General features: G+C 67.9%; 54 protein-coding genes (2 of these 54 only partly in view). 34 read left to right on the top strand and 20 right to left on the bottom strand.

Features of this window, described 5'->3' with window-relative positions:
• The 3 genes in view from ACZ5TV_RS05665 to ACZ5TV_RS05655 are tightly spaced (at most 43 nt apart) and all read left to right on the top strand, a layout consistent with a single transcriptional unit that may run on beyond the window.
• Positions 1–100: the final stretch of an RAD55 family ATPase gene (locus ACZ5TV_RS05665; protein WP_379782861.1), read on the top strand. The gene continues 596 nt to the left of window position 1, outside the view; only the last 100 of its 696 coding nucleotides appear in the window; its start codon lies off the left edge, out of view; its stop codon occupies positions 98–100.
• On the top strand, positions 100–486 hold the full coding sequence (locus ACZ5TV_RS05660) for a hypothetical protein (protein WP_379782863.1): 387 nt from the start codon (positions 100–102) through the stop codon (positions 484–486). The genes ACZ5TV_RS05665 and ACZ5TV_RS05660 overlap by 1 nt, the downstream gene beginning before the upstream one ends.
• Before the next feature lie 43 nt (positions 487–529).
• Entirely contained in the window at positions 530–1138 is a 609-nt protein-coding gene (locus ACZ5TV_RS05655; RefSeq protein ID WP_379782865.1) for a DUF7504 family protein, read from the top strand.
• 69 nt (positions 1139–1207) lie between these two features.
• On the opposite strand, the gene ACZ5TV_RS05650 is transcribed toward ACZ5TV_RS05655, so the two are convergent.
• Positions 1208–1810 carry a hypothetical protein gene (locus ACZ5TV_RS05650; RefSeq protein WP_464384216.1) on the bottom strand — a complete coding sequence of 201 codons (603 nt, stop codon included), beginning with the start codon at positions 1808–1810 and terminating at the stop codon, positions 1208–1210.
• Positions 1811–1959: 149 nt separating this feature from the next.
• Here ACZ5TV_RS05650 and glmM point away from each other — a divergent pair, with 149 nt between their 5' ends.
• From glmM to ACZ5TV_RS05630, 4 genes are all read left to right on the top strand, one after another.
• Entirely contained in the window at positions 1960–3324 is a 1365-nt protein-coding gene (gene glmM / locus ACZ5TV_RS05645; RefSeq protein WP_464384215.1) for a phosphoglucosamine mutase, read from the top strand.
• A 212-nt stretch (positions 3325–3536) separates the two neighbouring features.
• Positions 3537–4016 (top strand): hypothetical protein, encoded by a 480-nt coding sequence (locus ACZ5TV_RS05640; RefSeq protein ID WP_379783653.1) that lies wholly within the window; start codon positions 3537–3539, stop codon positions 4014–4016.
• A 97-nt stretch (positions 4017–4113) separates the two neighbouring features.
• Positions 4114–5070, top strand: a complete 957-nt coding sequence (locus ACZ5TV_RS05635; protein WP_464384214.1) for a ribose 1,5-bisphosphate isomerase — start codon at positions 4114–4116, stop codon at positions 5068–5070.
• Positions 5067–6185 (top strand): carbohydrate kinase family protein, encoded by a 1119-nt coding sequence (locus tag ACZ5TV_RS05630; protein ID WP_464384213.1) that lies wholly within the window; start codon positions 5067–5069, stop codon positions 6183–6185. The genes ACZ5TV_RS05635 and ACZ5TV_RS05630 overlap by 4 nt, the downstream gene beginning before the upstream one ends.
• Before the next feature lie 68 nt (positions 6186–6253).
• On the opposite strand, the gene ACZ5TV_RS05625 is transcribed toward ACZ5TV_RS05630, so the two are convergent.
• Positions 6254–6559 (bottom strand): MazG-like family protein, encoded by a 306-nt coding sequence (locus ACZ5TV_RS05625; RefSeq protein ID WP_464384212.1) that lies wholly within the window; start codon positions 6557–6559, stop codon positions 6254–6256.
• A 124-nt stretch (positions 6560–6683) separates the two neighbouring features.
• On the opposite strand from ACZ5TV_RS05625, the gene npdG reads away from it, so the two are divergent.
• The 10 genes from npdG to ACZ5TV_RS05575 all read left to right on the top strand — a co-directional run bounded on the left by npdG (position 6684) and on the right by ACZ5TV_RS05575 (position 17573).
• Positions 6684–7352 carry an NADPH-dependent F420 reductase gene (gene npdG, locus ACZ5TV_RS05620; RefSeq protein WP_464384211.1) on the top strand — a complete coding sequence of 223 codons (669 nt, stop codon included), beginning with the start codon at positions 6684–6686 and terminating at the stop codon, positions 7350–7352.
• An 89-nt stretch (positions 7353–7441) separates the two neighbouring features.
• On the top strand, positions 7442–8284 hold the full coding sequence (locus ACZ5TV_RS05615) for a polyprenyl synthetase family protein (RefSeq protein WP_464384210.1): 843 nt from the start codon (positions 7442–7444) through the stop codon (positions 8282–8284).
• Between the two features lie 221 nt (positions 8285–8505).
• Positions 8506–10089, top strand: coding sequence for an ABC transporter substrate-binding protein (locus ACZ5TV_RS05610; protein WP_379779810.1), 1584 nt, complete (start codon positions 8506–8508; stop codon positions 10087–10089).
• Positions 10090–10169: 80 nt separating this feature from the next.
• Entirely contained in the window at positions 10170–11159 is a 990-nt protein-coding gene (locus ACZ5TV_RS05605; RefSeq protein ID WP_379779808.1) for an ABC transporter permease, read from the top strand.
• Positions 11156–12157, top strand: a complete 1002-nt coding sequence (locus ACZ5TV_RS05600; RefSeq protein WP_379779806.1) for an ABC transporter permease — start codon at positions 11156–11158, stop codon at positions 12155–12157. Before ACZ5TV_RS05605 ends, ACZ5TV_RS05600 begins: the two co-directional genes overlap by 4 nt.
• Position 12158: 1 nt before the next feature.
• Entirely contained in the window at positions 12159–13427 is a 1269-nt protein-coding gene (locus ACZ5TV_RS05595) for an ABC transporter ATP-binding protein (protein ID WP_379779804.1), read from the top strand.
• Entirely contained in the window at positions 13424–14692 is a 1269-nt protein-coding gene (locus ACZ5TV_RS05590) for an ABC transporter ATP-binding protein (RefSeq protein ID WP_379779801.1), read from the top strand. Before ACZ5TV_RS05595 ends, ACZ5TV_RS05590 begins: the two co-directional genes overlap by 4 nt.
• A 104-nt stretch (positions 14693–14796) precedes the next feature.
• Positions 14797–15510 (top strand): phosphoribosyltransferase family protein, encoded by a 714-nt coding sequence (locus ACZ5TV_RS05585; protein WP_379779799.1) that lies wholly within the window; start codon positions 14797–14799, stop codon positions 15508–15510.
• Between the two features lie 128 nt (positions 15511–15638).
• Positions 15639–17069: an NCS2 family permease gene (locus ACZ5TV_RS05580; protein WP_379779797.1), complete on the top strand. Its 1431-nt coding sequence runs from the start codon at positions 15639–15641 to the stop codon at positions 17067–17069.
• A gap of 48 nt (positions 17070–17117) precedes the next feature.
• A complete protein-coding gene (locus ACZ5TV_RS05575) occupies positions 17118–17573 on the top strand; it encodes an HNH endonuclease (protein ID WP_379779795.1) in 456 nt (151 codons plus the stop codon).
• A 485-nt stretch (positions 17574–18058) separates the two neighbouring features.
• Here the strand turns inward: ACZ5TV_RS05575 and ACZ5TV_RS05570 are convergent, their stop codons facing one another.
• Entirely contained in the window at positions 18059–18469 is a 411-nt protein-coding gene (locus ACZ5TV_RS05570; RefSeq protein ID WP_379779793.1) for a helix-turn-helix domain-containing protein, read from the bottom strand.
• 98 nt (positions 18470–18567) lie between these two features.
• Here ACZ5TV_RS05570 and ACZ5TV_RS05565 point away from each other — a divergent pair, with 98 nt between their 5' ends.
• From ACZ5TV_RS05565 to ACZ5TV_RS05555, 3 genes are all read left to right on the top strand, one after another.
• A complete protein-coding gene (locus tag ACZ5TV_RS05565; RefSeq protein WP_379779791.1) occupies positions 18568–19188 on the top strand; it encodes a DUF7509 family protein in 621 nt (206 codons plus the stop codon).
• Between the two features lie 532 nt (positions 19189–19720).
• Positions 19721–19975, top strand: coding sequence for a glutathione S-transferase N-terminal domain-containing protein (locus tag ACZ5TV_RS05560; RefSeq protein ID WP_379779789.1), 255 nt, complete (start codon positions 19721–19723; stop codon positions 19973–19975).
• A 112-nt stretch (positions 19976–20087) separates the two neighbouring features.
• Complete coding sequence (locus ACZ5TV_RS05555) at positions 20088–20447, top strand: DUF192 domain-containing protein (RefSeq protein ID WP_379779787.1); 360 nt, start codon at positions 20088–20090, stop codon at positions 20445–20447.
• Positions 20448–20510: 63 nt separating this feature from the next.
• Here ACZ5TV_RS05555 and ACZ5TV_RS05550 read toward each other — a convergent pair whose 3' ends face one another.
• From ACZ5TV_RS05550 to ACZ5TV_RS05530, 5 genes are all read right to left on the bottom strand, one after another.
• Positions 20511–22043 (bottom strand): PAS domain-containing protein, encoded by a 1533-nt coding sequence (locus ACZ5TV_RS05550; protein ID WP_464384209.1) that lies wholly within the window; start codon positions 22041–22043, stop codon positions 20511–20513.
• 51 nt (positions 22044–22094) lie between these two features.
• The gene (locus ACZ5TV_RS05545) at positions 22095–24731 is read right to left on the bottom strand and encodes a DNA topoisomerase I (RefSeq protein ID WP_464384208.1); all 2637 of its coding nucleotides are present in this window, start codon (positions 24729–24731) and stop codon (positions 22095–22097) included.
• A 26-nt stretch (positions 24732–24757) separates the two neighbouring features.
• Positions 24758–25129, bottom strand: a complete 372-nt coding sequence (locus tag ACZ5TV_RS05540) for a hypothetical protein (RefSeq protein ID WP_379781240.1) — start codon at positions 25127–25129, stop codon at positions 24758–24760.
• A gap of 80 nt (positions 25130–25209) precedes the next feature.
• Positions 25210–26397, bottom strand: coding sequence for a DR2241 family protein (locus ACZ5TV_RS05535; protein ID WP_464384207.1), 1188 nt, complete (start codon positions 26395–26397; stop codon positions 25210–25212).
• A gap of 2 nt (positions 26398–26399) precedes the next feature.
• Positions 26400–27269: a CbiX/SirB N-terminal domain-containing protein gene (locus ACZ5TV_RS05530; protein ID WP_379781963.1), complete on the bottom strand. Its 870-nt coding sequence runs from the start codon at positions 27267–27269 to the stop codon at positions 26400–26402.
• 100 nt (positions 27270–27369) lie between these two features.
• Between ACZ5TV_RS05530 and ACZ5TV_RS05525 the strand changes: the two genes are divergently transcribed.
• Both ACZ5TV_RS05525 and ACZ5TV_RS05520 read left to right on the top strand, forming a co-directional pair.
• Positions 27370–27882 carry a DUF7523 family protein gene (locus ACZ5TV_RS05525; protein WP_379781961.1) on the top strand — a complete coding sequence of 171 codons (513 nt, stop codon included), beginning with the start codon at positions 27370–27372 and terminating at the stop codon, positions 27880–27882.
• Positions 27883–27973: 91 nt separating this feature from the next.
• A complete protein-coding gene (locus tag ACZ5TV_RS05520; RefSeq protein WP_379781959.1) occupies positions 27974–28309 on the top strand; it encodes a hypothetical protein in 336 nt (111 codons plus the stop codon).
• 134 nt (positions 28310–28443) lie between these two features.
• Here ACZ5TV_RS05520 and ACZ5TV_RS05515 read toward each other — a convergent pair whose 3' ends face one another.
• Positions 28444–30075: a BCCT family transporter gene (locus ACZ5TV_RS05515; protein WP_379781957.1), complete on the bottom strand. Its 1632-nt coding sequence runs from the start codon at positions 30073–30075 to the stop codon at positions 28444–28446.
• Between the two features lie 306 nt (positions 30076–30381).
• Here ACZ5TV_RS05515 and ilvA point away from each other — a divergent pair, with 306 nt between their 5' ends.
• Together ilvA and cysS are read left to right on the top strand one after the other, a co-directional pair.
• Positions 30382–31632, top strand: coding sequence for a threonine ammonia-lyase (ilvA, locus tag ACZ5TV_RS05510; RefSeq protein ID WP_379781955.1), 1251 nt, complete (start codon positions 30382–30384; stop codon positions 31630–31632).
• 468 nt (positions 31633–32100) lie between these two features.
• Positions 32101–33591, top strand: a complete 1491-nt coding sequence (gene cysS / locus ACZ5TV_RS05505; protein ID WP_379782278.1) for a cysteine--tRNA ligase — start codon at positions 32101–32103, stop codon at positions 33589–33591.
• 657 nt (positions 33592–34248) lie between these two features.
• On the opposite strand, the gene pheA is transcribed toward cysS, so the two are convergent.
• Positions 34249–35055 carry a prephenate dehydratase gene (gene pheA / locus ACZ5TV_RS05500; protein ID WP_379782275.1) on the bottom strand — a complete coding sequence of 269 codons (807 nt, stop codon included), beginning with the start codon at positions 35053–35055 and terminating at the stop codon, positions 34249–34251.
• Positions 35056–35172: 117 nt separating this feature from the next.
• On the bottom strand, positions 35173–36171 hold the full coding sequence (locus ACZ5TV_RS05495) for a radical SAM protein (protein ID WP_379782272.1): 999 nt from the start codon (positions 36169–36171) through the stop codon (positions 35173–35175).
• 132 nt (positions 36172–36303) lie between these two features.
• On the opposite strand from ACZ5TV_RS05495, the gene ACZ5TV_RS05490 reads away from it, so the two are divergent.
• The gene (locus ACZ5TV_RS05490) at positions 36304–37104 is read left to right on the top strand and encodes a DUF6517 family protein (RefSeq protein ID WP_464384206.1); all 801 of its coding nucleotides are present in this window, start codon (positions 36304–36306) and stop codon (positions 37102–37104) included.
• A 90-nt stretch (positions 37105–37194) separates the two neighbouring features.
• Positions 37195–38304 (top strand): DUF373 family protein, encoded by a 1110-nt coding sequence (locus tag ACZ5TV_RS05485; protein WP_379783448.1) that lies wholly within the window; start codon positions 37195–37197, stop codon positions 38302–38304.
• A 55-nt stretch (positions 38305–38359) separates the two neighbouring features.
• Here the strand turns inward: ACZ5TV_RS05485 and ACZ5TV_RS05480 are convergent, their stop codons facing one another.
• From ACZ5TV_RS05480 to ACZ5TV_RS05460, 5 genes are all read right to left on the bottom strand, one after another.
• Positions 38360–39448: a cell division protein CdpA domain-containing protein gene (locus tag ACZ5TV_RS05480; protein ID WP_464384205.1), complete on the bottom strand. Its 1089-nt coding sequence runs from the start codon at positions 39446–39448 to the stop codon at positions 38360–38362.
• Between the two features lie 82 nt (positions 39449–39530).
• Positions 39531–40592: a phosphotransacetylase family protein gene (locus tag ACZ5TV_RS05475; RefSeq protein ID WP_379780598.1), complete on the bottom strand. Its 1062-nt coding sequence runs from the start codon at positions 40590–40592 to the stop codon at positions 39531–39533.
• Positions 40589–42700, bottom strand: coding sequence for an acetate--CoA ligase family protein (locus ACZ5TV_RS05470; RefSeq protein WP_379780600.1), 2112 nt, complete (start codon positions 42698–42700; stop codon positions 40589–40591). Before ACZ5TV_RS05470 ends, ACZ5TV_RS05475 begins: the two co-directional genes overlap by 4 nt.
• A 210-nt stretch (positions 42701–42910) precedes the next feature.
• Complete coding sequence (locus ACZ5TV_RS05465; protein WP_379780602.1) at positions 42911–44473, bottom strand: PAS domain-containing sensor histidine kinase; 1563 nt, start codon at positions 44471–44473, stop codon at positions 42911–42913.
• 125 nt (positions 44474–44598) lie between these two features.
• Complete coding sequence (locus ACZ5TV_RS05460; RefSeq protein WP_379780604.1) at positions 44599–44994, bottom strand: helix-turn-helix domain-containing protein; 396 nt, start codon at positions 44992–44994, stop codon at positions 44599–44601.
• 146 nt (positions 44995–45140) lie between these two features.
• Here ACZ5TV_RS05460 and ACZ5TV_RS05455 point away from each other — a divergent pair, with 146 nt between their 5' ends.
• Both ACZ5TV_RS05455 and ACZ5TV_RS05450 read left to right on the top strand, forming a co-directional pair.
• Positions 45141–45872 (top strand): helix-turn-helix domain-containing protein, encoded by a 732-nt coding sequence (locus tag ACZ5TV_RS05455; protein ID WP_379780606.1) that lies wholly within the window; start codon positions 45141–45143, stop codon positions 45870–45872.
• A gap of 96 nt (positions 45873–45968) precedes the next feature.
• The gene (locus ACZ5TV_RS05450; RefSeq protein WP_379780608.1) at positions 45969–46127 is read left to right on the top strand and encodes a DUF7560 family zinc ribbon protein; all 159 of its coding nucleotides are present in this window, start codon (positions 45969–45971) and stop codon (positions 46125–46127) included.
• A 15-nt stretch (positions 46128–46142) separates the two neighbouring features.
• Here ACZ5TV_RS05450 and ACZ5TV_RS05445 read toward each other — a convergent pair whose 3' ends face one another.
• Complete coding sequence (locus ACZ5TV_RS05445; RefSeq protein WP_379780610.1) at positions 46143–46616, bottom strand: hypothetical protein; 474 nt, start codon at positions 46614–46616, stop codon at positions 46143–46145.
• Between the two features lie 191 nt (positions 46617–46807).
• Here ACZ5TV_RS05445 and ACZ5TV_RS05440 point away from each other — a divergent pair, with 191 nt between their 5' ends.
• Positions 46808–47260 carry a pyridoxamine 5'-phosphate oxidase family protein gene (locus ACZ5TV_RS05440; RefSeq protein ID WP_379780612.1) on the top strand — a complete coding sequence of 151 codons (453 nt, stop codon included), beginning with the start codon at positions 46808–46810 and terminating at the stop codon, positions 47258–47260.
• Positions 47261–47290: 30 nt separating this feature from the next.
• On the opposite strand, the gene ACZ5TV_RS05435 is transcribed toward ACZ5TV_RS05440, so the two are convergent.
• The 3 genes from ACZ5TV_RS05435 to ACZ5TV_RS05425 form a co-directional block, all read right to left on the bottom strand.
• Entirely contained in the window at positions 47291–47425 is a 135-nt protein-coding gene (locus tag ACZ5TV_RS05435; protein WP_379780614.1) for a DUF7560 family zinc ribbon protein, read from the bottom strand.
• A gap of 114 nt (positions 47426–47539) precedes the next feature.
• Positions 47540–48295: an ABC transporter permease gene (locus ACZ5TV_RS05430; protein ID WP_379780616.1), complete on the bottom strand. Its 756-nt coding sequence runs from the start codon at positions 48293–48295 to the stop codon at positions 47540–47542.
• Positions 48292–49473 carry an ABC transporter ATP-binding protein gene (locus ACZ5TV_RS05425; RefSeq protein WP_464384204.1) on the bottom strand — a complete coding sequence of 394 codons (1182 nt, stop codon included), beginning with the start codon at positions 49471–49473 and terminating at the stop codon, positions 48292–48294. Before ACZ5TV_RS05425 ends, ACZ5TV_RS05430 begins: the two co-directional genes overlap by 4 nt.
• Before the next feature lie 84 nt (positions 49474–49557).
• On the opposite strand from ACZ5TV_RS05425, the gene folP reads away from it, so the two are divergent.
• From folP to ACZ5TV_RS05400, 5 genes are all read left to right on the top strand, one after another.
• Complete coding sequence (gene folP / locus ACZ5TV_RS05420) at positions 49558–52410, top strand: dihydropteroate synthase (protein WP_464384203.1); 2853 nt, start codon at positions 49558–49560, stop codon at positions 52408–52410.
• 78 nt (positions 52411–52488) lie between these two features.
• Complete coding sequence (locus tag ACZ5TV_RS05415; RefSeq protein WP_464384202.1) at positions 52489–54003, top strand: DHHA1 domain-containing protein; 1515 nt, start codon at positions 52489–52491, stop codon at positions 54001–54003.
• Between the two features lie 79 nt (positions 54004–54082).
• A complete protein-coding gene (locus ACZ5TV_RS05410; protein WP_464384201.1) occupies positions 54083–54829 on the top strand; it encodes a class I SAM-dependent methyltransferase in 747 nt (248 codons plus the stop codon).
• A gap of 75 nt (positions 54830–54904) precedes the next feature.
• A complete protein-coding gene (locus ACZ5TV_RS05405; RefSeq protein WP_379781927.1) occupies positions 54905–55975 on the top strand; it encodes an NAD(P)/FAD-dependent oxidoreductase in 1071 nt (356 codons plus the stop codon).
• Between the two features lie 246 nt (positions 55976–56221).
• Positions 56222–56317 carry the 5' end (the start) of an inorganic phosphate transporter gene (locus ACZ5TV_RS05400; protein WP_379781929.1) on the top strand. The gene runs 1074 nt beyond the window's last position, so only the first 96 of its 1170 coding nucleotides appear in the window; its start codon is at positions 56222–56224; its stop codon lies off the right edge, out of view.

The raw sequence follows: 56317 nt of genomic DNA, 5'->3' as shown, positions 1-56317 counted from the left end.
GCTGAAGATGCGTGGAGCGGACATCGATACCGACATCCAAGACGTCGAGTTTACCGACGGTGGACTTCGTGTCGGTGGGGCGGCGACGGTGACCCACTGATGTACGATCGGACCTTCGGCACGGACTGGGAGAAGGCCGAGCTCGACCGCGGGGAGGCAGTCGACCGGGCGTTCGCGCTCGGCGTCGCCGCGGGCTGTGGGAGCGACCGACCGACCGAGCTCGACCGCGTCCTAGCCGCGTTCCCGAGCGCGTACGACCGGAGCCTGGTGGAGCTCGCCTACGACGAGGGACGGACGAAGGCGCTCGAAGCGCCGGTCGACGAGCCCGAGGCGGTGTGGAAGGAGCTCGTCGACGCCGCGGGGACGCCTCGCCGCCCGCCGGTGCCGGCGGCGCTTCCCGGAGCCCTCAGCGAACTGACTCTCACGGAGCGACCGCGGAACGGGCCTCCGTCGTCACTTGACCTCCCGTCGTTCCTCCGAAAGTGATCCCTCGGAAGGGTTTTACCGGACTCGCCCTCAGGTGGGACATATGAGCGTGCTTCCCGAGGCTGTCCTCGACGCCGACAGCGTGCTCATCAGCGGCCCCCCGATGAGCGGGAAGTACGACCTGTTCAACCGCCTTCTCGCCGCGTGGTCGGACGCGCCCATCCTCGTCTCGACCGGCCGCACGGCCGAGAAGGTCCGTACGGACTACGCACGCGCCACGGGCGGCAGCGCCGACGACGTGATCGTTATCGACTGTGTCACGCACCAACAGGGCGACAAGCCCGCGGACACCCCGACCACGAAGTACGTCGGAAGCCCGGGCGACTTGACCGAGATCGGGATCAAGTTCACTGACGTCGTCGAGTCCTCGGCCGGGCTCTCCCGCGCGGTCGGTGTCTACTCGCTGTCGGAGCTGTTGATGTACTGGGAGCCGGAACGGATCTTCCGGTTCACTCGCGTGATGACCTCGCAGGCCTCCGGGCAGGACTGGCCGTTCGTTGGGGTCGTGGGATCGACGACACACGACGAACAGGTGATACACACGCTCCACGAACCGTTCGAGCTCGTGGTGGAGACGCGCGTCGAAGACGACGAGCGCCAGTTCCGCGTCCGTGGGCGGATGGGGCAGCCCTCCGAGTGGATCGGGTTCTGACGCCTCGGTGGAGCGGCAGCAACGACCGACCGCCGGGCGGGGAACCCCGCGATTGGCTTCGGGGGCGATTCAACCGACGAGCTCGAACTCCACGCCGACGGGCGAGGCATCGACGATCCCCCAGTAGACGAACCGGTGCGTACCGGGACCGAGCGGCGGGCAGACGTCGAGCTCGCGCTCGGGAACCGCCGACGTCAACGACTCCTCGTTCAGGCGGAGCGACCAGCTGTACGTCCCGTTCGGGTCGAGCGGGCGTTCCTCGCGCGGGAGCGTCGCGGGAGCGCCGCCGGTCGCTCCCCGGACGTCGAGCCAGCCCTCGTCCGTCCGGCGCTGGATCGAATACGCGTACTCCCCCTCCGTTCTGGCGGTCGCCCCGCCGCTGTTCCGCAACACGAGCCGGAGCGTCGAGCCGTACGTCTCCGAGGTGGCCTCCGTCGAGAGCTCGAAGCGTGTGTCGTCGGTCTCGACGGTTCGCGTCTCGATCGGCTCGTCGAACGGGGCGTCGAGACGAACGAACCCCCCGTCGGGACAGGAGAGGGTCGCGGGCGTCCCGTCGGGACCCTGTGCTCCGTCGCCGGCCGCGAAGTCGAGACAGCCGGCTACGGCCGTCGTTCCGACCGCGGCGACCGCGCCGCCGACCCGGGCGAGCAGCGCCCGTCGTGATCGCGTCATGGGATCCGTACGGGCGGCGACGGTTTCAACCACACGAGTCGGCGGCCACGGAGGGCGTTCGAGCACGGACGGTACGTCGAACCGTCCCGTCGCGTTCGCCGTAGCCCGCGTTCGGAACCGCTTTCCCGTCGGCCGGCACATGGCGGGGTATGGAGCTGTTCGGATCCAGCGGCATTCGGGGGGTCGCGCTGCGCTACCTCACGCCGGAGCTGGTCCTCGACATCGCGAAGGCGGCCGGGACGACCTGGGACGCCGAGCGTGTCGCCGTCGCCCGGGACACCCGGACGACCGGGGAACTGTTCGCCAACGCGGCCGCGAGCGGGCTCGCCGCGGTCGGCTGTGACGTCGACCGACTGGGCGTCGTTCCCACGCCCGCCGTCGGCAACTACTGTGAGTCCACGGGGGTTCCCTGCGTGCTCGTCACTGCCTCGCACAACCCGCCGGAGTTCAACGGCGTCAAGCTCGTCGGCGACGACGGCGTCGAGCTCTCCGTCGACGTGCTCGAACGCGTCGAGCGGCGCGTGCTCGACGACGACTACGATCTGGCGGACTGGCGGGACGCGGGAACGGAGACCCGCGTTGAGGGGGCCGTCGACGACTACGTCGACCAGCTCGTCGCGGCGGTCGACGACGAGTCGATCGCCGACGCCGGGCTCACGGTCGCCGTCGACCCCGGTCACGGCGCGGCGTCCGTGAGCTCCCCGCGGATCTACCGCGAGCTGGGTTGTGACGTGTTGACGGTAAACGCGACCCCGGACGGCCACTTCCCCGGGCGGGAGTCCGAGCCGGTGCCGGAGAACCTGACGGCGCTCTCGCGGCTCGTCGCGACGAGCGACGCCGACGTCGGGATCGCCCACGACGGCGACGCCGACCGCGCGGTGTTCGTCGACGAGACGGGGGCGGTCGTCGACGGCGACACGTCCTTCGCAGCACTGGCCGACGACGCCTTGGAGCCGGGCGACGCCGTCGTCAGCGCGGTCAACGTCTCCCAGCGGCTCGTCGACGTCTGCGACGACAACGACGCGGCACTGGAGCTGACCCCCATCGGCGCGACGAACATCATCACCCGTACCCGCGAGCTCGACGACGAGAGAACGTGGGTGCCGATCGCCGGCGAGGGGAACGGCGGGGTGTTCTTCCCGCCGTACCGGCTCTCGCGGGACGGCGCGTACATCGGTGCGAAGTTCCTCGAGCTACTCGCGGCCGCCGACGGCGCGCCGGCCAGCGAGGTGGTCGCGCCGTACGCGGACTACCACTTCGTGCGGGTCAACGTCGAGTACGACGGGGGAGACGAGCGTGAGGACATGCTCGCCGCCGCCCGCGCCTACGTCGAGACGGCCGACGCGACGCCGAACACGACCGACGGCTATCGCCTCGACTACGGCGACGCGTGGGTGCTCGTTCGACCCTCGGGGACGGAGCCGAAGATCCGTATCTACGCCGAATCCGCCGACGCCGACCGCGCCGAGCGACTCGCCGAGGAGATGCGACAGGCGGTCGAAAGCGGCCGGTAGCGGGGTCCTCGACCCGAACGGAGGTTATAAATCCGACCCCGAGTGGAGACAGCTACTTGTTACCGGTCTGCGTGGATTCACACGACTGCTTATCAACAGTTGAGGCAAGCGTCGGTGTCGGGTTCTCAGCGGTTTATCGCGAACCGGATCCGGTCGATGTGTCACATCGACCGTACGAGAAAACATTTATAACAGTATGTTAGTACTTAGCTATGGACCGACGAGCCCTCCTCTCATTGCTCGGAACCGCCGGTATCGGCGGCTTGGCAGGCTGTTCAACCGCCACCTCGACGACGCCCGAAGTCGCATCGAGCAGCATTCAGGCCCTGGATCGGCGCTGTCGCGACGCCCCGGACGAGTCGGCAACGATCACACCCAGCTCGGACGACGGGACACGGATACGGATCGAAGGGAGTATCGCGGTTCCGCGAGTCGCCGACGGGCTCTCCGTCACCGCGCTGAACGGCGTCGGAGAGCGCGACCGTGACGACGCGGATATGGAGGTCCGTATCGATTTCAACCCGGCCGACTCGCCTCCGAACACGGACCTCCCCGAGTGCGAGGGGGAGATCGCGTACGACGCGGCCGTCGAGTTCACGCACCCGCCAATGGACGTCACCGTTCGACACACCGTCGAGGATGCGGGGTCGTTCACGCTGAAAACGATGGCCACTCGAACGATCACTCGGTAAGCCCTGCCGCGACCGGCTGGTTCGAAGAAGGGTGCGTCCGAGGACACGACTCCGACGGAGCCGGCTTTATATATACCGGGGCGGACACGGTACCGGTATGACCGAGCACGAGCCCGTCGCGTCGGTGCGTGACACCGCCGAGGCGATCGCTACGATGGAGATCCGCGGCGCAGCGACGATCGCCGCCGGGGCGGCCGAGGCGCTGGCTGCGCAAGCGCGCGAAACCGACGCCGACTCCCCCGAGGCGTTCCGCGCCTCCCTCCGTGCGGCCGCGCGAACCCTCCGAGAGACCCGGCCGACCGCCGTCTCGCTGCCGAACGCCTTGCGGTACGTCCTCCAGCGGATGGACGGGAGTGATGTCGAGACGCTCCGGCGGAACGTCGTCGATGCGGCCGCGGCGTTCACCGACCAGCTCGACCGCGCGCAGGGCGATCTCGGGCGCGTCGGCGCGAACCGCCTCGCCGACGGCGACACGGTGATGACGCACTGTCACTCCACGGACGCGCTCGCCTGTATCGAAGCGGCCGTCGAACAGGGCAAGGAGATCTCGGCGGTCGTCAAGGAGACCCGCCCGCGAAACCAGGGTCACATCACCGCCGAACAGCTCCGCGAGGCCGGCGTCCCCGTCACCCTCATCGTCGACTCCGCGGCGCGGCGCTACCTCGACGAGGTCGACCACGTCGTCGTCGGCGCGGACTCGATCGCGGCCGACGGCGGCGTGATCAACAAGATCGGCACGTCGGGGCTCGCCGTCAACGCCCGCGAGCGCGGCGTCCCGATCATGACCGCCGCCCAGACGATCAAGCTCCACCCGGAGACGCTGACGGGCCACACCGTCGAGATCGAAATGCGCGACGAGGCGGAGGTGATAGACCCCGGCACCCGCGAGGCGATCGGTGGCATCGACGTCGAGAACCCCGCGTTCGACGTGACGCCGCCGCGGTACATGGACGCGATCGTGACGGAACACGGCCAGTTCCCGCCCGAGAGCATCGTGGCGCTGATGCGCGAGCTGTTCGGCGAGGGGGCGGCCGAGCCGTGGGCGGAGCCATGAGCGGGCGAACGAACGGGGACGAATCGGATGGCGACGCGACGGCGGATGGCGACGCGACGGCGGATGGCGACGCGACCGTGGATGGCGATGGCACGGACACGAGCGGTGACGGCCGCGTCCCGCCCGCGGACGACCCCGATCTCCACCCGGAGTCCGGGGCCGGATCGCCGAAGGTCGTCACCGCCGGCCACATCAACTGGGACGTGACGATCCACGTCGACGAGCTCCCCGAGCGGGACGGCGAGACGCGGATCGAGCGGCTCGAACAGTCCGGCGGCGGCAGCGCCGCAAACGTCGCGGTAGGGCTGGTCGGGCTCGGCGGGCGGTCGATCGTCTTCGGGAGCGTCGGCGGCGACGAGTCGGGCGCGCTCGCGCTTCGCGAGCTCGCGAGCGCGGGCGTGGACCCCGGACACGTGCTCGTCGACGCTGGCGAGGCGACCTCCGTCACCTACGTGATCGTCGACGGCGCGGGGGAGCTGCTGATGCTGGCGAACGAGGGGGCTAACGAGTCGTACTCGGCCGCGGACCTCGACCGCGAGACCCTCGTGTCGGCCGATCACCTCCACCTCACGGGCCAACAGCCCGACACCGCGGCCGCGCTGGCGACGGCCGCCGCCGAGGCGGGCGCGACTCGCAGCTTCGACCCCGGACGGCGCGTCTCCGACCGGGAGTACGACGCCGCGATCCGGGCGTCGGACCTGCTGTTCGTGAACGACCGGGAGGCGGACGCGCTCGCCGACGCGACGGGTATCGACCCGCGCGCGCCGGACGACCGGGTGGTCGCCGTGAAGCATGGCGGGGCGGGCGCGACCGTCCACACCCCACACGGCGATGTTTCGCATCCGGGGTTCGAGGTCGACGCGGTCGACACCGCGGGCGCGGGCGACGCGTTTGCGGCCGGATTCCTCGGGGCGATACTGCGGGACGAGGCCGCGGCAGGCGACGGGTTCTCACACGACCCGCGCGACTACCAGGTACCCCTGCTCGTCGCGAACGCGTGCGGGGCGATCGCCGCGGGCACCGTCACCGCCCGAACCGACCTCTCGTGGGACCGAGTTCGGTCGGTGATGGGCGAGGAGCCGGAGGCGGACCTCCTGATCGAGATCCGGGCGTAGGAGCGTCCACGCCGGCTCCTTTCCCGTTCCACCCCCGCTGCTCGCCGCGGGACCCACCCGCCGACCGCTCACTCGCCCGATCCGCCGTCTCCCGTCTCCGCGATCCGGCGTTCGTACTTCGCGATCGCCGTGTCGAGCGCTTCGTCGGCGTCGACGCCGGCCGACTCGGCGACTGCCAGCAGCGCGAACAGCGCGTCGCCGACCTCGTCGACGGCGACCCGTGCCTCCGCCGGGCTCGCCCCGTAGTCGGTCGTCGTCGTCACCTCGTCGGCGATCTCGCCCACCTCGCTCTGGAGGTCCAACACCCGGTAGGCGAGGTCGGTCTTCCAGCCCTGCTCGTCGACGAACGCCGCGACGCGTTCTTGGCGGTCCATGCCGCGGATCGTGGCGGGAACCTGGTATACCCGACGCTCGCGGAGCCGGCGAGACGCCACCGCCGACGGTGGCGAGGACGGCCGGTCACGCAACCCCTAAGAGCGTGACGCGCCGACGATCGGTATGGATATCGCGATACTCGGCGGCACCGGCGACATCGGCGAGGGGCTCGCGTTGCGGCTCGCGGCGGACACGTCCCACGAGGTCCTGATCGGCTCCCGCGACGCAGAGAAGGCGGAGACGAAAGCCGAGGAGTACACCACGGAGCTCGACAGTCGCGGACTCGACCGCGAGGTAACTGGTTTCGAGAACGTCGCGGCAACGGAGCGGGCGGACATCGTCGTGCTCGCGGTCCCGCCGTACCACGTCGGCGACACCGTCGAAGCGGTCGCGGACGCGCTCGACGCGGGCGATGTGCTCGTCTCCCCGGCGACGGGAATGAAACGCGACGACGACGGGTTCCACTACCACAAGCCCGGCGCGGGGTCGGTGACGCGGATCGCCGCCGACGCCGCCCCGGAGGACGTCGCCGTCGTGGGCGCGTTCCACAACCTCGCGGCCGCCCGCCTCGCGAACCTCGACGCCGACCTCGGGATCGACACGCTCGTCGTCGCCGACGACGAGGACGCGAAGGGGATCGTGAGCGACGTCGCCGAGGGGATCGAGGGGCTCCGCGTCCTCGACGCCGGCGGGCTCGCCAACGCGCCCGAGATCGAGGCGCTCACGCCGCTGCTCATCAACGTCGCGAGCAACAACGATGGGCTTCACGACCTCGGGATCCGGTTCACGTGAGTCGGACGCTCCGGGCCGTGTCTCCGGTTCGATCCGGGTCGCACCGCGTTCCGTTAGGCCTTTGCGCGGGCGGGTCCTCTCCGCGGTAGATGGAGTACCTGGAGCGCCGGGTCGCGCTGGTCGAGGACCGGATCGAGACGGTCATCGACGACGTCGAACCGGCGGCGCTGTCCGACGAACTCGGTCACGTCGTCCTCGCCGGCGGGAAGCGCGTTCGCCCCGCCGTAACGATACTCGCGTGTGAGGCCTTCGACGGCGATCCGGCGGACGCCGTCGACTTCGCCGCCGGGATCGAGTTCGTCCACAACGCCTCGCTCGTGATCGACGACATCATCGACCGCTCGGCGGTGCGCCGGGGGACGGCCTCGGCGTGGGCGGAGTTCGGCTACGGTCCGGCGATCGTCACGAGCGACGGCCTCCTCGGCGAGGCGTTCGCGCTCTTTTCGACCGACGAGCGGGCGATGCGGACCGTCGCCGAGGCGATGGTCGAGCTCGGCGAGGGCGAGGCGACCGAGCTCGCCGACCGGCCGACGACGGAGGCCGAGTACATGCAGCTCGCCCGCCGGAAAACCGGTGCGCTGTTCCGGGCGGCCGCGGAGCTCGGGGCCGTCGCCGGCGACGCCGACCCGGACGCGGTGGAATCGTTCGGGGAGTACGCCGAGCGCGTCGGCGTCGCCTTCCAGATGCGCGACGACGTGTTGGACGCCACCGCCGACGCCGGCGATCTCGGGAAACCGACGGGTCAGGACGCCGAGATGGACCGGCCGTCGGTGTTACAGGTGACTTCGCTGACGCCCGAGGAGATCAACGCTCGGGCACGGGAGCAGTCCGACCTCGCGCTCGAAGCGCTCGAAGACGCGGATCCACCCGAGACGGAGGCGATCGAGTACCTCCGGGACCTCGCCGAGTTCGTCGTCGTTCGGGAGCGGTGACGGTTCGGCGTGGGTGAACGCTCTGTACGGTTTCTAATCGCGTTGTTATTCGGATCCGATAGGATACACGCCTGTTATCATTTGGGATCTCGGATCTCTCTGGGTCTGATACCTCCATATCACATAGGCATCGGGATTCGATCCGAACGATCTACGGACGATCCGTCATCTCGGAAGAGGTACCAACAACTATATATGATCGATCGGCAAATGATGCCACTATGTCGCAAGGCTCACGCTTCGACCTGCGCCGACGAGACGTCCTGAAAGCCACCGGCGTTGCCGGTGTTTCCATGGCCGGGCTCGCCGGTTGTCTCGGCGAAGAGGGACCGGACGAACTCACGATCACGCTGACGCAGTTCCCCGACACGATCGATCCGCTCGATCACATCACTGGTGACTATTTCGACGTGTTAGACCACATCTACGAACCGCTATTCGACTTCGAGCCCGGGGAGGGGATCTTCCCGCGGGTGGTCGAGGACACGGAGATCCTCGGCGGTGGAACGACCGAGCTCCAGCTCCGCGACGATGTCGTGTTCCACAACGGCGATGAGATGACCGCAGAGGACGTGGCGTGGACGATCAACCGGACCGTCGACAACGACATCGGTGTCGCCAGCGACATCGGCGCGTTCGGGCTCGGCTCGATCACCGGTGCCGAGGCGATGGACGACACGACCTTGGAAGTGTACTACAACGGCGCGCCCGGCCTCGCCGAGTTCGAGTTCGGGAACTACGCCCGCGCGATGAACCGCGATTGGTCGATCGAGAACCACGACGCCGACCAGGAGGGCGAGTCGGTCTCCGGTGCGGACCCCGAAGACTTCAATGGGACCGGCCCCTACGAGGTCGTCGACTTTACCTCCGGTGAGGAGATCGTCTTGGAACGCTTCGACGACTACTGGGGCGAGGAGCCGCCGTTCGAACGCGTCGTCTTCAACGCTGATGGCGAGTCCAGCGGTCGGGTCAGCTCGCTCGAAACCGGTGAGACTGACCTGACGATCAACATTCTCCCCGAGGACGTCAACACGGTACAGAACGCCGACGACGTCGAGATCCGGCGGGTGACCAGCTTCCGGAACATCTTCCTGCCGATGAAGAACACCGTCGAACCGTTCGACAGCCAGGAGTTCCGGCAGGCGATGAACTACGCGGTCGACAACGCGGGGATCGTCGACTCCGTGCTCAGCGGGTTCGGCGAGGCGCGGGGCCAGCCGGTCGCCCCCGGGATCAACGGCTTCAACCCCGACATCGAGCCGTACGAACAGGACATCGGAATGGCCGAAAGCCTCGTTGAGGACAGCGGCTACGGTGGGATCGAGATCGAGCTCACCGTTCCGCAGGGACGGTACCTCAACGACGCCGCGGTCGGTGAGACCGCGGCCGACCAGATCGACCAGCTCGACAACGTCGACTGTGACGTGAACATCGTCGACTTCGGGGTCGTCTCCGACGCGAACTCTGCGGGCATCGACCCCGACGTGATCGAGATCCCGTTCTACATGATCGGCTGGGGGACGATCACGGGCGACACCGACTATGGTGTTCAAGGCTTCTTCAGTCAGGAGGCGGAGACGCGAACGTTCGACGACGAGGAGCTCAGCGACGCGATCCTGGCGAGTCAGGCGATCGAAGACCCGGACGAGCGTCGCGAACAGCTCGAGGAGGTCAACCGGATCGCCCACGAGAAGGCCCCATTCGTCTTCTTGCACACGCAGGAGAGCATCTACGGCGTCCGCGAGGACATCCAGTGGGACCCCCGCGAGGACGAGACCGTGTACGTCTGGGGGATGAACCAGTAAGATCCGGACCCCGAACGCGGCGGCACGGTGGTCGTGTCGAAAGCTAATTATCGCGGGGCGGGTTTCGAGGACACATCGAGATGTCGACTGTGAAGTTCCTCCTCCGGCGGACCCTACAGGCGGTGTTCGTCGTCTGGGGTGTCGTGACAATTATGTTCGGCCTCCGGGCAGTCTCGCCCGGCGATCCGGCGACGCTGATGCTCGGTGAAGGAGCAACGGCCGAGACGATCGCCCGGGTGCGGGCACAGGAAGGTCTCGACCAGCCGATCCACGTCCAGTACCTCGATTACGTTCAGGGGCTGCTCGTCGGCGACTTCGGCTACTCCTGGCGGTCGAACCGGGAAGTCGAGGCGATGGTAATAGAACGGATCCCTGCTACGCTCGAGCTGGCGATCGCAGCAACTATGGTCGCGCTCGTTATCGCGATCCCGCTCGGTGTGGTCTCGGCGACACGCCGGAACCAGCCGTCGGACTACGGGGCGACGTTGTTCTCGCTTTTAGGGATCAGCACGCCGAACTTCTGGCTCGGCCTGATGTTGATCCTGCTTTTCGGCGTCTGGATCGGGATCCTCCCGACCGGTCGCCGCCCCGTCGGCCTTGGCGAGGCGATCTGGACGCTCGTCGCGTTCGGCTCCGTCGGCGACCTCCTCGCGTGGCTCCGGCATATCACGTTACCGGCGCTCACGCTTGGGACGTACTTCACCGCGCTCATCACACGACTGACCCGCAGCGGAATGGTCGACGAGCTCGGGAAACCGTACGTGACGGCGACTCGCGCGAAGGGGTTACCGGCGGTCCTCGTGCGGTACAAACACGTCCTCAGAAACACGATGATCCCGATCCTCACCGTGTTGGGGCTTCAGATGGGGACGCTCATGGGCGGGGCGGTGATCACCGAGACGGTGTTCAACTGGCCGGGACTCGGGCTCCGGCTGATAGACGCGCTCGACGCCCGTGACTGGCCGCTGATGCAGGGGATCATCGTGTTCATCGCGGTCGCGTTCGTGACGATCAACATCGGCGTCGACGCGCTGTACTCCTCTCTCGACCCGCGGGTGAGCGACGAATGATCTCCGACAGGATAACCTCGAACCTCCGACGGACGTTCCGTGAGAGCCTCCTCCCGAAGATCGGGATGGTGCTGCTCGTAAGCATCGTGCTGATGGCCGTGTTCGCGCCGTTGCTGGCGACACACGACCCGACACGAACCGGATACTACGACGAAGGTGGCAACGCGTACCCGCCGATCGGATTCGACTACACCACACAGGTGGCCGTCGACGGCGAGATACGGGAAGTGGAGGTGACGTCGGAGTCCGCACACGTCCTCGGAACGAACAACGTTGGTCAGGACGTCTACTCGCGGTTCGTGTACGGGGCCCGGATCTCGCTGCTGGTCGGCTTCTCGGCCACGCTGATAGCGATGCTTATCGGCGTGCCGATCGGGTTGATCGCGGGGTACTACGGCGGCCGCGTCGACGACGCGCTGATGCGCGTGGCGGACACGATGTTGGCGTTCCCGGCGCTCGTGCTCGCACTGGCGTTGATCGGGGTGTTCGGCGAGTCCCCGGTGTACGTCCCCGACCCGATCGTGGCACTCGGCCTCGCCGACGGGATGCCGGAGTCGATACCGATACCGGGGACCGTCACGATCGTCGCCGCGCTCGTGATCTGGGTGTGGTTCGCCCGCGTCGCTCGCGGGGAGGCGCTCTCGCTACGCAACGAGGAGTACGTCAAAGCAGCCAAGAGCTTCGGGACGAAGGACCGTGACATCTTGCTCGGACACATCCTTCCCAACAGTATCACGCCGATCATCGTGCTCGGGACGATCCAGGTGGCGGTGATCATCTTGCTCGAGGCGTCGTTGGCGTACCTCGGGTTCTCCGGGACGACGCTCTCTTGGGGGTACGAGATCGAGCGGGGACAGGACATCCTCCGAACCCGCCCGTGGGTCTCAACACTCCCCGGTATCGGTATCGTACTGACGGTGATCGCCGTAAACCTCCTCGGCGACTGGTTCCGCGACGCGCTGGACCCGAACATGGACGAGGGACAGCGGGGTGTCTGAGATGTCCGAAGACGTCCTCCGTGTCGAGGGGCTCTCGACCCGCTTTTTCACCGGTGAAGGACAGGTAAACGCCGTCGAAGACGTCTCGTTCCGCGTGCGGGAAGGCGAGGTGTTCGGGATCGTCGGCGAGTCGGGGTCGGGAAAAAGCGTCACCGGCCTCTCGCTCGTCGACCTCGTCGAGTCCCCGGGCGAGGTGACGAGCGGGAAGCTGTGGTACCGCGACGCTGAGCTGGCGGCGGACCTCCAGCAGGAGTTTCCGGCGGCCGTCGACGGAGACTATGTCGATCTCCGCGGCGTCCCCGAAGCGGTCCGGACATCGCTGCGTGGCACGAGCTTCAGCATGATCTTCCAAGACCCGGAGAGCAGTTTCAACCCGAGCCTGACCGTCGGCGAACAGATCGCCGAGGCGGTTGAGGTGCAGCAGCGTGCGAGCTCGCGACCGCGGTCGACCCGGGCGCGAACCGACTCGTCGGAGTACTCGCTAGGCTCGCTGATCCTCTCGTTCGCGCTTCCCTCTCGGCGGTACATCAGCGAGGAGAGCCGGGAGCGCGCGGTCGAGCTGCTGGAGATGGTGGGGATCCCGGATCCCGTCGAGCGCGCGGACGAGTACCCGCACGAGTACTCCGGCGGGATGCTCCAGCGCGCGATGATCGCTCAGGCGCTCGCTGGCGAACCCGACGTGTTGGTGGCTGACGAGCCGACGACCGCGCTTGACGTCACGATCCAAGCGCAGGTGCTCGATCTGTTGTCCGATCTTCAGAAAGAGACCGGGATGACCGTTCTGATTATCACGCACAACCTCGGCGTGATCGCCCGAATGTGTGATCGCGTTGGGGTGATGTACGCGGGTGAGATCGTCGAACGCGGGAGTCTCGCGGACGTATTCCGCGACAACGTCCACCCATACACGGCGGGGCTTCTGGGCTCCGTACCGGACCTCGAGAGCGTCGGCGGGTCGCTCGACCCGGTGCCCGGAAACGTGCCGAGTCTCCTCGATCACGAGATGGCGGACCGGTGTTACTTCGCCGATCGCTGTCCGAAGGCGATGGAGGCGTGTCTGGAGCGCCCGCACCCGAGAGCGGTCGACGACGACGGTGATCACCTCGTGAACTGCGTGCTCGGGGAGGTCTCCTACGGGGACAGCCCGCCGCTCCCGGACGAGTACTTCGACGACGACGGTGACGGGTCTTCAGGGGCGGCTACGGACGACGGTGAGGGAGGGAAGACGGCCGAGGAGTCCGTCTCGACCGATGGGGGTGAGTCGCGATGACCGACGCCGTCCTCAGCGTCGAGGGGCTTCGCAAGTACTTCTGGGAGCGGGACTCGATCGTGGATCGGCTGCTTGGAAACGACCCGGTTGCGGTCCGTGCGGTTGACGGGCTCACGTTCGATGTGCGGCGGGGTGAAACGCTCGGGCTCGTCGGCGAGTCCGGCTGCGGGAAATCGACGACCGGCGAGACCGTGCTGGGGCTCCAAGAGCCGACTGAGGGTCGCGTCGAGTTCGAGGGGAGAAACGTGTACGACCTCTCCGGGGAGGCGCTCAACGAGTTCCACCGGGAGGCGCAGATCGTCTTTCAGGACCCGTTCTCCAGTCTCGATCCCCGAAAGACGATCGGGAAGTCGGTTCAGCAGCCGCTCGATGTCCACGACGTGGGATCGAAGGCCGACCGGGAAGCGCGGGTCCGTGACTTGCTGGAACGCGTCGGGCTCTCCGGCGCACAGTACGACCGGTATCCACACGAGTTCTCCGGCGGGCAGCGCCAGCGCGTCGCCATCGCACGGGCGCTCGCTTTGGAGCCGGAGTTCGTCGTGCTTGACGAACCCACGAGCGCGCTGGACGTGAGCGTTCAGGCACAGATACTCAACCTCTTGAACGACCTCCAAGACGAGCTGAACCTGACGTACCTGCTCATCTCACACGACCTTTCAGTAATCAGACATATATGTGATCGGGTCGCAGTGATGTATCTCGGGGAGATCGTCGAGATCGGGGAGACGGCCGACCTGTTCGAGTCGCCGCGACACCCGTACACCGAGGCGCTGCTGGAGAGCGTTCCTCGAGCGTCGCTCGCCGAACAGGACCGAAGCGTCGATATCCTCTCCGGCGACGTACCATCCCCGCGAAATCCGCCGAGCGGTTGCCGGTTCCGTACTCGATGTCCGGAGGTGATCCCGCCGGACGGGATGGCTATCGATCAGGCAGCGTATCGGGAGGTGATGGACCTCAGACGGGTGCTCGAAACGCGGAGCCTCAGCGTCACGAAGGTGTGGGACCGCGCGGGCTACGAGACACCACCGGACCGGATCGACGACGACGCGGTCGAGGCGTTCGTCGAGGCCGCCTTCGAGCGGTTCTTCGATCACTCCGTGCCGACGGCCCAGCGTAGTTCCATCGAAGACGCGCTCGCTGCCGTCGCACGCGACGAGTGGGAGTCGGCGTCGCTACACGATGCGTTCGAGAGCGTCTGTGAGCGGGACAACCCCGAGCTCGACAGCTCCGGACATCGAGTCGCCTGCCACCTCGAGTGTCGATAGCCCGTCCGAACGGGACGCACGCCGCCGGTCGAATCCACACGAATGTACAACCCGTGTCCGGCACACTTCGATATATTCATACTTGTGCGATCACGATCATCTTCATGAACCGCGCAGAGAAGGCGGCCCTCCAGTTACGCGCCGTCGCCGTGTTGCGAAGCCTCAAGGAGACGCGAACGTACGAGGAGCTCTCGGCGGTTACCGGGCTCCCGGCGGGGGACCTCAACCGCTACGTGAACGGACACGTGTTACCCGGCACCGACCGCGCCCGTGAGGTGGTCGCGGACGTGGGTCGCGACGCGCTCGCGGACGAGCTCGTCGCCCGGGTGAACTTCGACGACGAGGGGTACGTCGATAACTCCGGTGTCGTCTTCGATCAGCCGTTCTTGGATCTCGTCGCGCCCGTCGCCGCCGAGACGTTCGCGTTCGAGACGCCCGACGTCGTGCTCACCGCCGCGACGGACGGGATCTCGCTCGGCGCGGCGATGGCCTCCTTCTTCGACGCACGGCTGGCGTACGCGAAGAAGTCGAAGGAGACCGCCGTCGAGGAGTTCATCGAGTCGCGCCAGCGGCTCGCCTCCGGTATCGAGCTCACCTACTACCTCCCGGCGAGCGCGATCGACGCGGGCGACACCGTTCTCGTCGTCGACGACCTGATCCGGTCGGGCGAGACGCAGGAACTGCTCCTGGATATCGCGCTCCAGGCAGATGCGGATGTCGGCGGCGTGTTCACGCTCATCGCCGTCGGCGACGAGGGGATGGCGCGCGCTCGCGAGATCACGGACGCACCCGTCGGCGCGCTGACGACGTTCGAATAACCACGTTCTCGCAATATCCGCGCCCTTCTCCGCCTGTTTGACCCAGTACTGATACACACATATGTATATGCTGGCGGTAGCGGTCAGCAAGGCTTATTACTCGATACCGTGGTACCTGTACCCGTTCAATGGGGCTCACAGACACGCTGGCTGCGCGGTTCGACGTGACGGAGTACGGTTCCGACGTACGGACGGAGCTGATCGCGGGGATCACGACGTTCCTCGCGATGTCGTACATCATCGTGGTGAACCCGGCTATCCTCTCACAGGCGATCGTCATCGAGGGGTACGAACAGATACAGGTGTTCCAGATGATCGCCATCGCGACGATCCTCGCTTCCGTCGTCGCCACCGTCGTGATGGCGCTGTACGCGAACCGCCCGTTCGGGTTAGCGCCGGGCATGGGGCTCAACGCCTTCTTCGCGTTCACGGTGGTTCTCGGGTTGGGGATCCCGTGGCAGACCGCGCTCGCGGCCGTCTTCGTCGAGGGGATCCTCTTCATCGCGCTCACCGCGGTCGGGGCGCGCGAGTACGTCATCAACCTGTTCCCGAAGCCGGTGAAGTACGCCGTCGGGGCCGGTATCGGCGCGTTCCTGCTGTTCATCGGTCTCCAGGAGATGCAGGTGATCGTCGGCTACGAGGGGACGCTCGTCGAGCTCGGCGACGTCGTCGCGACGCCCGGCGCGCTTCTCGGCGTTCTCGGCGTGTTGTTCACGCTCGTCCTGTGGGCACGCGGCGTTACCGGCTCGATCGTTATCGGCATCCTGACGACGGCGACCGCCGGCTGGCTGGCCGCGATCGCTGGCGTCGTCGCGCCCGCCGCCGTCGTCGATGAGGGGCTCTACGGGACGTTCGCGGAGCAGGGGGTGATAGGCGGGCTGCTGACGCTCGTCACCACCGTCCAGTTCGACTTCACGCCGCTCGCCGGCGCGTTCCTCGACGGGCTCGCCGACATCGACCCGGTGACGTTCACCTTGGTCGTGTTCACGTTCTTCTTCGTCGACTTCTTCGACACGGCGGGTACGCTCATCGGCGTCTCACAGTTCGGCGACTTCCTCGATGACGACGGCGAGCTCCCCGACATGGACGAGCCGCTGATGGCCGACGCCGTCGGTACCACCGTTGGCGCGATGCTTGGTACGTCCACGGTGACGACGTACATCGAATCGTCGACCGGTATCGAGGAGGGTGGCCGCACCGGCCTCACGGCGCTCGTCGTCGCCGCCTGCTTCCTGCTCGCGATCCCGTTCGTTGCGATCGTCCCGCTGTTGCCGGATTACGCCTCGTTCCTGGCACTCGTGGTCGTCGGCGTGATCATGTTCCAGGGAGTCACCGACATCGACTGGAGTCACCCTGCGTGGACGGTGTCGGCCTCGCTCACCATCCTCGTGATGCCGCTGACGTACTCCATCGCCGACGGGCTCGCGGCAGGGATCGTCACGTTCCCGATCATCAAAGCCGCCATGGGCGAAACCGACGATGTCCACCCGGGACAGTGGGTACTTGCCGCCCTGCTCGTCGCCTACTACGCGCTCCAGACGGGCGGGTTCGTCTTCTAAACGGACCCGGGGCAGGCGCTTTTTACCCGCCCGCCGCCACCCGGTCGTATGGAGGAGTGGGAGTCGGTCCGCGCGTGGAAGCTCCGGGAGCTGCCGGATCCCCCACGGCTCACCATCACCCAGCTGTTCTCGAAGCTTTCACAGAACGGTCCCCGATCGTATCGCTCGTCACAGCCCTCTTGGGAAACCAAAGCGAGGGTCCGGCTCCGCGACAAGTTCAAGTGCGCGCTGTGTCCGGCGGGACGGATCGAAACCGTCGGCGGCGCGAGTGTCTGGCGCGCCCGTGACGGTCGGACCCGCCGTCGACCGTCCGGCAAGTCGACGCAGGGGACCGCCGCCCGGGTCTTGGAGGTCCACCACGTCGTGCCGCGCGCCAACGGCGGCACGAACGACCTCTCGAATTTGATTACCCTGTGTCCGGACTGTCACGAGGACGTTCACGACCGGCGAGCGGACCGGATCCCGCGCGAGGAGACGCGTCCCGCGCTCGGAACGCGGCCCTGAGTCGGGCGGCGTGGTGTCCACGACTGAGGTCGTAGGGTTCTCGCCCGTCCCGTACAACCGACCCCGGAGTGGCGTGCTCCGGATTCATTTATAAACGTGAGGCTCCGGACGGTGGCGACGAACGCTACCGATCCGGTGGTGGTCAGCTACGAGCAAACGATCGGGGCGTCGGAGCCGTTTGCCGGCGTCGGCCACTTATATACTACCTGGCGATGAGGCAGAATACGTCTCAAGATCTAACTCGTCGGATCTCAGATCGAGCTGGCCACATAAACAGAAAAATCCAGCTGAGTTTCTCATTCTATAGAAAAATCAGATCCTCTGTAGAACTGAGATTGGTAAATATGGGACTGTGAATGCTTCTGCTCCACCGCTCCAGCTAGATTAATTCCTGAACCAGTGGTGGGTGTCTCTTTCCGGACTCCCATCGATCCGTGGGATCCACACACCACTTTTGCAAGTGAACCGTAGCGACGGTATCGCAGTTAGGCGGTCGAACTGTCGTACATCTCTTCGAATGCTTGCTCACCACGAATCAACTCGTCGACACCGTCGGTGAGGGTCACCTCGCCGAATACGGTGGCTCGATAGTACGTGTACAGGCCGTCCTGTCCGCGCTCCGTGCGCTGGCGTTTCTCGACGAGGCCGACGCCGACGAGCTTGTTGAGGTGGTAGTGGAGCGTACTGTCGTCGATGTCGAGTGCGGCCTCGAGTTCTTTCGGACTCATCTCGCCGACGTGAACGAGTCGATAGAGGACCTCATACCGGGTGCGGTGGCCGACAGCGGCGTGCATATCGAGGTATTCGTCGAGGCTGAGAATGCTCTCCTCGGGCAGCAGGTCCGCCGGATCGTCCGGGGCGTCGCCGCTAACCGTTCGCGTTTGATCCGTCGCCATCGTACGACACGCTACGCGTCGGAAGCGCTTAGTCGTTGTCAAGCCGAGAGTTCTCAAAAATACTGCCTTTTATATACTTTTGCTGAATAGAGGCGACCATGACTGTCGAAATCACGCGCGAGTTGATCGCCGACCGGCTCGGACGTGTGACGTACGATCGGTTTTTATTCTATCTGATGGGGCCGTATAAATCGTTCAATCTCAACTACGTCCTCAGCGAGGAGGACCGCCGCGAGATCGACGTCGACGATCTTCCTGGGCCGTTACGTCGGCTCTTTCGAAACAAGGACGACATCAACGCGGCACAGGCACTCTTGCGACGTGTGCAAGGGGAGCTTCGAACCGATCCGGGAGTGAATGCGTTTCTCGCGCTTGACGTCGACATTGACACGGACGACGTGGATGCGGTGACCCAGAGCATCGAGTACGCACGGTGTAGCAACGCAACCGCGTTCGTGGTGCCGTTTCTCGGTCACAACTTCGGCGTCGGCGAAGAGGCTGGCAGTGTTCTCGAAACCCTCGCGGCAACCCACGGTGACCGGTTGATCTTCGTCCACGAGGATGACGTGACGAGTGCAATGATCCGGTCGGCGTCCGTTCGGTGGGATTTACGCGTTGAAACCTACGAGACTGAGGCCGACCTCGTGGCCAAACTACGGCGGTTCGCTGGCGGAATCATGCATCGCGAACGACGGGGAGAACTCGATCGGCTGAACTGAAACGATGGGGTACCGCCCAGGCCTTCGTGGCACCCTCGCATTATTTGTATAACCAACTCGATCTAAGATCCGACGAATTAGACCTTGAGACGTATTCTGCCCCATCGCCACGCTATGAGAACACTTCACCCCACCGCCGACATTCAGCAAAAAAGCCGTCTCGACGAGGGAACGGTCATCACAATCGCCGGGGACGCTGCTGGATATCTCGGTGTCGAATAGTGGACCTCGATCGTTCGGTATTCGGGACAGCCAGAGTCCCGGACGTGACCGACTCGTCCCCTGTATCGAGCACGGAGCTCGTATCAGCTCTGATGGGTTCAAACGGAGCCGTCTGTATGTACGTCCCTGCCCGTGGCTCTCCGAGTCAACCGCCGCGGTGTCGGTGATCATTGATAAACTGCCGTCGGCAGCGCCGCCTCGATACCCCTGACCCGCGAGTGAGCACCCGCCGTATCGACCCGAACGCTCGTGCGTTCCGGGTACACCGACGGCCGCACATCTTTACCCGTCTACCTCGTACTCTCGGTCGATGGCAGATTTACAACTCTACGAACTCCCCGGCTGTCCGTACTGTGCGAAAGTGAAGGATACGCTCGCCGAGCTCGACCTCGAGTACGAGTCGATCGAAGTCCCGCGCTCACACGGTGAGCGGACCGAAGTCGAGGAGGTAAGCGGACAGACGGGCGTTCCCGTTCTCGTCGACGAGGCGAACGGGATCGACGGCATGTCCGAGAGCGACGACATCGTCGCGTACCTCCAGAAGACGTACGGGAACGCGAGCTAGGCACGGTGGCGGTCGCGCGACCGCTCGGTCGCGCGCCCACACGACCGCCGAGGCGTCGTCACCGAACCGCAACCCACGAGCCTATTTATCAATCGACGACGACGACCCCCACGTGCGACTCGTTCACCGCCATGGGCCGTCGGACGACCGCGAGGAAGACCGTCTCGCCGCCGACGTCGACGTCGCCCGCTCGACGCTCGAACAGGCCCGCGGGCTGATGTTCCGTCGGTCGATACCGGACGACTACGCGCTCGTGTTCCCGTTCGACGACGCCGACACGCGGTGGCTCCACATGCTGTTCGTTCCCTTCGCCATCGACGCGGTGTGGCTCGTCGACGAGGAGGTGACGGCGACGAAACGACTCGCCCCGTTCGTCGGGCTCGGGCGAGGACGCGCCGATACGATCGTCGAACTCCCTGCGGGCGCGGCCGAAGGCGTCGCCGTCGGCGACGAGGTCGTGCTCCGCGAGTGAGGCCGTCGGCGACGAGGTTGCCCTCCCCGATCGAGGTCGCCGGCGGAGACCACCCTGGGAGTGTCAGCCGGCGTTCGGCGTCCGGAGGCTGAGCTCGATCCGAGTCCCGCCGCCCTTGCTGTCGGTGATGTCGAGGGAGCCGCCACCGGCGGTGACGACCCAGTTCACGTACCAGAGGCCGAGCCCGCTCGCGTGGTCGAGCGGCGTCTCGTCGCCGGTGAGCACCGCCCGCTCCGCCGGCGGGATCCCGGGGCCGTCGTCGGCAACGACGAGCGACATCCACGACTCGCTGGGGAGCTCGGCCGCCGAGACGTGCACTCGCGGCTGATCCGCGTCGTTGTGTCGGATCGCGTTGTCGACGAGCTCGGCGAGCGCGTCCGACAGCTGGTCCACGGCGGACACGGTCAACTCGGGGGACACGTCCGTTTCGATCTCGGCGTGTTCACACAGCCCGTCCGGGACCGCGCCCAGCGCGTCGGATACCACCGAGGAAACCGGTACGGGCCCGGGCGTCGGCCGTTCTGCGAGGAGGCGCTCGACCTTTCGCGCGGTTTCACCGAGGTGCAACAGTCGCCCCGCCGTGTCGATCACCCGATCCAGCTGGGCGAGGGTGTCGGGATCCTCGATCGACCGTTTGGCCTGTCGGGTGAACCCCATTACCACGTTGAGCTCGTTGCGGAAGTTGTGTCTGAGCACACGGGTCAGCACTGCAAGCCGTTCCTGACGCAGCGCGGCGTCCGTGAGATCCTCGCCGACGCCGACAGCGCCGACCGTCGAGCCGTCGACATCGACCACTGGCCCCATCGTCACCCGATAGGGAGTGCGCTCGCCGGAGCGCGTCAACAACCTCGCGGTCCGTTCGACGACCTCGCCGTCGGCGTACACCGCCGCGAGGCCGTCCGAGACGGTGTTCCGGCTCGTGTCGTCGAACAAGTCGGAGAGCGCCTGCCCGCCGAGCGTCTCGGCTTCGTACCCGGTGTCGGCCACCAGTCGATCGTTCCAACGGGTTATCGTCCCGCCCAAACCACACCGAAACAGCGCCATGGGAACCGTCGAGGCGACGGCGTCGAGCGTTCGCGCTCGCTCGTGTGCGGCCTGTTCTATCCGGACCTGGTCGGTGGCGTCGACGAGCGAGACCACGAGCCACTCGCGGTCGGCGACCGCCGTCGTGTGGGCCCGAACGACGAGCCGGCGTCGTTTCTCGTCGGTCCGCGTCTCCCACTGGAACTCCCGGGTCACGTCGGACTCGACGACCGACTCGAAGGCCGCATCGACGGGGTCGCCGTCTACGGTCGTCGAACTCCCGATGTCGGTGAGTCCCATCAGCGTGAGCGTCGACCGGTCCCGTCCGAGCAACGCGGCCGCCGGTCCGTTCGCCGCGTGGATCGCCTTCGTCTCGGGGTCGGCGGCCAGCGTCGCGGTCGGCACCGATGCGACGAAGGCGCGTGCGGCCTCGACAGACTCGTCCGTCGTCTCGTCGCCGAACCCCGCCGCCGACTGCTCCGGGCTCTGTGTACTGTCTTCGAACGCTGGATCGCTCGCGTCGGCTCCCCCGTTGTCGACGGTGTCGCCCCTCTCGTTCCTGTCACGATCCATTAGTCGTCGTATCGAACCTTCCCCGGACGTATATGTCTGTATCCCCGATTATCAGTCGGCGCTCGCCTGCCAGTCGCGAACGGTGTCGGGGCCGACGCCGTCGACGGCGTCGGCGAGCTCGTCCGGATCGGCGGATTTCAGCGCCTCGACGCCGTCGATACCGGCACCCTGCAGCTTTTCGGCCGTCTTCTCGCCGATCCCCTCGACCGTCTCCAGTTCCGATCCCTCCTGGCGGGCCTGGAACTCGCGGTAGTTACAGATCGGACAGCCGAGCTCCCACGGCTCGTCGCCGGAGTGGATCCGGAGATGTGGAAGCCCGTGCTCCTCGCAGCTCTCGTCCGTCACCTCGATCTCGCCGCGACGCGGGAGCGGCAGCGAGTAGTCGCAGTCGGGGTAGCGGGTGCAGCCGACCAGCCGCGAGCCGGACCGGAGCTGTTTGATCGCGAGTTCGCCGCCGCCGTCGGCGGTTTCACCGTCACCGTCGCGCGGCGACGCCGTGCCCTCCCCACACTCCGGACACGCGCCGATCACCTCGTCGTCCGCCTCGTCGGCCTCGTCCGCCTTGCACCGGGGACAGCCGTGAACGAACGTCTTCCGGCCCGCCAGCATCTTCACGTGGTGGAGGTCGTGCTCCTCACAGGTCTCGTCGAGCAGAAGGGGCTTGCCAGTGGAGGGGAGCGGCAGCGTGAACTCACAGCTCGGGTAGCCGTCGCAGCCGACGAAGTACGACCCGCCACGCGCCTGTCGGACGAGGAGGTCCGAGCCGCACTCCGGGCAGGGCCCGAGCGTCTTGTCCGCCTTCAGCGATGTCTGGAGCTGGTCGCCGATCGCCTCGCGCGACTCGGTGAGCTCGTCGAACACCCGTTCGAGCAGCTCGCGGGAGGCTTCCGTCACCTCGTCGTACCCCTTCTCGCCGGCGGCGATCGCCTGCATGTCGCGTTCGAGCTGGGCGGTCATCTCCTCGCTGACGACGTGGTCGGCGAACGTCTCCGCCGCCTCGACGACCGACTCCGCGAGCCGCGTCGGCCGCGGCGGGTCGCTCTCGATGTAGCCGCGGTCGTACAGCTTCTCCAGGGTCCGGTGGCGGGTCGCCTTCGTGCCGACGCCGCGCTTTTCCATCTCCTCGATGAGCCGCGATTGGCCGTACCGACGTGGCGGCTGCGTCTCCTTCGCGTCCGTCCGCCGGCCGGACAGCGAGAGCGTCTCGCCGACCTCGACGTCGGGCACGATCCGCTCGTCGCTGGAGCGGTACGGGTACACCTCGTGGTACCCCGGCTCCAGCAGCCGCTTCCCGTTCGCCTTCAGTCGGAGCCCCCCGTCGGCCGCGAGCGAGGGGGTTCCCTCGGCCTGCTCCGGCTCCCGTAACGCCGCCGTCGGGTCGGCCTCGCGGGCGATCGCGGTGGCGTCCCCGTTCGCGAGCGCGACCACCCGGAGCCGCTCCCACTTCGCGGCGGGCGCGCAGGTCGCGAGGAACCGCCGGACGATCAGCTCGTACACCTCCCACTCGTCCTCGGAGAGGTCGGCGGCGCTCGGGAGGTCGCCGGTCGGGTGGATCGGCGGGTGATCGGTCGTCTCCTCGTCCCCCTCGGTGGGCTCGATCTCCGCGTCGCCGTCGAGGAGGTCGGCCGCGTCCGCCCCGAACGTCCCCGCCGCCGAGAGCTCCTCTAACAGCTCCTCGGGGTCCAAATCCTCCGGATACACCGTGTTATCGGTTCGGGGATAGGTGACGTAGCCGGCGGTGTACAGCTCCTCGGCGATCGACATCGCGCGCTGGGCGGAGTAGCCGAGCGACCCCGCGGCGCGGATGTACTGGGTGGTGTTAAACGGCGTGGGCGGCTCGTCCGTCCGGGTGCGGCGGCGGACGTCGTCGACGACCGCGTCGTCGGCGGCGGCGAGCGCCTCCGTGAGCGTCCCCGCCACCGACTCGTTCCACACGCGCTCGGCCTCGTTGCCGGCGTCGTTCTCGAAGTAGTACTGTGCCTCGAACGGGTCACCTCCGGACTTCGACAGCTCGCCGAACAGCTCCCAGTACGCTTCCGGGTCGAACGCGCGGATCTCGCGCTCGCGGTCGACGATCAGCTTGAGCGTCGGCCCCTGCACCCGGCCGACGGAGATGAAGTCGTCGCCGAGCTGGCGGGCCGACAACGAGAGGAACCGAGTCAGCGCGGCCCCCCACGTGAGGTCGATCACCTGTCGGGCCTCCCCCGCGGCCGCCAGGTCGAAGTCGAGGTCGTCCGGGTCCGCGAACGCCTCCGTGACCTCGTTCTCGGTGATCGACGAGAACCGGACCCGGTCGACGGGTACGTCCTCGTTCACCTCGCGGACGATCTCGTACGCCTCCTTCCCGATGAGCTCGCCTTCGCGGTCGTAGTCGGTCGCGATGGTGACCCGGGAGGCGTTCCTGGCGAGCCGTCGGAGCGCGGCGACGATCCCCTCTTGGGTCGGCGCCTTGGTGACCGGCGCGTCGATCAGCTCGACCGGCTCCACGTCGCGCCAGTCGTTGTACTCCGGCGGAAAGTCGACCCCGACGACGTGGCCGGAGAGCCCGATACACCGCTTGCCGCCCCACTCGTACACGTTCGTGTCGTTCATCCGCTCGGCCGTCGCCGAGCCGCCGCTGAGGATGTCGGCGATCCGCCGTGCGGCGTTGTCCTTCTCCGTGACGATGACCTCGGGGCCGCGACTCATTGCGCTGGGGTACGCCGCTCTCCCGTCTAAAGGTTTCGTGAGCCGGATCCCTCCCGCGCGGGCCGGTCGGACCGCTTCGCGGCGACACTCAGGAACGCGCCCGCGAGGAACGCCAGCGCCAGCCCGACCCCGTACAGTTCGAACCGGACCGACCGCTCGAACAACAGCGGTGAGACGACCGCGACGCCGACCGCTTCGAGGAGGAACACCCCCTCGGCCACCGCGAACAGGCGGATCATCCCCGCGGACAACACGACGATGCCCGCCACGAGCGCGCCGAGCGCGACGACGGTGAACGTGTCCTGACGAACCCCCGCGAGCACGCCGACGGAGATGCCGGCGAGGACGAGAAGCGTAACCAACTCCGGTCGGTATCGTCGGATCCTGTCGGCTATCATGCCTCGTGTTCACACGGTGGTTCGCCCGCGACCGACGTAAACACTACGGCGAGAACAGTCGCGGGACTCCCGCGTTCGCCCTACGCGTCCTCGTCCTCGCCGTCGTCCGCGTCCGGATCCGTCGGCGTCCCCGAGAGGTTCCCCGCGTCGTCGAACCGCTTCGCGCGCAGGAAGCGGGCGCGGTAGCGGTTGGCCGGGTCCTTCGTGTCGGCCTCGCGGATCTCGTCTATCCGGCCGTCGGCGACCGCGTCGATGATCGCCTCGACCCCTTCCTTCTCGCTCGGCGTCAGCTCGAACTCGTAGGTTCGAGGCTGCTCGCTCTCGAGGCGAGTCCACTTCCGGGCGGCGCTCACGACGACGGAACACGGCTCGCGACACGGGAACACCCCGTCACCGCCGTCCACGTCGAGCTCGGTGTCGTCGTCGTACGCCCACTCGCGGCGTTTGAGACACTGCGAGTCGTCACAACACGCCTCCGCGACCCAGTTCACGTGCTCGTACCCCTCGCCGCGGTCCCACGTCTTCACGACGCCGTAGATGCCGGACTGTCGTTCCATCGTCTCGCGCCAGTGGGTCACGTCGAGCTCGCCCTCGCGCTCTCGATACCAGTTCGCGACGGTCGCGGGGTAGATCGTCTCGACCGTTTCGTAGGCGTCACGCGGGGAGAGCTCCGGGAAGGCCCAGCCGGAATCGAGCGTCGGCGCGGTCTTGAGCGGGCGATAGCGCCCCTTCGCGTCGTGTTTCACGATCTCGCGCGCGTCGAGCGGGTCGTCGTACGCGTCCAGCTCCGCGACCGGCGTCCCGGTGTCGTCCGCGTGGCGCACGTCGTAGCGCCGTTCGCCGCGGTCGGTGACCGTCGCCGTGATCCGGAGCTCGCCCCAGGCGCGCTCGATCCCCTCGGCGAGCGCGGCGTACCGATCGGTGACCGTCCGACCGTCGGCGTCTTCGATCCAGCGGAGGAACGCCCGGCGCGGGCCGAACTCGCCGATGGCGTGCTCGAACGTGTACCAGTCCGTGACCGCCGCGGCGCGCTCGTCGAGCGCCGCGTGGAGCTCGCGTTCGCTCAGGCCGGTCCGCCGCTCGCCGGCCGCGAGGACGTACTCGCCCTCGCCGTCGTGACCCACGCTGAACCCCTCGAACCGGAGAGGCTCGCCCGGATCGAGCGCCGCAACCGCCGCGAGCACGGCGTCGAACGCGTCGCTCGGGAGATCGATCTCCGGGACGGTCGCCCCATCGCTTCGTGTCGACTCGGGGGTCGCGTCGCTCACGGTCAGTCCCCCGTGGCGACGCGGGTCGTTTCACGCACGGCTTCCAGTGCGGTCCCGAGGTCGGCCCCGGCGTCGGCGGCACGCTCCAGGATCACGTCGGCCATCAGCGGCTCGGTGCCGACCGCGCCCGCGTACCAGATCCGAGTGTCGTCGACCGTCGTGGGCACGTCGTATCCCTCGGTGTGGTCGGCACAGAGCCCGACGTCCTCCGGGATGTCCTCCTGCGTGTGGTAGCCGTCGGCGATAAAGAGGGGGACTAAAACGACGTCGTCGCTCTCGAAGAACTCGGGGAGGTCGTCGACCTCGGGGTCCTCGTCCATGTACAGCGGCTTCACCTCGTCGAAGCGGTCCCGCTCGCGGATCCGGTCGGCGTGGTACTCGACCGCCTTCGCGCTGTTCTCGTTTCGCTCGGTGCCGTGGCCGACGACCGCCAGCCCGAACCCCTCGCCGACGTCGGGGTCGCCGGTGACCGACTCCGCGCGGCGGACGATCACGTCGGTCATCGCCGAGTGCGTGCCGACGGGGCCGCAGTAGTGGACCTCCCGGTCGATGTCCTCGGCGACGAGCGTGGCCTGATCGGCGGAGAGGCCGTCGGAGTCCCACTCGGAGACGTCCCAGCCCTCCAACCGGAGCTCGCGGGGGATCACCTGTTCCGTGAAGTACCCCTCCGAGACGAACAGCGGGACGACGTATATCTCGTCGCCCTCGACCGTCCGGAGCACTTCCCGGAAATGCGGCTCCTCCTTCCAGAAGCCGGTCCGTACCTCGTCGAACGCGCCGGTCGCGCGGATCGTGTCGGCGTGGTCGTACGTCGGCGTACTCGACTCGGGATTGAGGTGTGAGCCGTGTGCGACGATGACGAGCGACTGCATACCCGATCTGGGGTCGCGCCGCTCTTAGGGACTTCGGAGCGTCCGGCCGCGTGGCAAGCCGACCGAAATCACCATCATCGCTCGTGTCACAGACTCGGCTATGTCGCTGGCAGCTGAGACGCGAGAAGCAGTCAGGGCGCGCCCGTTCCTCTTCGACGCGCTCCGTGCGGGAGTCGTGAACTACAGCGCCGCCGCTACGTGGCTCGCCAACGACGCCGACCTCGACGGCGACAGCGACGCGGTCGCGACGGCACTCCGTCGGTTCCGGGAGGAGCTTCCGACGTACGCGACCGCCGAGCGCTCGGCGACCGTGTCGATGCAGAGCGGCGTCAGCGTGATCGAGGAACCAGCGGGGAACGGTGAGGACGCACTGCTCCGGCTTCCCGGCGTGGCCGTCGTCCCCGATGGGGGTGACACCGCGGTCATCGCGACCGGCAACGTGGATGCCACGGCGCTCGCGGCGACGATCGACCGGCTTCGGACCGCTGATATCTTCCCCGCTGCCGCGGGGATTGCAGGGAACGCGCTCCTCGTCGTCGTGAAGAGACGAGCGGGCGCGACCGCGATTCGCGTGGTCGAGGACGCACTGGCGGCGACACCGGAGACAGGATGAATTGCTCGGAACGACGGCGTCCAGTCGACTTGATGCATGAGGAAACGGCGACGGCCGACCGTATGCGTGTGCGGCACGTACGACTTCGACAGTGAACCACGTTCCGGACACAGCGCTCGAGGCGATCGACGCGTTCGGTGAGGGGCATCTCCACGGTGGCTCCCCACCGGTTCGTGAGCGTCTCCGTTCGGATCTACGACTGCGAATCGATCCGAGTGACGACGGTCGAACGGCGCGCTGCCGGTTCGAGACGGAGCACACGCGCACTCCGAGGACGCTTCGTGAACGCGGGTCGTTTCTGACGACGTACGTCGACGGTGTCGACGAGCGGCTCCGCGAGTGGGGGATCGAGCCTCCGGATGCGTACACGTACGTCGAGACCGTGGACGGGACACACCGCTACGAGGGGTCTCTTCGGCTGCCGTGACACCGCGCGTACGCGGCGTGACGACGCGGCCGTGGTTCGCGTCGTCGAATAGTCGCGTCGTCGGATCGTCGCCGACGCCGGTGGCAACATCGTAACGGGTTGGAGACGGGACTGAGGGGCCGAATTACGAGCGCTCAGTCGTCCTCGGCCGTGACGGCTCCACCCGATCCCTCGGGGGTCGGCTCCCCATCGGCTGTCGGTGTCGGCACCGGCTCGGCGTCAGACTCGGGCGTCGACTCGTGGAACAGCCAGCGGATGAACCCGCCCATCGCGACGAGACAGACGACGGCGAACGGTGCGCCGGTAACGATCACCGACGACCGTAGCGCGGTCGCTCCCCCGACGACGACGAGAACCGACGCGATTGCACCCTGTAACACGCCCCAGAACACCCGGTTTACGCTCGATGGCTCACGCTTCCCCCCGGTGGTGAGCATGCCGACCGCGAGCGTCGAGGAGTCAGCGGACGTGAGGAAGAACGTCGTCACGAGCACCAGAAACAGCAGCTGCCACAGCTCTCCGCCGGGGAACGAGCCGAACAGCACGTAGCCGGAGACGCCGTCATCGAACGTCGCGACGGCTCCGAGAATATCGACCGCACCGCTGTCCTGCAGCCGGATCGACGTGCCGCCGATAACGGTGAACCACAGCGCCGAGACGACGGTCATCGTCCCGAACGCCGTTCCGACGACCGATCGGATCGTCCGTCCCTTCGATATACGTGCGAGAAACAGCCCGACGAACGGGGCCCACGCGATCCACCACGACCAGTAGAAGACGGTCCAGGCGGCGCTCCACCCGGCTCCGCCGTCGACGCCGCTGCCGGTGAAGAGGCTCATCTCGAAGAAGGAGGTGACGTACGTTCCGATCGCCGCGACGGCGGTGTTCAACACCGCCGTCGTCGGTCCGGCGACGAGTGCTACCGTGAGCAGTACTCCCATGATACCGACGTTGAAGACTGATATACGGCGAATACCGCGTCGCACGCCGGCGACGAGTGACAGTGTGAAAAGCACCGTGATACCGACGATGACGACGACCGTCTCGGCGTCGGTGAACTCCAAGCCAGTCCGGTACGTGACGCCGGTGAGGAGTTGTGACGCGATGAAGCCGAGCCCCGTGGCGATCCCTCCGAGCGTGGCGACGACGGCGAGGGTGTCTACCGTTCGCCCGATCACGCCGTCGAGACGGTCGGGTCCCAACACCGGGTACAGCGCCGTCGACACGCGGAAGGGAGCGTCGTGCCGGTACGCGAAGTACGCGACCGGGAGCCCAATCGCTAGGTACCCCGCCCACGCGCTGATCCCGTAGTGAAACACGGTGTACGCGACTGCCGGGACCGCGGCGGCGCTCGACTCGGCGGCGACCTCGCCGGTGAAAAGCGGCGGCACCGTCTGATAGTGTAACAGCGCCTCGACCGGCCCGAAGAACACGATTCCGGCCGACAGCCCCGCCGAGAAGAACATGGCGACGTACGAGAGCGTGCCGTACTCCGGGTCGCCCTCGCCGAGCCGAACGCTCCCGTAGCGACCGACGAGAAGGTAGGCGGCGGCGATCACCAACACGAACACCGACCCGAGATAGAGCCACGCGAGCCCCTCGCCGAAGGTGACGAAGGCGGCATCGATAGCCGCGGCCGCCCCTTCGGTGTCGACGACCGTGTAACCAAGGAAGCCGAACGTGACGAGCGCGCCGACGACGAATGGGACCGGATCGACCTCTTCACGAAACGAGTGTATCGACTCTGCGATGGACCTTTGACTCATAAAAGACGTGTACTGATCAGATGGGACTCGATAGGCTTAAATCCTGTTTCGAGCCGTTCAGAAGCCGATCCGGAGCCGATAGAAATTCACTTTTGGACGTATAAACCCACTGGTGTCTCGGCCGCGCTTCACCACCGCCGTTCACGAACATACAAGCAGGAAGCCTACGAGCTCAGTCGTGGGTTACTGACCGCCCCGTGGTCACGGGCTCTCGATCGCCACGCTCGGCTACGACGCGCCGGCGTGAATCAGGAACCCGGTTTCGGAACCGGGTCCTTTTTCGCGGGGCGAGCGGATCCCGAGGACATGCCCCGAGTCACGATCGACGACGTCGAGGCCGCGGCCGCGCGGTTCGCCGACGCCGACATCGTCCAGTCGACCCCCGTCCAGCGGAGCCGTTCGCTCTCCGACCGGTGTGGTGCGGAGGTACACCTCAAGATGGAACACCTCCAGCGGACCGGTTCGTTCAAGCCACGGGGGGCGTACAACGCGGTCTCCCGGCTCGTCGAGGCCGACTCCTCCGTCGATCGCGTGGTCGCGGCCAGCGCCGGCAACCACGCACAGGGAGTCGCGCTCGCGGCGACCGCTATCGGGCTCGACGCGACGATCGTCATGCCGGAGTCCGCGCCCGCCGCGAAGATCGAGGCGACTCGCTCGTACGGGGCCGAGACCGTTCTCCACGGCGCGGTCTTCGCCGAGGCGATGGCACACGCCCGGGACCTCGTGGACGATTCAGACGCCGACACCCGGTTCGTCCACGCGTTCGACGACCCCGACGTGGTCGCCGGTCAGGGCACGATCGGGCTGGAGGTTCTCGACCAGGCACCAGCGGTCGACACCGTCCTCGTCCCGGTCGGCGGCGGCGGACTCGCGGGCGGCGTCGCGACCGCGATCAAGGCGCACGCGCCCGCTGTTCGCGTGGTCGGCGTCCAGACCGAGGGTGCCTCGACGCTCGCCGAGAGCATCGCCGCCGGCGAGCTCGTGACTCGCGAGGAGCCCGACACGATCGCCGACGGGATCGCCACCGGCGGGTTGAGCGAGCTCACCTTCGAGCTGCTTGACGCCCACCTCGACGACGTGGTCGTCGTCAGCGACGACGACGTCGCGAGCGCGATCCTCCTCCTCTTGGAGCGCGCGAAACAGATGGTCGAGGGTGCGGGGGCGACCGCCGCGGCCGCCCTGCTGAACGACGACATCGTCGACGACCTCGATCTGGCCGGCGAGACGGTCGTCCCTCTTCTGTGCGGTGGCAACATCGACGTGACGACGCTTCAGGAGGTGCTCACCCACGCGCTCGTCGACCGCCAGCAGCTGATCGAACTGACGGTTCGGATCGACGACACGCCCGGTACGATGGGCGAGATAACGACGCTGATCGGGGCCGAACGCGCCAACATCCGCACCGTACGCCACGAGCGCAGCCGCCCGGATCTCCCCGTCGGCGACGCGGACCTCGTGTTCGAGGTGGAGACGAACGGCCCGGCACACATGCGGCGTGTCGTCGAGGCGGTGCGGGACGCCGGCTACTCGGTCGAGTGTACGACGCAGGTGGAGTGAGGGAGTGCGCCGTTCAGTTATACCTGGTCAGGTATACGCAACTGCGGCGGCGCGAACAGCGAGGGACCGAATGCCCCTCTGGAAGCCGGCGCGAAGCGCCGGCGACGCCGGTGCGAGGGAGTCGGCGGCGGCCCTGCCGCCGGCGACGAGGCTGGGGAGGCGTGAGGTGCGGTTGCGGTACGCGGTGGGACTCAAAGAGGCAGTCGCCGGACTACGTCCGGCTGCCAGAGGCACGAAGCGCCTCACTGTCGCCGGCGCGTCGCGCCAGCTGCCAGCGGAATCGGAGGATCCCCGCTGGAGCCCGGAACGGCGCTTATAAGCGCCGTTCCGGCGAGGCTGTGGCTGTGTGAGGAGATACCTTATCACGTGAGCGCTCGACGGAATCATCGAACCGACGACCCGAGCGGCGATCCGCTTCCGCCGACCGATCCGACGATTTAAAAGGATCTCCGCGGGTACGGGTCGATAATGAGTCTCGTCGTTACCGACACCCTCGAAGACGAGCGCGTCGAGTTCACGGCCGACGGCGACGTCACGCTGTACGTCTGTGGGCTGACGGTGTCGGACGACCCCCACCTCGGCCACGCCCGCCTGTGGTTCCACGCCGACGTCCTCCACCGCTGGCTCGCGTATCTCGGCTACGACGTCCGCCACGTCGAGAACGTCACCGATGTCAACGAGAAGATCACGGCCCGCGTGGGGGAGCGCGACGACTGGGCGGCCGAGCGCGACGTGGCAGAGACGTTCACCGCCACGACGTTCGACGCGATGCGCGGCCTGAACCTGCTCCGCGCGGAGGTGTACCCCCGCGTCACCGAGCACGTCCCGGAGATCATCGATCTCGTGGAGACGCTGGTCGAGAAGGGGTACGCCTACGAGTCGAACGGCTCCGTCTACTTCGACGTTACACGGTTCGAGGAGTACGGCAAACTCTCGAACCAGAACGTCGACGAGCTGGAGGCGCAGGGCGAACCGGACGAGCGCTCGGAGAAACGCAACCCCGCGGACTTCGCGCTGTGGAAGGCGGACGGCGTGAGCGAACACGCCGCCCGCGAGCACGCGAAACACGACCACGGGGACGAGACACCCGCGGGCGAGACGTGGGAGTCACCCTGGAGCGAGGGCCGTCCCGGCTGGCACGTCGAGTGTTCCGCGATGTCGACGACGCATCTGGGCGACACGCTGGACATCCACATGGGCGGGCGCGACCTCGTCTTCCCCCACCACGAGAACGAGGTCGCGCAGTCGGAGGCGGCCACCGGGGAGACGTTCGCGCGCCACTGGCTCCACGTCGGACTCCTGGAGATGGACGGCGAGAAGATGTCCTCCTCGATCGGCAACTTCTGGACCGTTCCCGACGCGCTCGAGGAGCTCGGCGTCAACGTCGTCCGGACGTTCTATGCGGGGGCGGCCTACCGCTCCGAGCAGTCGCTCACCGAGGAGACGATCGCGGAGGCCGAGGAGCGCTGGGAGCGCCTCTCCCGCACTTACGACCGCGCCGTCGACGCGCTCGACTCCGTCGACGCCCGCGCGAAGGCCGAAGACGACGACCTTCGTGCGGCGGTCGCAACCGCTCGCGAGGAGTTCGAGCGCGCGATGAACGACGACCTCAACCTCCGGGAGGCGACCGCGGCGTTGCTGGAGCTGACCGACGCCGTGAACCGGCACGTGGATGCGGTTCAGGGCGGGTCGTCGGACGCGTACGACTACGCGGGGCTCCGGGAGGCAGTTGAGACGTTCGAGGCGCTCGGCGGCGACGTGTTGGGCCTCCAGTTCGACGCGGAGAGCGACGGGGAGGTCGAGCTGGCCGGCGAGCTAGTCGAGCTGGTCTTGGACGTCCGTGAGGCGGAGCGCGAGGCCGGCAACTACGAGCGCGCCGACGAGCTGCGCGACGCGCTTCGTGAGGTCGGCGTCGAGATCGAGGACGGGCCGGACGGGGCGACCTACCGGTTCGAATGACATCCTCTCCCGCGTGATCGGAGCGAGACGGACGGTCTCGGTTGAAACCAGGCCATGTCCGACGACGTTGGGTTCTGACGGCGAGCGGTTCAGAAGAGACCAGCGATCCAGATCAGCGATGAGACGACGAATCCGCTGATAAATACCATCAGCAGGAGGATAGCGACCCATCGTCGTCCGTTATCTGCGAGGGACGGGACCTCACTCGGATAGATCGGAGCAAGCGTCCCGTTTTTATCCGAACCCCGCCCGTCCATGTGACGTGATGTGAACACCGTGCTATTAGTATTTTCCCCTCAGTCGGTCGGAACGACGCGATCAGTGACTCGACTGGTGATCGAAGGGACCCTCACCGTTTGTTTATAAACCCTTGCCGTCGAATCGACGGTTAGCGCTCCAAAGCCCCAGTCGCACTCGGCTCCCACAGCCCGCTGGGGTTCGCCGAGCGCGACTGCTCCTTTGAATCCCATCCGCCCACACCGCAACCACAGCCTCACGCCTCGCGGTTTCGCCGCTCGCGTTCGCCGCGTCCCTCGTGCGGCGCTCTCGCCGGCGGCGAAGCCGCCGGCTGTCGGAGAGACCTCCAGTCTCTCCCTACTCGCGGCCGCCGGTGGCGGCCACTCGGAGGCACGCGCCACCACACCGCCGAGAACGCACTCACTCCAACACGTGTTCGGTGTCGTACGAGCCGAGCACTTTGACCCAGCCCTTGTCGGCGATGGCCTCGATGTCCCCGACTGCTTTCGCCATGTGCTCCTCGTAGAGGCCGGCGTCGACGTCGAAGTGGAACAGGTAGTCACCCAGTCGCTCGCCGCTCGGGCGCGACTCGATCCGCGAGAGGTTGAGGTTGCGGTCCGCGAACGCCTCCAGCAGTTCGAGCAGCAGGCCGGGGTAGTTCGCGTTCGGATAGACGATCAGCGTCGTCTTTCCGCCGGCGTCCGACCGCGCGGACTCGGGCGCGACGACGAGGAACCGCGTCGCGTTCGAGGTCCGGTCCTGGATGTCCTCGGCGAGGATCGTGAGGTCGTCACCGGCGTTGTCCGGGTGGCCGATCCCGGCGATCCGAGCGTCCTCGCGGGCGCGCTCGACCCCGCGGGCGGTGGAGGCCACGGCCTCCAATCCCGCCGACGGATAGTGCTCCTCCAGCCAGTTGCGACACTGCGCGAGCGCCTGCGAGTGGCTGGCGACGACCTCGAACTCCGGCCCCTGCGCGAGTAGGGCGTGGCGGATCGGCGTGACGACCTCCCGCGTCACGGCGATGTCGTGGTCGGCGAGCGCGTCGAGGCTCTCCGTCACGGAGCCCTCGATGCTGTTCTCGATCGGGACCACTCCGCGCTCGAACTCGCCCGCCTCGACGGCGTCGACGATGGCGGTGACGGACTCGCGGAACGACACCTCGGCGGCGACGGCCCGCGCCGCACGGTGTGAGTACGTGCCGGCGGGACCGAGGGTGACGGCGTTCATCGACTCGCCGTACACGGGGGTCCGCGAAAAGGGTGGCGGGGAAGCGTCGCGAGCGCGTGTCTCTCGCGCTATCGGCGTCCCACGCGACCGGGATCGTTGTACGCGGCCGGGATCCTCCTACGCGACCGGGGTCCGCTCGACGACCGTTCCGTTCACGGTCGGGTACTGCTCGACGATCTCTCCCTCGTCGAGGTCGCCGTCCTCGACCATCTCCTCTAGAAGCCACCACGCGACCTCGACGTGGTTCGATTTGACGGTGTAGAACTCCTCGGGGACGCCGAGCGCCTCGAACCGCTCGGGCGGCGCGAACGCCTTCCCGTAGACGAGCGTGCCGTCGTCGGTCACCTCGTCGAACTCCCGACGGATGTTCTTCGCCATCCGTTTCAGACGGTTCCGGTGTTGGGCGGCGTCCTTGAACACCGACGTACAGAAGTACACCTTCTCGTGGGAGGCCATCTCCTCGACGATCGAGGCGTCCTTCGACCCCTCGACGGCGGACATGTGGCCCTCTTGGAGCTCGAACCCCTCCTCTTGCATCCGCCGGTAGTTCCCGTCGCTCATCTCGAACTCGTTGACGTTACAGAACTCGGCGGCCCCCTCGTCTAAGAACTCCAGGAACTCCGGCTCCGCGCGGATCCCCGGGATCTCGAACGCGGGCGTGAGCCCCTCCTCGCGGGCGATGTACAGGATCTCTTCCCATTCCGTCCCGTGCATGTCGCCCCACAGCTCCAGTGGCGGGTGGAACCGGATCTCGTCGAGGCCGGCCTCCGCGAGCCGCCGCATGTTCTCGCGTCCGCCCGTTATCCCGGTGTACAGGTGGGTGTGGTGGTCCTCGCCGAACTCGTCCTTCAGGAGACGGAGGTACCGGCACGTCTTCGCCATCGCCTCCTGGGGTTCGCCCCCGGTGATCGAGGTGCCGAGCGCGCTCATCCGCTTGGCCTCCGCGATCACGTCCTCGTCGGACTCGACCTTCCGCTCGTTGGCGTACACGTCGGTGACGTTCTTCCGGTTCTCCCCGAGAGGGCAGTAGAAACAGTCCCGCTGGTCACAGTAGCCGTAGACGAACAGCACCATCTTCCCGCCCTTGGCGCACTGTTCACAGCCCTTGGAGATCATCTACCGTCCGTTCGGCGTCCGTCCTCAAAAAGCGTCCGAAGCGCGTTCTCGGTCGACAGCGGTTGGCACGCGACGACAACAGCCACCGCGCGGAACACAAGACATGTACCCGACGAGCGGTGACTCGCGGCCATGGAACCCGACCGAACCCCCGACACGGACCGTGACCGATCGGCCGAAAACGGAGCGGAACCGATCGATGGTGGGGCGGAACCGACCGACAACGGAGCGGAACCGACCGACGGCACCCGCGACCGGTCGTCCGGCGGCGGACCCACTCGACGTCGTGCCCTCGCGGTCGGCGGGGCGGTCGCGACCGCCGGACTCGCGGGATGTACGGCGCTCGACGTCCTGACGGGCGACGAGCCGGCCGAGTTCGCGGCCGGGACGGCGACTGTCGCCGACGACGCTCTCTCGGAGACGGGATACGAGCTCAACGACGTGCGGTCGGAATCGGTCTCCCAGGAGTTCGACGTCGCGGGGACGACAAGCGAGGTCCGCGTCACCAACCGGATCGCCGAGTACGACAAGGCCGTCGAGCTGTTCGGCGAACGGTATCAGGCGGCGGTCGTCTCCGTGCTTGCGACGCCGCGCGTCGAGGTGCTCGGGAGCACGTTCAACCCTATCGGCGACCTCGACGACGAGGAGCGTGCCGAGCTGATCGTCGACCGCTACGACGATGTCGACGACCTCGAACGCGGGTCGGAGTACACGACTGACGTCCTCGGCGAGGCGCTCGACGTCATCGTGTACACGGCCGAGGGGCAGATCGAAGGCACCGACTTCACCGTCGACCTCGAGCTCCACGTCGGCGACGTGGTCGAAGCGGGCGAGGACTTCGTTCTCCCGCTCGCCGCGTACCCGGAGGCGTTCGGCGACGGCGAGAACGTTCGCCGGATGTTCAACGGCATCGAACACGAGCCGTCGGAGTAACGCGGTTCCGGCGAGGGCGGCCGGCGTGCTCGACCCTCGCACCGTCGGGGAGCCGAAAACATATGCCGACCCCTCGCATACGTCCGTCCGATGCTGCTCGTCCTCTGTGTCGACCTCGACGACGACCTCGGCCGCAAAACCGGGATCCCGACCCCGGTTATCGGGGCCGAAGCCGTCACCGAGGCCGCGGTCGCGCTCGCCACCGCTGACCCAGAGGACTCCGACGTCAACGTCCTGTTTCAGGGCGTGACGGTTCACGACGAGTTGGCCGCGGCGGGCGAGACGGTCGAGGTCGCCGCCGTCACCGGCGTCGAGGGGTCGGACGTCCAGGCGAACCGCGCGGTCGGCGCGGAGATCGACCGCGTGCTCGCCGAGCTCTCCACCGGCGAGGAGGTGTCCGCCATCGTGATCACCGACGGCGCACAGGACGAGTCCGTACTCCCCGTGATCCGTTCCCGAATGCCGATCGATGGGGTCCGCCGCGTCGTCGTCCGACAGGCGCAGGACCTCGAGTCGCTGTACTACACGATCAAGCAGGTGCTCGCGGACCGGGAAACCCGCGGGACCATCCTCGTCCCGCTCGGGGTCCTCCTCCTGATCTACCCGCTCGTCGTCGTCGCCAACCTCTTCGACGTCGCCGGCGCGGCCGTGTTGGGCGTCATCTCCGGGGCGGTCGGGCTCTACTCGCTGTTCCGCGGGCTGGGGCTGGAGGAGACCGTCGACGGGGCGGCCGCCGGGATCCGAAACCTCCTGTACGCCGGCCGCGTGACGCTCATCACCTACGTCGTCGCGCTCGCGCTCATCGTCGTCGGGGTGGTTCAGGGCGGAGAGACGGTCGAGGCGGTCCGGGGCGTCCACTCCGGGGCGCTTCCGGCTGGGGCCACCCTCGCGGCGTTCGTCCACGGGTTCGTCCAGTGGCTCGCCGTCGCGGGCGTCACCTCCAGTCTCGGGCAGATCACCGACGAGTACCTCGCCGGTCGGTTCCGCTGGCGATACCTCAACGCGCCGTTCTACGTCGTCGCCATCGCGGTGGTGTTGTACGCCGTTTCCGGGTTCTTCCTCCCGGCCGCCCCGGGCGTCACCGCGCTCGCCCTCGGGGACCTCGCGCTGGCGCTCGCGGCCGGGACGCTCCTCGGGGTGTTGAGCACGCTCGCGTTCGCGATCGCCGAGTCACAGCTACCGTCAACGGAACCGGCGTAACACACGAAACCATCACGCCGGCAGGTCCCGACCTGCCGGCCCGTTTTCGAACTCCCTAGCGCGGCGTCCACTGATCGCAAGCGTCCATATCGTCCATCAGCTCGTCGTAGTGGCCGCAGTACGGGCGCATCCCGTCGTCGGTTCGAACGTAGTCGAACTCCGCGCAGTTCCCACAGTACGTGTCCCCGGGTCCGTCCCGAGCCGTCGCCGTCGACCCGTCCGCACCCCCCTCGTCGATCCCGGACGGTCCTGACCGCGTCGGCCCCGACGGGACCCGGTCCGGCCCGCCGGTGGCGTCGGGGCTCGCCGACCCCTCCGATCCGGGCTCGTCTAGCGGCGACGTCACCGTCGCGGTCGCCGTGTCACCGCCGTCGCTGACGCCAGGCGACGGGCCGTCGGGTGCGGACGAGGTGCTCGTCTCGGTCCCACCGAGACCGAGCGACGCCGAACGGTCCGAATCGACTTCCGCGTCCACCGTACTGGATGTGCGAGTGTCGCCGCCTCCGGATCCGCCGTTCCGACCCGCTGGGGGCTCGTCGGGCCGATTGGTCTGCGTTTCGACGTCGCCGTCGGGCGTGCCGCCGAGGAGCCCGATCCCGCCGCGGCTCCCGAGCTGATCGCGTTCGACCTCGATGATCTTCGTCTCGCCTTTGTGTGTGACCTCCATCGTCACCGTTCCGCCGGGGTCGTTCCGCGTTTTGAAGTTGGCGACGCCGACGAACACACACCACATCGTCGTCGCGGCCCCGAGGAAGTAGATCCCCGCGGTCGGAAGCGTGAGGTCGACGAGTTCCGGGCTCGGTCCGTTCACCCAGTGGTGCGGGTACGCTTGCGAGAACACCGCCACGCCGAGCGCCATGATCGCCGCCCCGACGACCGCCGCGGCCCGGGTGCGCCGGTCGGCTGGCAACACGGTCATCACGCCGAGCAGGAGGGCCGGGACGCCGAGGCCACCGAGTATCCCGCCGAGCCGACGTGCCGCCCCGGAGGTGTACCCGCTCGGCACGAGCACTTCCGCCGCCACGAGGATCCCCGCGACGAGCAACAGCGTCCCGCCGACGAACAGCCCCGCGCCAAGCGACAGCCTGCGTGGATCGACCTCGGAGCGTCCCGTCCCACCGTACGTCTCCGAGAGACTGGTCATACTCCTCGTTCGTCGTCCTCCCTGAAAACAGTATGTCAGACGCTTCCCGATCGCGCTCGGATGGCGGCGTCGACGCGACCGGTCAGATCAGCGCGTCGACGTCCGCGTGGCCTTCGAGCAGCTCGGTCATCCGGTCGACGGTGCGGGCGTCACGGGTCCGTCCGCCGCTGATTATCTCCTCGATCCGGTCGAGCGCCGTGACGGTGTCCGTGTTCACGGCGAGGACGGCCTTCCCCGCGTCGGCTGCTTTCCCCAGTACCGCGCCGGACGGACGGTGTCCACCCGTCAGGACGAGACACTTCACGCCCGACGCTTCGAGCGCGGCCGTTTGGACGTCCGCGCGGTCGCCGCCGGTGATCACGACGGCGTCGCGGGCGCGCCGGAAGTGCCTGAGCGCCTCGTCGCCGCCCATCGCGCCGACGAGGAACCGCTCGACGAACGCGTCGGTCGGCGCGTCGGTCAGGAGATCGGCACCGAGCTCGTCGGCGAGGTCGCCGACGGTGACGCCCGCGAGCTCTTTCTCGTGCGGGAGCGCCCCGAACACGGTGATCCCGCGGGATTCGAGGAACGGGATCCCGTCCTGGTCGAGCGAGTCGAACGCGGCGTCCGACACCTTGTTGAACACGACGCCAGCGAGGCGGTCGCCGAACGCGTCGGCGGCCGCGAGCACGTCGTCGAGGTCACCCGCCGTCTTGTAGTCGGCTACGAGCACGACGCGCGCGTCGAGCAGCTCCGCCACGTCGACGTCCGTGAGGTCGACGACGCCGCCGGTGGTCCAGTTGCCGCCGCCTTCGACGAACATGTGGTCGCGGTCGGCGGCGAGCTCCGCGAACTCCTCGCGCACTCGGTCGTGGAGCGCCTCGACGTCCTCGGTGCCGCGGATGGCTCCCTCGATGAACGTCGGGGAGTAGACGACGGGCTCCATCTGGTGCATCTCGGCGTCGAGGCCGAGCGTCTCGCGGGCGAGCATCGGGTCCTGGTCGAGCGTCTTGCCGACGTTCGACTGTAGACGCGTGCCCTTCGGTTTCATGTAGCCGACGCTGCCGCCGCGGTCGGCGGCGAGCCGCGCCAGCGCGAGCGTGATCGCGGTCTTTCCTGCTCCTTCTCCGGTTGCGGTGACGAGTGTGGTGGTGGTGTCTGTCATTGGTCGAGTTGCTCGGGGTCGACGGTGAGTCGGACGTCGACGGCGGCGGCGTTCGCCCCGTCGGCGTCGGGCAGTGCAACGAGCGGGTTGATGTCGAGCTCCAGGATGGCGGGGAAGTCGGTGACCAGCTGGGAGAGCCGACCGATCGTCTCGATGACGGCGTCGACGTCCACCGGGTCGCGGCCGCGTGCGCCCCGCAACAGCGGTGCCGACTGGATCTCCTCGGTCATCTCCCTCGCCTCGGGCTCGGAGACGGGCGCGACGCGGAACGTGGTGTCCTCCATCACCTCCACGAAGATCCCGCCGAGCCCGAACATGAGTAGGGGTCCGAACTGTGGGTCCCGGTTCATGCCGACGATCGTCTCGACACCATTGTCGAGGTCGACCATTTCCTGGACTTGAACGCCGAGGATCGTCGCGTCCGGCTGGTAGTTCCGCGCACGCGTTATCAGGTCCTCGTAGGTGTCGGCGACGTCCGCGTCCGCGACGCCGACGGCGACGCCGCCGATGTCCGATTTGTGGAGGATGTCCGGCGAGACGATCTTCATCACGACATCGCCGTCGATCCCCGCGGCGACCTCGGCGGCCGCCGTCGGCGAGTCGACGATCTCGCCGTCGGGCGTCGGGATGCCGTAGGCGTCGAGCAGCGCCATCGCCTCGACGCCGAGACGGTTGTCGTCGCGGTCGCGGACCGACGCGAGGATCTCGGCTGCGCGGTCACGGTCGACGTCGAACGACATCGGCTCTGCGTACTCGCGCGCTTTGATATCGCGGTACTCCGCCAGCGTCGCGAGGCTGTCGATCCCGCGGGCGGGGTCGAAGTAACAGGGGATCCCCTCCCGCTGGAGCTTCTGTTTCGGCTCCCGCGTCCGGTCGCCACCCATCAGACAGGCGGCGACCGGCGCGTCCGTGGTCGCGGTCGTCTCGCGGATCGCCTCGCCGAGGTCGTCGAAGTCGATGGTTGCGGTGGGGGCGGCCAACACCAGCGCCGCGCCGACGTTCTCGTCGGCGAGGACGATCTCTAGCGCCTCGCGGAACCGGTCGATGTCCGCGTCCCCGATGACGTCGACCGGGTTGTGGATGTTCGCCTCCTCGGGCATCGATTCCCGGAGCGACTCGGTCGTCTCGCCGGTGAACGACGCCAGGTCGAGCCCGGCGTCACCGACCGCGTCGGTCGCCATGACGCCCGGGCCGCCGGCGTTCGTGACGATCGCGACGCTGTCGGTGTCGGGCAGCGGCTGGCTACCGAGGATGCCGGCGGCGTCGAACAGCTCGTCGACCGACTCCGCGCGGATGACGCCGGCCTGGTCGAGCCCCGCCTCGTACGCCTTCTCGGAGCCGGCGAGCGTACCGGTGTGTGAGGAGGCGGCCTGTGCGCCCGCGCTCGTGCGCCCGGACTTCACGGCGACTATCGGGGTGTCCTGTGACGTCTCTCGGGCGGTCTCGATGAACTCTCGCCCGTTCTCGATCCCCTCGAGGTAGCCGATGATGACGTCCGTCTCCGCGTCGTCACCCCAGTGGTCGACGAAGTCGGTCTCGTCGAGGACCGCCTTGTTGCCGAGCGAGACGACGTCCTTGAAGCCGACGCCGTTGTCGTTGGCCCAGTCGAGCACCGCCGTGACGAACGCCCCCGACTGGCTCATAAACGAGAGCCCGCCGGGAAGCGCGTTCTCCGGGCCGAACGTGGCGTTCATTCCCGAGGGTGTCGACATGATACCCAGGCTGTTGGGGCCGACGAGGTTCAGCTCGTACTCGTCGGCTATCTCGGCGAGCCGGCGCTCGCGTGCCGCGCCGTCCTCGCCCGTCTCGCCGAACCCCGCGGTGATCACGACGACGTTGCGGACGCCCGCCTCCCCACACGCCTCGATCGCGTTCAGCACGATCGAGGGCGGGACGACGATGACCGCCACGTCGGCGTCCGCGTCGCCGACCGCGTCGACGCACGGTACCCCGAGCACCTCGTCGTAGTTCGGGTTGACAGGCACCGTCTCGCCGTCGAAGTCCGCCAGCAGGTTCGACGTGACGGCACGGCCGACCGCGCCCTCGCGAGTCGTCGCGCCGACGACCGCGACCCGATCCGGGTCGAACAGTTCGTTGAGCGTACCCATCGTCCCCCATCTACTCCGAGCAGCGATTTAATAGCCCTGAAAGTCCCCGCAACTCGGGAATCCTAACGAACGATCGATCGGTCTCGTCGGCGAGAACTGGACGAATAGGGGATCTGGCCGCCTCCCGACCGTCGGCAACTTCGACCGACCGGGGACCATTTCGACCGATCGCCGGCCAGTTTACCGGCCGCTAGCCGCTCCGGCAGACCGCTAGTTACCGCTGGGGGGATCCGTTTCCCTGTCGCTCGCCAGTCCGGGAGGGTCGTTCTCCTCGGGATATTCCTCACGCGGAACGTGGATCGTGACGACGTTGCCGTCATCGACGGTGTCGAACGCGAGGCTGCCGTCGGACCGTTCGGCCACCCAATACGCGAGCCATAGTCCCATGCCGACCGTGTGTCGGAGGTCGTCCATCTTCCATCGGTCGGCCATGATGTGTCGTTCCTCGATGGGGATCGGCGGACAGTTGTCCCGTATCGTGATTCGGACCTCGCCGTCGGTGCGAGTGACGTCCACTTCGACGACCGGCGTCGTGTCCGCATGTTCGACCGCGTTCCGGATCAGCTCCGCAACCGCGTACTCGAGCTCCGGGAGGGCGAACGCCGTGACGTCCGACGGGCAGGAGACGGAGAACTCGCCCGCGGGTCGCTCCGTCCGCATCTCGCCGACGAGTTCGCGGACGATCGGTTCGACGTCGATCGACTGTGGTGACCCGCCGCGGCTCAGCAACTCGATCACGTCGCGCTGTTTCTCGGCGGTGTCGAGGAGGTCGTCCGCGACTCGACGGACAGTCCTCGCCGCGGCCTCCACGTCCACCGCGTCGCTGACGGCGGGTCCGTCTCCACTGGTTCCGTTCCTCTCGGTTCCGTTCCTCTCGGTTCCGTTCCTCTCGGTTCCGTTCTTCCCGGCTTCGTTCGCTTTCGCAGTCCCGATCGGCTCCGCAGTCTCGGTCGCCTCCAGGATCCGTTCCGCCGTGCCGATAACGACGTTCATGTCGTTGCGGATCGTGTGTCGCAGGAGGTTGTCCATCACTTCGAGCTGGCGTTTGTGTCGGTACTCGTCGGTGATATCGCGGGCGAAGCCGGCGACCGCGACGACCTCGCCGTCCTCCCGTACCGGCTCGCCCGGAACACGGACCCAGCGGACCTCCCCCTCGTCCGGCTCGACTCGGTATTCGAGGGTCGTCGAGTGGCCGTCGGAGAGCTGTCGCATCTTTCGCACCACGTGTGCTCGGTCCGCCGGGTACACCCGATCGAGGAACGCCCGCGGTTCCTGCTGTAGCCTCGCCCGCGAGAGCCCGAACACCTCATCGACGGTGTCGCTGACGAAGAGGAGCTCGGACCAGTCGGCGTCGAACATCCACAACACGTCCGTCGACGTGGAGACGATCGTTTCGAGTCGACGGATCGACTCCACCTCCTCGGTGACGTCCCGGGAGCTCACGACGTAGCCGTCGATATCGGTCTCCGAGGGTGCGTAGATCCGGCTTCGGAGCCAGAGCCAGTCGCCTCCGGCGGTCCCGTAGCGGTACTCGAGCGTCTCCGTGCCGTCTCCGTCCCCGTCGACGAGCTCCCTGAACGCCGCCCGGATCCGCGCCTCGTCTTCCGGGTGTACGAGGTCGAAGGCGTCCGTCCCGAAGAGCGTCTCCGGATCGAACCCGAGGACGTCGCGGGTCGCGGCGTTGAGATACGTGTACTTCCCCGCCTCGTCGAGCACGACGAGCTTCTCCCGTGTGAGATCCAGGAGGCTCTCGGCGTCGGGAGCGCGGAGCATACCTGCCGAGTTTCACTAGAGCCCATATAAGGGTTCTCTCAACGTTATCAGAACCGAAACCGACTACGTGGCGACCGCGTCGTCCCTCAGTCTACCGGTCTCGCCGACCCGCCGTGATAGAAATATTAATCGGCAGACACTTCTGCGGTGAACGGGTTCGCGCCGTGGCCGACGCCGTCGTCGGACTCCATCGTCAGGCTGACGCCGTCGTCCGCGAGCTCGACAGCCACGTCCGTGACGCCGCGGACGTACTCGGAGGCGTGGTCACCGTCCGGATCGAACCGGATCCCCTCGGTGAGAAGCGGGGTCGCGTTCAGGCGTTCGACCTTTCGGTAGGCAGTCGAGAGGGCGATATCGCAGGCTTCAGCGAGCTCGCTCGTGGTCATCGGCTCGTCGGCGACGGAGAGAATGGCCCGACAGTCGGGGTCCGCGAGGGCGTCGAACGCGTCGCCAAGGCTCTCGTCTGCGTCCGTCAGGGTCGTCGTCATCGGTCCGCTAACTTGGGACGGGTTTCGCTTCATACCTGTACGATGGCGCCGTATCCACCCGAACCCCCACCCAGCATATGCGGGGTGGTTTATACGTGCCGAGGCGGGTCGTCGTTGGTGGCGAGCGCTCGCCTTCCCGTGCCGTCAACGTTTTGTCCGATGACGGGAACGGACGGACGATGGGAGCCGGCATCCGTGCGGAGATCTCGCTACCGACGTCCGCCTCGTCCCCGTTCGACGGGGTCGTCGACGGATCGACGCCGGTGTACAACGTCGCTCGGAGCCGACTCGAAGTCCAGCGGGTTCGCGACACCGACGGCGACCCCGTCGCCGACGACAGTGCAGCGTTCGAAGCCGGAGCGGACGACCTCGGAACGGACGACCCCGAAGCCGACGAGGATCGGGTCGTGATCGAGTTCCTCGCCGACGCCGACCTCGACGTTCCCGACGGTGTCGAGACGGTGTTCGATTACGGCGAAAAGGCCGCCTATCGGTTCGAGACGGCGTGTTCGGACGCGTCCCCGTTCGCGGTGCTCGATCGCTACGGCGTGCCCGCCACGGAAACGGTTATCCGAGACGGCCGACTGCTCGTGACGTTTCACGCCAGCGATCTGGCGACGTTACGCGCGGTGCTCGAGGCGCTCCAAGAGACGTGTACGGACCTCCAAGTCTTGCGCCTGCTTCAGTCGTCGTCGACGCCGGAGGAGAGCGATCTGGTCACCTTCGACCGAAGCGAGCTGACGGAGCGACAACGCGAGGTGCTTACCGCCGCCTACGACGCCGGCTACTTCGATCACCCGAAGGGCGCGAACGCGGGCGAGGTGGCCGAGTCGCTCGGGATCGACCGGTCGACGTTCGCGGAGCACCTCGCGGCGGTCCAGCGGAAGGTGTTCAACACCGTGATCGATTGAGTTTCCCACTCCGCCGTCGGTTCAGCGGCGGCCCGGATTCCGGGAGCGTGGGAACTCGATGATCGTTTCATGTGGATGCCTGTCGTACTCGTTTCTATGACGCCCGAATCGACACACACCTTCGTCTGCCCGGAGTGTCGTCACTCGTTCGAGGTGGACGACGCGATGCGGGAGAGCCTCCTCGACGCGGGCTGTGTCGTCTGCGGTGCGCCCGTCGTCGACGCGGACCTCACCGCGATGACGACCGTCGAGTGACCTGTCTCCCCGTGGCTACCCCTCGATCCGACCGACCGCCCTCCCGACGACTGTCCGAACGACCCCCGTTCGGACGAGCCGTCGACAGACAACGGCGACGGCGAGCGCGATCCCGGACGCGAGAGTGAACAGTCCGAGGAAGAACACGCCGCCGGTGCTGGCGTAAACGATCGAGAAGCTCACGACACCGAGACCAACCGTCACGGCACCGAGCGCGGCGATGGCGACGGAGCCGATGTCGACCCCGTCGACGACCGGTACGAGGGCCGCCGCGACCCCGAGCAGCGTCGGTACCACGAGCTCGGGTGTGATCGGGAGGGGACCGACGGTCGGCCACATGGGATACGGTCGGGGTAGATACTCGAACGCCGTGGCGGCGACGAGGAGGACCGCGCCGGCGAGCAGGAGTTCGGTCGCGTGGAGGGCGGTTCGAGTACGGGGTGCGGCGGCGACTCGACTGGCCGGCCGCGCGTCGCGTCGGGAGGGCATATCAGGGCGATACACCGCGCACCCACATAACCCTGTTCCGCGGGGATCCTCCCGTTCCCCGGGAGGATCCCCGGGTGACGACTCGGGAGCGCGTCCGAACGGCCGCTGCTCGCGTCGAACGCCCGCCAATTACTCCCCGACGATCGTCCAGTCTCGTGTAGTTTATACCCCCGCACGGACAGTTGTATCGTATGGCGACGAACCGCGAGGTCGAGATGTCCGCGTCGGCGATCGACGCGTTCCTCGGGCGACACGAGACCGGCGTGCTCTCGCTCGCCCGCGACGACGCGCCGTACGCGATCCCGATCTCGTACGGCTACGACGAGACCGCACGCCGGGCGTTCATCCGGCTCGTGTCGACGCCCGACAGCGAGAAGCGCGCGTTCCTCGGCTCCGAGCCGTCCGCCCGACTCGTAGTGTACGAGGAGGGCGACGACACGTACACTAGCGTCGTCGGCGTCGGGACGCTCCATCGGATCCCCGTCGACGAGCTCACGCCCGAGACGATCACGCAGTACGGCGAGACCCGTCGCCCCCTCTTCGAGATCTGGGCGGACGGGAAACCCGACCTCGACATCGACCTCTATCGGTTCGACCCGGACCGACTGACTGGCCGGGAGATCGTCGTCGATCGCGAGGAATAGGTACTGGGGTGCGGTACCCGCGTCGAACTGCTATTCGTCGAAATCGTCCTCAGTCGCGGGCGTCGTACAAACCGGACAGCCGACCGAGAGGATCGTCTCGCGCATCTCCTCGTTGACCTCGATGCGCTGTGTGCAGCCCGAACACGTGAACTCGACGGTCGACACGGGGATCCCTCGTTGTCCCGAGGACGGCGGCGGGAGTGATAAATGACCGGCTTTCCGTCGCGGGGTTCCGTCCTCGCTCGAACCGTCCCGACGACGGCCGTGTCACTCCCACACTCACTCGGTCCGGGGTACCGCGTACGCGCCGAGCACGAGGAACGCGGCCGCGAGGAGCGTGAGGACCGCTAGGTCGCCGAGCCACGGGGCCGGCTCGTAGAGGATCGCCCGCGTTCCCCGCGCGAAGTACGTCAGCGGTGACGCCGCGACCGCCGGGAGGAACCACCCGGGGAGCAGCTCGGGGGGGACGAACGTCTCGGAGAGGAAGAGGAGGGGGAGCGCGACCGTGTTGCTCGCGGCGATCACCCCGTCCTGGGAGTCCGCGAGCGCGCCGAGGAGCGCCCCGAGCCCGCAGAACAGCGCGACGCCGACGGCGACGAACAGCGGGAGGGCGAAAAGAGCCGTCGAGACGACGGGCTCCGCGTCGGTCACCGCGACCACGAGCCCCAGTATCAGGAGGCTCGCCGCGCCGATGATGGCGACGTTGACGAGCGTGTGCGCGAGGAGCCACTCTGCGCGCGACAGCGGCGTCGTCGCCAGCTTCTCGAACCGCCCGCCGTCGCGGTGGCGGGCGATCTCGGAGCCGACCCGCGACAGCGGCGTGAACAGCACCACGACCGCGAGGTAGCCGGGGATGTAGTAGCCGGCGGGCTCGGCGAAGAGCCCCCCGCCGGTCGGCTGCGTCCGCACCAGCGCCCCGAAGATAACGACGAGGATCACGGGGAAGAAGAACGTGAAGAACACGGCCGTCCGACGACGGAGGAACGACCGCGTCGCTGCCCGCGCCTCCGTCACGATCCGTCCGATGCGGGTCATTTCGCACCTCCGTCGGACCGCCTTCCCGTACCATCGGGCTCCCCTCCTGAGGAGTACGACTTCCCTCGGAGCGAGTACGCTTCCCCTTGCGGCGAGTACGACTTCCCGGTGAGTTCGAGATACACGTCCTCCAGCGAGGGTTCGGACCACGACAGCGACTCGAAGCCGACCCCGGCGGCCGCGAGCGCGTCGACGACTTCACCGATCGCCTCGGGCCGGACGCCGACCACGCGCAACCCCTCCTCGGTTGGCTCGACGTCGACGCCGTCCGCGGCGTCCGCAATAGCGTTCGCGGCCTCCGAGACAGCGCCCGCGGCGTCCGCGATAGCGTCCGTGGCGTCCGCGCCAGCAACACTGGAACCGTCCGTTCCGCCCCCGGTCGTCGCTTCCGCCAGAGTCACGTCGAGTCGCGGCTGCCCGCCGTGGGCGGCGATCAGCTCGTTCGGCGCGCCGACGGCGACCACGCCGCCGTCCCGGAGGAGCGCGACCCGGTCGGCCAACCGCTGTACCTCGTCCATCGCGTGGCTGGTGAGGAGGACGGTCGTCCCGTCGGCGGCCAGCCGCTCGACCAGCCGGTGGATCGACCGCCGGCCGGCGGGGTCGATCCCGGTCGTCGGCTCGTCCAAAAAGAGGAGGTCCGGGTCGTTGACGATGGCGGTCGCGACGCAGGTCCGCCGCTTCTGGCCGCCCGACAGCGTCTCGTACCAGGCGTCGGCGTCGTCGGCCATTCCGACGTCCCGGAGGACCGCCGTCGTGTCGCGGGCGTCGTCGTACAACCCCCCGTAGTAGTCGACGAGCTCGCGGGCCGTGAGCCGTGCGGGCGGGTCGAACGACTGCGGCAGGAGCCCGACCCGCTGCGGGTCGACCTCGCGGGGCGGGACCCCGAAGACGCGCACGGTCCCCGACACCGCGGCAGTTCCGGTAAGCGCGCGCACCAGCGTCGTCTTGCCCGCGCCGTTCGGCCCGATGAGCCCGAACACCTCGCCCGCGCCGACGGCCAGGTCGACGCCGTCGAGCGCGACGACCTCGCCGTACGACTTCCGGATCCCCTCCCCGACGAGGACGGGCTCGTCGGGTCGATCGGTCGCGCCGGTTCGACCGGGTCCCGAGCCGGCGTCGGAGTCAGAACCGGCCTCGGAGTCCGCGCCGGCCCCTTCGGACGGCACCGTCTCGTTCATGGATCCCCTCCGCGGGCGTCGCGCCTAAGGGTTGCTCTTTCCCGGTCCGGTACGCCTAAACGACGCGACGCCGACCCAGCGGGTATGCACTACCACGAGGCGGCGAACTTCCTGTTCGACCTCCGTCGCTTCTCGGTCAAGCCCGGCACCGAGCGCGTCGCGGCGCTGTTGGACCGGCTGGGCAACCCGGAGGCCGACCTCGCGTGCGTCCAGGTCGCGGGATCGAACGGGAAGGGGAGCACCGCGCGGCTGGTCGAGTCGGTCCTCCGCGAGGCTGGACTCTCAGTCGGACTGTACACCTCGCCGCATCTCTCGTCGCTGAGCGAGCGGGTCCGCGTCGACGGCCGACCCATGACCGACGCCGCGATCGTCGACTTCGTCGACGAGGTGAAACCGTGGTTAGTCGATCGCGCGGCGGCCGGCGAACCGCTCACGTTCTTCGAGGTCGTCACGGCGATGGCGATACACGACTTCGCGCGCCGCGACGTCGACGTCGCGGTCCTGGAGGTCGGACTCGGCGGCGAGTACGACGCGACCAGCGCCGTCGATCCCGTCGCCACCGCGGTGACGAACGTCTCGCTCGAACACACCGCGGTGCTCGGCGACACGATCGCGGAGATCGCCCGCACCAAGGCGCGGATCGCGGAGCCGGGCGCGCCGATGGTCACCGCCTGTGAGGGGGAGGCGCTCGACGTCGTCCGTGAGGTCGCGGCCGACGCGGGCGCGCCGGTAACGACCGTCACAGGGCCTGGATCCACCGCCGATGAAGCCGACCCCGCGTCCGACGCCGACGACTCGACCGACGCTGACGGCGCGGACGGCACGGACGAATCTGATGGCGCGGACGACTCGGACGAATCTGATGGCGCGGACGACTCGGACGAATCTGATGGCGCGGACGACTCGGACGAATCTGATGGCGCGGACGACTCGGACGAATCTGATGGCGCGGACGACTCGGACGAATCTGATGGCGCGGACGACTCGGACGGCCCGACCGATCCGGGCGACGAAGCGGCGATCGTCGCGACCTACGAGGGGCGAGTCGGCGACACCGACGCCCGCGTCGCGTTCGCGGGCGAGTCCGCGGGCACGTATCGGATCCCCCTCGTCGGCGAGCACCAAGCGACGAACGCCGCTGTCGCGGCGGCGCTCGCACGACGGACCGTGGAGGCGATCGCCGACGGCAGCGACACCACCGTCGATGGCGACGCGACTGGCGATGGCGACACGACCGACGCGGACTGGGCGGTCACCGACAGAGCGCTCGCCGCGGGACTCGCGCGGGCGACGTGGCCCGGCCGGTTCGAGGTGGTCGACGCGGCTCCCCTCACGGTCCTTGACGGCGCACACAACCCGGCCGCCTGCGAGACTCTCGCGGGGACGCTCGCGGAGTACGACTACGACGACTGTCACCTCGTGTACGCCGCGATGCACGACAAGGACCACGCGGGGACGGCCACCGCGCTCCCCGACGCCGCGAGCGCGGTCACCTGTCGGCCGGCGCTCGACCGCGCCGAGGACCCGGCGGTGCTGGCGGCGGCGCTTCGGTCCGCGGGCGTCGAGTCGGTTACGGCCGGCGAGGACGTCGCGGACGCGGTCGCGACCGCCCGGGCCCGCGCCGACGCGGACGACTGTGTGCTCGTCGTCGGCTCGCTGTTCGCTGTCGCGGAGGCCCGGACTGCTCTCTCCCGGACGGTCACGCCGAAATCGATCCGCGACCCCGAGGACGCCGAGCGAGCGCTCGAAGCGGGAGGGGTCCCGCCCGCGGACGTCGAGCGTACGCGAGACGGGGTCGACCACCGGACGGTGACGGTCCGGCTCCGCGGGGACCGCGCGAGCCGCGTCGCCTCCACGCTCCGCACGGTCGGCGGCGAGGCGGCGGTCGGGGGACTCGCCGCCGACGGCGTGGGGAGCGGCGCGGACGGCGGCGGCGTCGCCGGCGGCGAGGACTCGCCGGTCACGCTCGCGGGCTCGCTCGCCGAGTTCCGCGCGCTCTGTGACCGACTCGACGACGCGGGCGGCGGGCTCGCCGGCGTCGCCGACGACCTCCGGTCGAGCGTCGGCATCGGAGCCGGCGACGAGGGGCCGGATCCCGAGCCCGCCCCGGCGTACCCGTGGAGCGAGCACACCGCGGTGATGGGCGTGCTCAACGTGACGCCCGACTCGTTCCACGACGGGGGACGCCACGAGGCCCTCGCTGACGCCGTCGCCGGCGCGCGCCGCATGGTCGAGGCTGGCGTCGACGTGATCGACGTGGGCGGCGAGTCGACCCGGCCCGGGGCGGACCCGGTGTCAGTCGACGAGGAGATCGACCGTGTCGTCCCCGTGATCGAGGCGGTGCGTGAGGTCGAGGCGGTCGCCGCGGGCGACGTGCTCGTCTCCGTCGATACCCGGAAGCCGGCGGTCGCGGAGGCGGCGCTCGACGCCGGCGCGGACGTCATCAACGACGTCACGGGGCTGGAGGACCCCGCGATGCGCGGGGTCGTCGCCGACGCCGGCTGCCCGGTCGTCGTGATGCACAGCGTCGACGCGCCGGTCGACCCGGAGAACGACCCGGAGTACGGCGATGTCGTCGCCGACGTGATCGCCGACCTTCGGGAGCGACTCGCCCGCGCCGAGGTCGCTGGGATCGATCGCGAGCGGGTGATCGTCGACCCGGGGATCGGGTTCGGCAAGTCGGCCGCGGAGAGCTTCGAGTTGTTCGGCCGCGTCGACGAGTTCGCAGCGCTCGGCTGTCCCGTCCTCGTCGGGCACTCGCACAAGTCGCTGTTCGGGGCGATCGACCGCGACCCGGACGACCGCGAACACGCGACCGTCGCCGCGACCGCGATCGCCGCGGACCGCGGGGCTGACCTCGTCCGCGTCCACGACGTCGCAGCGAACCGCGCCGCGGTGGACGTCGTCGAGGCCGCGAGTGACCCGGACGCGCTCTGATGGTCGGAACCACGAGAGACTGACGACCGGTCGGCCGCGGACGGCAGCGTTTTGCGTCGTCGTACCCTTGCTCTCGATATGCCCCGGCGTCTGCTGCTCGGCTGTGGCGCTGTCGGGAACACGCTCGTCGAGCGTGCGCGCGAAGACCGCGCTGGAATCCTCGCGATCACCGACGACACCGGGTGGGCCTCCACGCTACGCGACCGGAACGTCGCGACGGTCGAGGCCGACCCGACCGATCCGGCGTCGTATCCGGATCACGCTTCCGTCGTGCTGGTGGCCAGCGACGATCCCGCCCGCAACGTCGCCGCCGCACAGGCGGCCCGCGAGCACTACCCGGACGCGATGATCGTCGCCCACGTTGGCACCGCGCCGACCGCCGAGCAGGTCGCCGACCTCGACGTGGTCGCCGACCACGTCGTCGACCCCGTCGAAGCGACCACCCGGCGCGTCCTCGACGCCGTCGGACTGCCGCCGCGGGACGCACAGGACGAACGGGTGACCGGCGAAGTCGGCTCCCCCGGCTTCGACGAACCGGACGTACAGGAGCGACCGCCGCGGCTAGTCCGGACTCTGCGCCGGATCCCCGGCGACCTGCTCGTCGTCGCTCACGACAACCCCGATCCGGACGCCATCGCGAGCGCGCTCGGACTCGCCCGGATCGCCGAGGCGATCGGGACGCCCGCCGACGCCGTCTACGGCGGCGAGATCGCCCACCAGGAGAACCGCGCGATGGTGAATCTGCTCGACCTGTCGCTGCGGACGTTCGCGGACGTGGATATCGACTCGTACGCCGGGATCGCGCTCGTCGACCACTCGCGGGCCGGGATCAACGACTCGCTGCCGGAGGGAACGGTCGTCGACATCGTCGTCGACCACCACCCGCCGCGCGGCCCGATCGAAGGGACGTTCGTCGACGTCCGTCCCGACATCGGCGCGACGAGCACCCTGATCGCCGACTATCTCTCGCGGTTGGGGATCGCTCCCGACCGCGCGATCGCGACCGCGTTGTTGTACGGGATCCGGGTCGATACCCGTGATTTCACCCGCGAGGTGTCGATCGCTGACTTCGAAGCCGCCGCGTCGCTGATCCCCGACGCCGACGAGTCGACGCTCGAACGCGTCGAGAGCCCGAGCGTGAGCCCGGAGACGCTGCGCGTGCTCGCGGCGGCGATAGAGAACCGCGACGTCAGAGAGTCGGTCATCGCGTCGTGTGTCGGGGAGATAACGGACCGCGACGCGCTCGCCCAGGCCGCGGACCGACTGCTCGACCTGGAGGACGCCTCCGTCACCTTCGTCTACGGCTACATGAACGGCATGATATACGGGTCAGCGCGCGCCCGCGGCGCGGACCTCGACGTGGGGGAGCTCCTGCGAGACGCGCTCGAACAGGCGGGCTCGGCCGGCGGGCACGCCAACATGGCCGGCGCGCAGGTCCCCGTCGGGATCCTGGAGGCGGTCGCCGACGACGAGTCGTTCGACGAGGTGGTCGAGGCGTTCGTCTCCGGGCGGTTCTTCGAGGCGCTCGACGACCCGCCAGCGCCGACACCCGGGACGACGCCGACGGAACCCGCGAGCGACTTCCCGGAGTGAGTCGGAGGCGGCGAGTCGTGTGTGATACTTACCCACGGCCCCGGAACGCGTATCATCTCTCGGAGTAGATCCTCGCCTGATGGCCGAGGAACGGCTCTACACCGACCACCCGGAGCTGTACGACGCCATCCAGTCCGGGTGGAACTACGATCGCGACGTCGAGTTCGTCGTCGACCAGCTGTCCCGTCACGGGGTCGACGGCCGGCGGCTCCTCGAGGTCGGCTGCGGCACCGGCGAACACACGCGGCGGTTCGTCGAGCGCGGGTTCGACGTGACGGCCGTCGACGCGTACGAGGGGATGCTCTCGGTCGCCCGCGGGAAACTCGGGTCGGACGGCGGTCCCGAATCCGGGTCGGCGGCCGGCACCGTCGCCTTTCGACGGGACGCGCTCCCGGGAACCGAGGTCGACCGTCGCTACGACGCGGCGGTCGCGATCCGCGGCGTGATCAACCACGTGTCGCCGGACGCGTTGGTTCTGGCGGTCCGGCGGTTCGCGGACGCGCTCGCCGAGGGCGGCCTCGTCGTCTTCGATAACTCGCCGCTCCCGCCCGACGGCAACCAGCCCGGGCTCGATGTCGGCAAGACGGCCGACGGGCGGTACGTCCGGGTGGCGCGACACGCGCCGCGGGAGGACGAGCGGCTGGACTGGCGGTCGGTGACGTTCACCGCCGACGGCGACCCGTTCGTGAGCAGCCGACCCATGACGCCGTTCGCGGACGAGACGGTCCGTGACGCGCTCGTCGACGCCGGATTCGACGTCGAGACGGTGGACGGGTACGGGCCCGAGGACGACCGGACCGTGTTCGTCGCGGTCGCGCCCGGCTGACGAGGGTTCTCCTTGAGGGTCCTGTGACGGTCTATCAGCGCAACCTACATATCCCGCCGTCACGAACAGTATAGTATGAGTGACGAAATACTCGAACACCGACGACTACTGGTCGCCGGGAGCGGCATCGCCGCGTTGAGCGCGGCGATCTACGCCGCCCGGTCGAACAATGAGCCGCTGTTGATCGAGGGCGACGAGCCCGGCGGCCAGCTCACGCTGACGACGGACGTGGAGAACTATCCCGGGTTCCCGGACGGGATATCCGGTCCCGAGCTCATCAACGAGATGCGCGAGCAGGCGGGGAAGTTCGGTACGGAGTTCGAGAGCGGGATCGTCGCCGACGTGGAGAAACGGCCTGCGGGCCATTTCCGCGTCGAGCTGACGAACGGTGACGTGTACACTGCGGACGCCGTGATCGTCGCCTCCGGGGCGTCCGCGCGCACCCTTGGCGTCCCCGGCGAGGACGATCTGATGGGGTACGGGCTCTCGACGTGTGCGACGTGTGACGGCGCGTTCTTCCGCGACGAGGACATGCTCGTCGTCGGCGGCGGCGACGCCGCGATGGAGGAGGCCAACTTCCTCACCAAGTTCGCCGACACCGTCTACATCGCGCACCGGCGCGAGGAGTTCCGCGCCGAGGACGTCTGGATCGACCGCGTGATGGACAAGGTCGACGACGGCGACATCGAGATCCTGAAGAACACGGAGCTCACCGAGATCCATGGTACGGCCGAGGAGGGGATCACGAGCGTCACCCTCGTCGAGCACCCGGACGGCCACCCCAAGGAGAAACTGGAGGACCCCGCGACCGCCGACGCGGTCGACGAGTACGAGTTCGAGGTGGGCGCGGTGTTCTACGCCATCGGGCACACGCCGAACACCGAGTTCTTGGAGGGAACGGGTGTCGAGCTCGACGACGCCGGCTACCTGCTGACCCAGGGCGGTCGTGACGGCGGCCAGACCGCGACCGCGGTCGAGGGGGTCTTCGGCGCGGGCGACGTGGTCGATCACCACTATCAGCAGGCGGTCACCGCTGGCGGGATGGGCGTGATGGCCGCGCTCGACGCCGACGACTACCTCTCGGAACGTGAGCGGGCCGGCGAGCTGTACGAACCCGAAGTCGACGCCGCGGCCGCGGACGACTGACCCCACGACGGCGCCGGGAACACGCTCATCAGGAACACGCGCTGATACGGTAGACCGATCGGCTTGGGTGGCCAACACGGAGCTGCTACAGGGCTGGTCCCTCTCCACCGGAGTCGATGTCGAACTCCTCGTGCAACACCGTTGAGCCGGAACCGAGCGGCGCGACGTTCGCTCTCGGGCTATAACTTATGAATACTATTGATGTCGCATCCGCATACTTATATTGATGACGGACAACTAGTAGCTATGTCTCTCAGTATTGTCCTTTTAGCAGGGCTTGCAGCGTCGATCTTTGTCGGATTCAATATTGGCGGATCCTCTACCGGAATCGCGTGGGGGCCG

This window comes from Halorubrum tibetense (assembly GCF_055396225.1).
This window is presented reverse-complemented; position numbering and strand designations above follow the sequence as displayed.

Coding starts and splice junctions, on each gene's coding strand:
- ACZ5TV_RS05480 (WP_464384205.1), bottom strand. CDS start 39,448: ATGACCAGTCTCTCGGAGACGTACGGTGGGACGGGACGCTCCGAGGTC.
- ACZ5TV_RS05540 (WP_379781240.1), bottom strand. CDS start 25,129: ATGATAGCCGACAGGATCCGACGATACCGACCGGAGTTGGTTACGCTT.
- ACZ5TV_RS05445 (WP_379780610.1), bottom strand. CDS start 46,616: ATGCCCTCCCGACGCGACGCGCGGCCGGCCAGTCGAGTCGCCGCCGCA.
- ACZ5TV_RS05560 (WP_379779789.1), top strand. CDS start 19,721: ATGGCAGATTTACAACTCTACGAACTCCCCGGCTGTCCGTACTGTGCG.
- ACZ5TV_RS05455 (WP_379780606.1), top strand. CDS start 45,141: ATGGGAGCCGGCATCCGTGCGGAGATCTCGCTACCGACGTCCGCCTCG.
- npdG (WP_464384211.1), top strand. CDS start 6,684: ATGGATATCGCGATACTCGGCGGCACCGGCGACATCGGCGAGGGGCTC.
- ACZ5TV_RS05425 (WP_464384204.1), bottom strand. CDS start 49,473: ATGAACGAGACGGTGCCGTCCGAAGGGGCCGGCGCGGACTCCGAGGCC.
- ACZ5TV_RS05565 (WP_379779791.1), top strand. CDS start 18,568: ATGACTGTCGAAATCACGCGCGAGTTGATCGCCGACCGGCTCGGACGT.
- ACZ5TV_RS05570 (WP_379779793.1), bottom strand. CDS start 18,469: ATGGCGACGGATCAAACGCGAACGGTTAGCGGCGACGCCCCGGACGAT.
- ACZ5TV_RS05410 (WP_464384201.1), top strand. CDS start 54,083: ATGGCCGAGGAACGGCTCTACACCGACCACCCGGAGCTGTACGACGCC.
- ACZ5TV_RS05615 (WP_464384210.1), top strand. CDS start 7,442: ATGGAGTACCTGGAGCGCCGGGTCGCGCTGGTCGAGGACCGGATCGAG.
- ilvA (WP_379781955.1), top strand. CDS start 30,382: ATGCCCCGAGTCACGATCGACGACGTCGAGGCCGCGGCCGCGCGGTTC.
- ACZ5TV_RS05545 (WP_464384208.1), bottom strand. CDS start 24,731: ATGAGTCGCGGCCCCGAGGTCATCGTCACGGAGAAGGACAACGCCGCA.
- ACZ5TV_RS05495 (WP_379782272.1), bottom strand. CDS start 36,171: ATGATCTCCAAGGGCTGTGAACAGTGCGCCAAGGGCGGGAAGATGGTG.
- ACZ5TV_RS05515 (WP_379781957.1), bottom strand. CDS start 30,075: ATGAGTCAAAGGTCCATCGCAGAGTCGATACACTCGTTTCGTGAAGAG.
- ACZ5TV_RS05415 (WP_464384202.1), top strand. CDS start 52,489: ATGCCCCGGCGTCTGCTGCTCGGCTGTGGCGCTGTCGGGAACACGCTC.
- ACZ5TV_RS05595 (WP_379779804.1), top strand. CDS start 12,159: ATGTCCGAAGACGTCCTCCGTGTCGAGGGGCTCTCGACCCGCTTTTTC.
- pheA (WP_379782275.1), bottom strand. CDS start 35,055: ATGAACGCCGTCACCCTCGGTCCCGCCGGCACGTACTCACACCGTGCG.
- ACZ5TV_RS05650 (WP_464384216.1), bottom strand. CDS start 1,810: ATGACGCGATCACGACGGGCGCTGCTCGCCCGGGTCGGCGGCGCGGTC.
- ACZ5TV_RS05440 (WP_379780612.1), top strand. CDS start 46,808: ATGGCGACGAACCGCGAGGTCGAGATGTCCGCGTCGGCGATCGACGCG.
- ACZ5TV_RS05550 (WP_464384209.1), bottom strand. CDS start 22,043: ATGGATCGTGACAGGAACGAGAGGGGCGACACCGTCGACAACGGGGGA.
- ACZ5TV_RS05590 (WP_379779801.1), top strand. CDS start 13,424: ATGACCGACGCCGTCCTCAGCGTCGAGGGGCTTCGCAAGTACTTCTGG.
- ACZ5TV_RS05580 (WP_379779797.1), top strand. CDS start 15,639: ATGGGGCTCACAGACACGCTGGCTGCGCGGTTCGACGTGACGGAGTAC.
- ACZ5TV_RS05470 (WP_379780600.1), bottom strand. CDS start 42,700: ATGGGTACGCTCAACGAACTGTTCGACCCGGATCGGGTCGCGGTCGTC.
- ACZ5TV_RS05490 (WP_464384206.1), top strand. CDS start 36,304: ATGGAACCCGACCGAACCCCCGACACGGACCGTGACCGATCGGCCGAA.
- ACZ5TV_RS05640 (WP_379783653.1), top strand. CDS start 3,537: ATGGACCGACGAGCCCTCCTCTCATTGCTCGGAACCGCCGGTATCGGC.
- ACZ5TV_RS05465 (WP_379780602.1), bottom strand. CDS start 44,473: ATGCTCCGCGCTCCCGACGCCGAGAGCCTCCTGGATCTCACACGGGAG.
- ACZ5TV_RS05525 (WP_379781961.1), top strand. CDS start 27,370: ATGTCGCTGGCAGCTGAGACGCGAGAAGCAGTCAGGGCGCGCCCGTTC.
- ACZ5TV_RS05635 (WP_464384214.1), top strand. CDS start 4,114: ATGACCGAGCACGAGCCCGTCGCGTCGGTGCGTGACACCGCCGAGGCG.
- ACZ5TV_RS05630 (WP_464384213.1), top strand. CDS start 5,067: ATGAGCGGGCGAACGAACGGGGACGAATCGGATGGCGACGCGACGGCG.
- ACZ5TV_RS05610 (WP_379779810.1), top strand. CDS start 8,506: ATGTCGCAAGGCTCACGCTTCGACCTGCGCCGACGAGACGTCCTGAAA.
- ACZ5TV_RS05585 (WP_379779799.1), top strand. CDS start 14,797: ATGAACCGCGCAGAGAAGGCGGCCCTCCAGTTACGCGCCGTCGCCGTG.
- glmM (WP_464384215.1), top strand. CDS start 1,960: ATGGAGCTGTTCGGATCCAGCGGCATTCGGGGGGTCGCGCTGCGCTAC.
- ACZ5TV_RS05600 (WP_379779806.1), top strand. CDS start 11,156: ATGATCTCCGACAGGATAACCTCGAACCTCCGACGGACGTTCCGTGAG.
- ACZ5TV_RS05660 (WP_379782863.1), top strand. CDS start 100: ATGTACGATCGGACCTTCGGCACGGACTGGGAGAAGGCCGAGCTCGAC.
- ACZ5TV_RS05405 (WP_379781927.1), top strand. CDS start 54,905: ATGAGTGACGAAATACTCGAACACCGACGACTACTGGTCGCCGGGAGC.
- ACZ5TV_RS05575 (WP_379779795.1), top strand. CDS start 17,118: ATGGAGGAGTGGGAGTCGGTCCGCGCGTGGAAGCTCCGGGAGCTGCCG.
- ACZ5TV_RS05605 (WP_379779808.1), top strand. CDS start 10,170: ATGTCGACTGTGAAGTTCCTCCTCCGGCGGACCCTACAGGCGGTGTTC.
- ACZ5TV_RS05460 (WP_379780604.1), bottom strand. CDS start 44,994: ATGAAGCGAAACCCGTCCCAAGTTAGCGGACCGATGACGACGACCCTG.
- ACZ5TV_RS05625 (WP_464384212.1), bottom strand. CDS start 6,559: ATGGACCGCCAAGAACGCGTCGCGGCGTTCGTCGACGAGCAGGGCTGG.
- ACZ5TV_RS05485 (WP_379783448.1), top strand. CDS start 37,195: ATGCTGCTCGTCCTCTGTGTCGACCTCGACGACGACCTCGGCCGCAAA.
- ACZ5TV_RS05475 (WP_379780598.1), bottom strand. CDS start 40,592: ATGACAGACACCACCACCACACTCGTCACCGCAACCGGAGAAGGAGCA.
- cysS (WP_379782278.1), top strand. CDS start 32,101: ATGAGTCTCGTCGTTACCGACACCCTCGAAGACGAGCGCGTCGAGTTC.
- ACZ5TV_RS05655 (WP_379782865.1), top strand. CDS start 530: ATGAGCGTGCTTCCCGAGGCTGTCCTCGACGCCGACAGCGTGCTCATC.
- folP (WP_464384203.1), top strand. CDS start 49,558: ATGCACTACCACGAGGCGGCGAACTTCCTGTTCGACCTCCGTCGCTTC.
- ACZ5TV_RS05530 (WP_379781963.1), bottom strand. CDS start 27,269: ATGCAGTCGCTCGTCATCGTCGCACACGGCTCACACCTCAATCCCGAG.
- ACZ5TV_RS05430 (WP_379780616.1), bottom strand. CDS start 48,295: ATGACCCGCATCGGACGGATCGTGACGGAGGCGCGGGCAGCGACGCGG.
- ACZ5TV_RS05450 (WP_379780608.1), top strand. CDS start 45,969: ATGACGCCCGAATCGACACACACCTTCGTCTGCCCGGAGTGTCGTCAC.